This window comes from Moorena sp. SIO1F2 (assembly GCF_010672755.1).
Classification (GTDB): Bacteria; Cyanobacteriota; Cyanobacteriia; order Cyanobacteriales; family Coleofasciculaceae; genus Moorena.
In genome coordinates, this window is record NZ_JAAHFV010000009.1 from 1 (window position 1) to 57,671 (window position 57,671).

Genomic DNA, 57,671 nt, shown 5'->3' on the forward strand with positions numbered 1-57,671 from the left:
TCAAAGTCTTGCTAGATAAATAAAAATCTAGCAAGACTTTGAAAAAAATTAATTGAATCAGGAAGAGATAGCAGTTGACAAGTTACTTTGAAATGGTTATACAGATACACTCTAGCTGTAATAATTCAGGGATCAGCTTCTAAACAGTCAGCTTTTAAATCAAGCGATGCAGCGCGGTCTTGGGGGTTTCCCCCACTCGCTATTGCATCAAGACAGACAAACATAGGCATTTAGCCCTGGGACGAGTACATGAGTGATTATGGAAAACCCTCAAGAAGCTGAACGCTGACCCCTTAATGCTTACACTTCCTATCAATCAGATATACTCTCTCCAAACCTCTCCAACAGTTCCTCACGGGACAAGTTAAGCAGCACCTGAGTACGCTCTGTGATCGGCAACTGCATCAAAGGCTCAATTGTCCGGGATAATTCGAGATCAACACGGCCAAACCGCCCTGCCAGTAGATTCTCTACCATCAGGCGCTGTCCCTCTAAATTGCCTTGTTCCCGGCCTTGTTCCCGGCCTTGTTCCCGGCCTTGTTCCCGGCCTTGTTCCCGGCCTTGTTCCCGGCCTTGTTCCCGGCCTTGTTCTAAGGTTTCTTCTCGCCAACGCAAATAAGCTGGTGATAAATTCATAATTAACTCCCTGTCGTCTTCAGTTAAATCTTCTCTGTCTTCTATTTTGATGCGCCAGTTGGCCAGAATCTCTAAGATGTTGCCCCGTAAAGGGTGTCCCACCGGCAGTGCCACCAATTCCTTAATGGCTTGCTCCTGAGTGCGATTGCGTCCCAAAAGTCTCAACCAGAGGGTTTCTTCCGTAACCGGTAGCTGGTTAATGGCCACCAGGGCTGTCTTGAACAACTCAGGCAAAAAATAGACTCCTTCCACCCAATTCCCTGAATCATCAAGTTTGGCGGCAAAACCATTCAATAGGTTGCTTGAACAAGAAGGAGACAGAATCCATAAACAGGGCAAGTCAGGTTCTGACACAGAATTTTTCTCTCGTCGTGCCTGGCGCTGTAGCTCACCGTAGAGGGCAAACAACTTCAGCAGACAATTACGCACCGCCATGATCCCGATGGCATTGCGGAACGGTTCCAATAAACAGGCAGTTGATGCCATCTCACCGAGCAATCCTAAAACCTGGGGTGGTGTGGAGACCGAAGGTGTTGGTAGAAACCAAATATCCACTTGGCGTACTTCACTGGTTACTTCGCGGCTGATTTGCACCTCACCGTGAGGTGTTAACAACTCCGTTAAATACTGTTTCGCAAATTGGTCGTGTGGCTGTCGGGTCATTCATCCTAATTGTTTGGGGATAGTATTAGTAGCCTTTCATCGATCAACTGGCTAAAAACAGATCCCATGGATCTTGACTTTTTGACCAAGACCTGAAACAGCATTTTGTGTCAAGTCTTGCCAACAGCTGTCATACTGAAATGGCACTAAACCTTAGAAGCACTCTGGGCGCTCCCCTTAGAATAGAAAAAACTCCGCACAGTGCTCGAAGCCAGGTAATTAGTCATGACAGTAGCCACCACACCTGTTGATACCAGTCCAATTGTGCTGAGGATGCCCCCAGCACTGGCTATGGATGATGACCAGTTTTTTGAATTTTGTCAGATTAACCGGGAATTAAGCATTGAACGCACATCGGCAGGGGAAATCATTATTATGTCTCCAACGGGGGGAGTAACAGGAAACCGAAATTTCAAACTAATTCAACAGCTTGCCAACTGGACGGATGACGACGGTACAGGCATTGGCTTTGATTCCTCTACTGGTTTCAAGCTTCCCAATGGTGCAGAACGTTCCCCTGATGCTGCGTGGATTAAGCTAGAGCGTTGGGATACCATTCCAACTCAGAAACAAGAAAGGTTTGCTCCCATCTGTCCTGATTTTGTGGTGGAGTTACGCTCTCCTAGTGACAAGCTAGAAACCTTGCAAAATAAAATGACCGAGTATATCGATAATGGGGCAAAGCTGGGCTGGCTGATAGACCGCAAGCATCAACGGGTTTATGTTTATCGTCCTGGAGTGGAAACCGAACGGTTAGACAATCCTGCTACTGTTAGCGGTGAGGCAGTTTTGCCTGGTTTTGTGCTAAAGCTCTCGAAAATCTGGTAAGGGTCTTAATAGAATGCGCGAATTTAGAATGCGCGAATTTAGAATTACATTCTTCATTATTTGATCACAAAACCTTTTCCCTATGCATCCCCCCTGCTTCACGCTACTCGGGGGAATTCCGCGAGTTTTGTTAAAAACACCCTGTTGATTGTAAGCAATAATCGAGCAATGAACATTCCACGGCTACACCCAAACACTATTGAAGCAGTTAAGGAACGGTCTGACATTGTGGATGTCATCTCGGAGCATGTGGTATTGCGTAAGCGTGGCAAAGACCATGTCGGTCTGTGCCCTTTCCATGAGGAAAAAACTCCCAGTTTCACTGTCAGTCCCTCTAAACAACTGTATTACTGCTTCGGCTGCCAAGCTGGAGGGAATGCGATTAAATTCCTGATGGAGATTGGCAAGCACTCCTTCTCAGATGTGGTGCTGGATTTGGCACAGCGCTACCAGGTGCCAGTCCAAACCCTCCAACCGGAACAGCGGGAGCAATTACAACGGCAACTTTCTCTACAAGAGCAACTCTACGAGATTCTGGCCTTAGCCACAGCTTTCTATCAACATGCCCTCAGACAACCCCAAGGACAGCAGGCCCTAGAGTACTTGCGCGGTAAAAGGGGTCTGAGTGAGGAAACTATCATTACTTTCGAGCTAGGGTATGCTCCAGCTAGTTGGCAAACCATTTACCGCTATCTGGTGGAACACAAACGGAAGCCAGTGAAGCTAGTTGAGCAAGCGGGATTGATTAAGCCTAGGGACAATGGTGGGTATTATGATGGCTTTCGCGATCGCATTATGATTCCCATCCACGACACCCAAGGTCGAGTGATTGGCTTTGGTGGTAGAAGTCTTGGGGATGAGCAACCGAAATACCTCAACTCTCCAGAAACTCCCCTGTTTGATAAAAGTAAAACCCTTTTTGCCCTAGATAAAGCTCGTAATTCCATTACCAAGCAAGACCAAGCTGTAGTGGTGGAAGGATATTTTGATGCGATCGCACTCCATGCTGCAGGAATTACTAATATAGTCGCCTCCCTTGGTACCGCTTTTAGTTTAGATCAAGTCCGGCAACTATCGCGCTATACTGAATCCAAGCAAATTGTGCTCAACTTTGATGCGGATGCTGCTGGTACTAATGCTGCCCAAAGAGCCATTGGAGAAATTGCTAACCTAGCTTACCAAGGACTTGTGCAGCTACGGGTACTGAACTTACCGGATGGAAAAGATGCTGATGAATTCCTCAAATCTGCTCCTGACGCTACGGAAAAATACCGACAACTGTTGCTCAATGCTCCCTTGTGGCTGGATTGGCAGATTGATCAACTCCTGATTGGCAAAGACCTCCAACAAGCCGATCAATTTCAGCAAGTCGCCCAAGCTATGGTTAAGTTACTCAAGCAACTGGAGGACATCAACCAGCTCACTTATTATATTAACTACTGTGCTCAAATTCTCAGTCAAGGACAAGGGAAACTAGTATCTTTATACATAGAAAATTTACAAACTCAACTCCAAAAACCCCTTAGAGCTGCCTTTAAGAAATCACCACCTCGGTTAAAGAAACCGAAACAACAGGGTAATCAAGAATCAAACCTACCGGTTGGTAAAGAGCGCATCCTGTTAGAGCGAGCAGAAGCCTTACTGTTACGGATTTATTTACACTGTCCTGACTATCGACAAACAATTATTGATACTCTAGACCAGCGAGATTTACTCTTTAGTCTCTCTCACCATCGATTCTTGTGGCAACAAATTATTGAACTCCAAGGGATAGGCACACAATTTTACACTACCACCCCTGAACAGCTAATCTCCCGTTTACAAGACCGGAGTTTACAATTTCCTAGGGAAATGACTCAAGTCGCTCATCTATTTCATCTTGACGAAACCTGTACAGAAGATATTTTGCGAGCCCCGATGGTAATACAGGCAGCAGCAGCTTCTCTAGAAATAGTAGCTTTGGAAAAACATCGGCGCTATTGTTTAGAGCAATGGCAAAAAATTGACCTTAGTAATGATTTGCAACGTAAGCAATACTATTGGCAGGAATGTCAAGATGCTAATCGCAGGCTGATCGAATTAGAGAAGATACGTCAGGTCGGTATTTCCGACCTATTAACTATGTAGCAGTTCTCAAACGCTAGAAATTGCTATTACTTAACATCATGAAAGTGACTATAATCAATAATTCTACTGCCGTCTGATTTCCTATCAAACATATCTACAAAACGCCTATCCCACAAAATTTCTGATGCGGTGTAGGAGTGACGACTGTGAATAGTCTGGGAAACCGTTTCATCAATACCAACTAGGGTGATAATAAGTGTGGCTTCCATTTCAGCGAGAGACTCTGGTGTTTCCCCATATAAAGGACTACTTTCATCAATTGGATGCATAACTGTCCAAGTTAGAGCAAAGCTAGGGGTTTGGCTACGCAACAGTTTCAGGTCGTAGAATCGACGCATGGATTCCCCTTCTAAGGTGACTTCATTGCGTAGCAAACTTACCCTGAGCTGAGCTTCCAAAATCCGATTATCCCGTTCATTGGCAGCGCGGAACATGAGGGTAGTTACTCCATTATGGGGCGCAATCACTGCCCTACGACTGAAGATGACTCTGGCAGTAGGGCGAGAGAAGCGGGCAAACATTAGTCCCGTTGCCATGGCTAGGGCCATCAAACCCACTAGAGCTTCTATGGTAACAATGATATTAGCATAGGAAGTCACGGGATACATCGCACCATAACCAATGGATGCCATGGTCTGAACGCTGAAGAAAAAGACATCGAAGAAAGCACCTGGACGGGCATTTTCAATACAATTTCCTCCCGCTAGGTACAATAGGGCAAAGACAATGTTTATGGCTAAATAACAAACCGCAATTAGCCCGAAAAACATTGGCCAATTAACGGTCAGCATTATATGATAAGGGTCACGCCAATAGTTATGGGATGACCCTTTTATAATTACATCTAATTGTCGTCTAGGTCTAGTCCGTTGAGCGATGCGCATCTTAGTTAGTTTAAACTGGTTAATAGCAATTTTTATTGGAAATTTTACCGTAAGCTATTAGCTTATGCGCTACGGATTTATTCAGTTACTTGACCACGGACTAATGCCCATCCTGTGGTGACCTGACCGTAAGCCCAGGTAGCGTAGGGAGCTATACATAACTTAATTAACCAGGGTATCACCATGATTGCGCTAAATATCATCAGCCCCAATACCTTGATCCCGATTTTATGAATTCCGTTCACCAACTCCTGGACTCCTGCTAGAATTTTTTGGGAATCTTCTCCAAGGGCATCGAGGTTAGGAATACCGCTGACAATAGTATTCAAAACCTTAAGTATTTCCAAATTATCCTTTAACACTGCCTTGACCTGTTGCAAACCAACCACTTGTACTTCAAACCCAGGAATAGTAGGCATATCCACTGAAACCTCTTTCATCTCGATATTCACCTTAGGCGGAAATCCACCCCCCAAGTTGACATTTGGTTTCACCGGAAGATTAACATCTGGGATGCCAAGATCAGGCAAAGTTACTCCTGTAGGAATCTGTTCAACTATCTCTAAGGCTTCTTGCACCTCTGCCTTTACTGTTTTGATTGGTTCTAGGATATTAGCAATTTCCTCTTTTGTCTTATTAGTACTTTCCTTAACTTCCACTAGGGTGTTATTGATTTCCACTAAAGGGCCACTGACCACACTCTTGATATCAGATAAAATTGTTAAAAAAGTAATCAAAAATACCACTACTATGATAATCGGTATTAAAGCATATATAATCATGAATATACCATTAAGTCGTTGCCTTAAACCACTGCTTTGATCAACTCTCATCTTCTTACCTCTATTTAATTAATTAGCTTGTCTGACTAAGAAAGTATGTTAAAAGTTTCTGGATTAGATATTAAGTATTCAAGAGCGAGTGGTGCGTTACACCGACGGGCTGTGCCAACACTGGTTACCGATAAAATCAGGGCGAGCCCGTCTGATCACGCACCCTACCAACTTTTGCCTCTTGCCTTTTGCCTTTTGCCGCAAGACGTGTGTTTACAACTCAAATAGAAATACTAGATCATGATTTGATCTGTTCCAAAATACTCTCCATTTCTGATAGGTTGAGAGGAACCTGGAGTACTTCTGTATTAAACACAAAGAAAGGAGTACCATTAACTGCCAAGGTCTGGGCTAATGTGATATCGTCCCTAATAGCAGCTTCGGATTCAGCGCTGATGCGATCGCGATTAAATTGCTCTAGATCTAGATTAAGATCTTGAGCGATCGCCACATACAATTCTTCATCCAAGTTATTTTGCTGCTCAAACAGGGCATCTTCATACTCCCAGAATTTCCCTTGCTGAAAAGCCGCCCAAGCTGCTTTAGCAGCAGGGAGTGCTTGAGGATGAATCTGAGTCAGAGGCAAATGCTTATATACTAAGGTTACCTGATCGGAATGTTTGTCCATAAACTGCTTTACGCTTTGGTTAGCTTGGGCACAAAATGGACATTGAAAGTCAGAAAACTCCAACAGCACAATGTTATTTTCCGCCACACCAGTAGTAGGGGAATTCCCAATTATCGATGCTGGCTCTGTACTCATTTGCTGCAAAAATGCTTGCCTGGATTGGGCTAGCTCTTGCTGTTTTTCCTGCTGGTAAGCTTGCAGCGACTGTAAAATAGCCTCTGGATTATTCCGGATAATGGTTAATACTTGCGCTTCTAGTTGATCAGGGTTAGCAAAGTTGTTGCTGCAACTGCTCAAAGTGAGCAAACACAGGAATAAGCTAACAATAGTTAGGGAAATTCGAGACAACTGTTTCATTTTAAACTGTTTACTGTTTATTAGTAATGACCAACTGTTTACTATAGCATTTTTCAGAGTTATGAAGTACAGTCCAATTAAGAACGGCCAGATATCAGTGACATAAGTCCTTTAAACAAGGTAAACCACCATCAGCTTTCCTTCGGGAAGCCATCAACAGGGGAGTTGTTCAGTCGTAGTTCAGTTTCAGCGTTGTAAATGCCATCCTGTTTAATTCGGTCTGTTGGATTGTTTAGATTCCAGAGTTGCTGGAAAGCAAGGACAGAATCAGCTCGGATGTTAATGATATTGCCTCCTAAATAGTTGAAATTTGCAGAATCCGACGGTCCAACCCATTGCCAACCATGCTTTTCTAGAAAGGGTCTCCAGCCCTGATTATCTGAAATATATAGCGCTAGACCACTCTGAGAAATACTTCTAGATGGAGGAGCAGCCCTTCGAATACCGCAACGCTGATTACGGTAATGGTTATATAGGACAAGTTGCTGAGCAATGGTGCGATAGGCACTTGTCACAAATAATGGTTTACCTCTTTCATCAATAGCTTTTTGAAGTGCTTGTTTAGCCGCTGGTTGAAGATAAGGCCAAGTAGCGGTTCCTATTTGTACATTCAAATCTGCAAAACTGACCAGGGACTTGGGACGTACGACATTTAGTTGATTGATAAGTTGTTGATCAAGTCCACGAACAGGTGAGGTTAAGCAGCCAGGGATATTTATAACTTTTATAGAGGAAGGATCTGGTGGAGGGGATTGAACTAGAACCCAATTCACTCTCACAAGTAAAACTAAACTAAGTATCCCCAATGTCAGCCAGTCAACTCTAAAGGATTTTGGTTTTTCTCTAGTCAATTCTTGATTCTTAGGGAGTAGTAAACGAACTCCAGCAACATGAGCGTGATTACCCCAGCCTCGAAGTTTGTCAAATTCAGCTTTTGCTCCCTCCAAATCACCACGAGCAAATTTGGTCATACCACGACCATAAATCAGCAGCTTTTTAAATTTAGATAGGGGCTCCGCTAAGGTTTCTACCACAGCAGCAATCCGGATTAGATCATCCCGGTCGTGCTGATATGCTCGTGATAGGGCTAATCCTAATCCTTTGGCTGATGCTTTTGGTCGAAGATAAGCCTGGGCTGTCCACCGTTGAGCTTGGGCAAAGTCCTGAATATCTGGGTCATCGCTTTCTAGTTGCGGCTGGATATAGACTAACAAAAATTCAGATAACTCTTTAATACGCTGTTCACCAAAATTGTGATTATCTTTGAGATAATTCAGCAGCATCTCCCGGATAGTTGCATCCATTTCATAGATTTCTAATCCCACTTCTTCCCAAATACCAGAAAACAGTAAATCTGTTACAGCTACCCAAGGAATATCTATCCCTCTCCCCTTGACATCTTGCTGAAAGTTTGCCCAAATACAGTACAACAAGTCAGGGGTAATCGCTAATGGGAGAGCAGCGTGACAAGCTAGTAAAAGATGTGCCTCTCCAAAGCGTTTTTTAAAGGATTTAATCTGTCGCTGGATAGTGTCAGTTTTCATGGTTTCATGTTAGATAGCAAAGGGAACAGGGAATAGGGAACAGGGAACAGGGAGTAGGGAGAATAAAATTGAATATAGCTCATTAGTACGAGAAACGCTATTTATAGCATTTATAAGTAGGTCATGAACAATCTTGCTAATTTTTCACAATACCAAAAAATCCTCCAATCTCTTTAATACTGTTCCCTGTTCCCTGTTCGCTGTTCCCTGTTCCCTAAAACCGAAGACTTTGTAGCTAACCCAATTGAAAACTGCTCTATAATCAAAATACCTTCAGTTTACTCATCGTACCCGCAAAACATTTATTGCATGTTGTAAACCTTCGCGACTGAATTCAAACATTGGTACCAAGGGTCTAATCTCACCAGCGGTGGTGCCAGTCCAACGGTTGCAAGGCATGGGATTAAGCCAAGCCATGGCACGCACTTGCTGTTTGAGTTGTCCTAGAAAGGCTTTGGTCAATTCAATGCGCTGAGGGTTAAGTCCACCACGAGCAGCACCACCATCGCTAAACATCAAAACTACAGTCCACTGCACAGCAAGCTGGGAGAGAATCCTGCTAATCAATTCTGCTTCAAGCTGATCACGGTCGTGATAGAGGTAATCCACTGGACAATTGTGAAAATAGTAGATAGTGGTTTTACCCCACCGTCCAGCTTGTAAGGCGGTTTCTGTTAGCCGATGGGATAGTCGATGAAAGGGTATCATTGAGCCACCTTGGTCGATTAACAGTAATAGCTCCGTACGATTGACCCTAGGGGAGATAAAGACAGGCTCTAGCAATAGACCTTGCCGTCCAATCTGGTTAACGGTTGCTTCGATGTCGAGTTCTGTCTTAGCTCCTTCCCTGACCAGACCCCGCAAGTAACGCCAGCTTTGTTTCATTTGCCTACGGGTCACGGGACAGTATCCTGTAGTGATCAGAATGCGATCGCTAAACCCTGGCTTAGTCTTACGAGAACTCTGCCTTACTGTTTTCGCAATTTGTACTTCATCTACTTCCTGAATGATTACTACTGGCTTAAACAGCTTTTCTTGGGGACGATTGCGAGATTTAATAATGTGCCAAAATACCCAGACAGTCAATAACGATCCTCCACCTATAGTTAGGATAACTGGCCAACTACTATTGTTTTTACCATTCGTATTTTTTTCATCATTATTGATAGCTGTTACATTGGGGCTAGTTGGGGGTGTTGCTGGATTTGTTTCTTTTGGTTGAATTACTACTGGTTTATCTGGCTGAGGTTTTATTAGAGGTATTAAATTCGATATAATAATTACAATTCCAATAATAACTACTCCTATCAACCAATAACTAAGTCTTGGAAAATAGTTATTTTCCTGTGAATCACCTTCATCTGTGGTAAAATCATCTAAATCATCTAAATTATCTAAAGCTATACTAGTTGGAATAAATTCTTTAATAAATTCGTCAAAGTACTTATCAAAAATATGCTTTTCTTCTTGCGACTTCACCCATAAGGTACAGCACAAACGTGCCAACGCTTCCCGGTCTGGAATCCCAAAACCAGCCTGCAATGCCCGCAATAAGGCTTCATACTCACCAATTCCCAAGGGTAAGCCAGCATCTTGCAGTTTTTCAAACAACTCCATTAGGGGTAAGTCATTGACCTTCATAGCCTTTTTGGGTTTAGATAGCGCATATGGTCATTGACGCTTTTCAGCAATACACCAGGATAGGGGAGTTTTCCATCCAATTGTGCCAAAATTTCATCGGTGGGATGGCGGCGCAGTACCTTGAACCAATCAATTAATTCGCTAGTACTAACTTTTTTACCAGTATTCCCTTTATGCTTTTCCATTTCCCGACGCAATTCCTGAAAGCGACTTACAGTCTTCTTCACTAGCATCTCCGGTGATTTCGGAAAATGAGCATTAAGAATGTCAATTAACTGGTGATAAGGAAACTCAACATAATGAAATAAACAGCGCCGTAAGAAAGCATCGGGTAAATCCTTCTCGTCATTGCTGGTAATAAAAACAATTGGGGCTTGGTTGGCTATTACTTCTTCACCGGTTTCATCTACAGTAAATTGGCGTTGATCAAGTTCCATTAATAAGTCGTTAGGAAAGTCAATATCCGCCTTATCAATTTCATCAATTAACACCACCGTCAGGGTTTCACTCCGAAATGCATTTCCTAACGGGCCCCAACGTACATAGGTCTCGGGATTACTAATACGGGGGATATCCTCTGGTTTAATCATGCCGGTTGCGGCTAACTGAGCATCCCGCAAACGAGCCACAGTATCATAGATGTAAAGACCATCCTTTGCCCGAGTAGTAGATTTGACACCCCAGACTCTCAAAGGCAAGTTGAGCTCATAAGCCACAGCATGAGCCAAGCGGGTTTTACCACATCCCGGTTCCCCTTTCAGTAACAAAGGGCGTTCCAGGTAGATCGCTAAATTAACTGCTTCAATTAATTCCCGACTAGGTAGATAAGGGTACAACAATTGTCCCTTGCTGTCTCGTTCTCCAGGCTGCGGTTGTAGTGCTGGATTACCTGTATATTCAGGTTTTGGGTTGTTCAGAGTCTCCACCGTTGCTTTACGTCATTATACCAATCAACGCCACAGCGATCGCATATTTCTGCCAGTACATACTCTGGAATGCCATTATCGCTGTTTTCTAGAACGACTTTAACAGTTTCATCGACCTCATGGGTAAATTCGATCGGTAATTCCTCAGATTCTCGCATCATCCAGTCAATCAATTCATCTTCATCAAATTGATTAATCTTGGGAGATTTTACTGGCATTTGGGGTTGAGTACGGTCTATTTTATCAGAAAATATAGCATCCAAATTCCCGACAGTGCCTTCGTAGTCTACTAAAAACATCAATAATTTGAAGCGACTGGCACTAGGGGTAACCTGGCGAGCGTTAGTTGCCAAAGGTGTCCAGAACTCACGGATAAGTTGATCTAAATAGGCTTCTGGCATCACATGTACATCATGGAAGACCAGTAGCACATTCTGGGTTTGCCAGTAGCGATAAACTCGTTCAGTAATAGCAGTAACTGAGGCTCCCTTTCCCCACAAACCAACCTGATTACCCAGTTCACGCCAAAGGGTTTTGATATCAGTTCTGCGAGCTTTTCTTGCTAAATTAACTTTGATAACTTTGCCAGTAATAGTATTAGGAAGATGTTTTTATACTAAGCGATTCAATAACCAACGTTGTCCGTAGTCTGGATAGCCATGAATTAAAAAAGCCGCGACAGACTGTGTTCGGATTAACCTAAAAAATAAGCGTTCCTGCTCCTCGTAACCCAGCTTTACTAATACCTTATAAAGCTGATCACCATCTAAAACCCGCCAAATTCCATCAAGAGCACCAATGGATATGGCTAAACCAGTTTTATCCCCTTGTCGATGGCTAACTACTCCCAAAAGCTCACCACTAGCTTCATCCACCACCGGCGAACCACTATAACCACGCTGTAGCCCATAGTCATCAACAATGTGCAAATCCCAACCTTGAATTCTTTCCCCTGGTTGTTTCGACCATCCCACTTGCTCCCCTAGGGTACCGTGCAGTGGTCGGATTAAATGGTCTTTAGCAAATAATTGAAAGCCAGCAGTTAGGAAAGAGTTACCCTTCTCACCAAATCCTTCTTGTCGGTGTAATTCTGGCTTATTCCAAAGTCCATCTACTCTCAACACTGCCAAATCCAATCCATGATCTTCCCCAGAAGCAATCACCGTGCCAGGTATGCCATCAGCTTTGACATTCTCTGGCCCACCAACCTCTTTCACCACATGAGCACAAGTCAACAAGAAAGCGGTGCCACTAACCTGGCGAATCACAAAACCAGTGCCAAAACCAGTGATTGTAGGGTCACAACTGGTAATTAAAACCACCGACTGCTGTAGTTCTTCTGGGGTCATTCTTTAGCAAAGGGAACAGGGAATAGGGAACAGGGAATAGGGAACAGGGAGTAGGGAATAGGGAGTAGGGAGTACGGTATCAAAAATTATCACAATTCCTATAGGAATTGCTATTAATTAATCAATTAATCTTTGGGTTTCAGTACCAGTTTCACTTTCAGGTTAGCATTTGCCGCTGACCTAGTAATATATAAATTCCCTTCTCCTTCAAAACTAAACCCCAATTCTACCTCAGCCTTCTCAATATCCATCTCCTTATTCAGCTCTTTACAAGTCTGAGCAATGGGCTTGCATGTCTTCACCAAGAGCGGTCTAATCTTATCGAAAGTAGCACTAACTTTATCAGCAAAACCACCAGCGATAGGTTCGACTTGATTCCCTGGTACTTCTACTTCTACCAACGTGCCATCTTCTAATTCAATCAGTTTAGTTGCCATTACAATTTGCTACCTTAAGTTTATATAAGTTAAGTTATCAGCTTAAGCGCTACGCGCACGCTACGCGAACAGCTTTCAGTTATTATCTATCATATATAGCGGTTTGCAATTCAGTTAGGTACAAATTTATGGTTTTTTAGGGAGCAGGGAGTAGGTACTTCGGAGCACAGAAGAGGGAAGAGGCAAAAAATAATGTGTACCTCATAGCTACGAGAAACGCTATATATCGTCTAATGGGCTGACAACCAGCATTATTAGTCTTACTAGGTCAACGGCTGTGGGGAGATGGGGATATCGGGGGATACCCGACTCCCGACTCCCAAACAAATTTGTTACAAAAGTTTAAAAAATATGTTATAATAAAAGATTATTTTGTGTTAGTATAAAAATGTGGCCGACAAACGTCCACATTAAGAGCCAGCCCATAGATTTTCCCGAGTCTCCGGCTGGCTCTTGGTCCCCATCTAAGGAGATACATCAATTATGTCCTATTCTGAACGCCTTCATCCGTGGGTGATAGTTCGGCTATTGCCAAAAATGCAACGAGTGATTGTGGCTCGGTTTCGCAACCGATCGGATGCCCAAGGCCACTTGCAGGCTCTGAAACGACTGATGCCCGATGCTGAATTTATAATTATTTTTGATTTAGGAAAGCCGATGGAAGAAGACTCTGAAGACTCTTAGGGATTTGGGTGATTCGTGATGCCATAGCGCTGCACCCAAGGGCATAGGGAGTAGGCGTCGGGAAATGAAACGGGCAAGATGCCCGTTCCACCTACCGGGTCAAAGTAAAACTACTCTTCCCGATTCCCGATTCCCGTTCCCCTCCTGGGAGGGGTTAGGGGTGGGTTCCGATTCCCGATTCCCTGGGCGCAGCGCTATATCAGAGGATTTTGGTGTAGCGGCGGATATCTGGTGTATCAGCCACTAAGCCATCAAGTTGCTTGATGGCAGCTTGGAGATGCTCAGTGACCAGATGAGCATCTAGTGCTTCTGGTGTTGCCCACTCTTCCACAAAGGTAAAATCTGTTGGTTTTGTCTGATTTTGAAGTAATTCGTACTTCAAACAACCTTCTTCTGCTCTTGTGGGTTCAATCAATGCGCTCAGGACAGCTTTGAGTTCCTCAACTTTATCTGGCAGAGCTACAAGACGGGCAACAACATGCAAGGTAGAGTTAGACATATAGTAAAGGGAGTAGGGAGTAGGGAATAGGGAGTAGGGAGCAGGGAGCAGGCAAGAGGCAAGAGGCAAGAGGTAAAAGGCAAGAGGCCAAAAATCCTGTGTACTTGATAGCTATGAGAAACGCTATAGAACAAAGGGAGTAGGGAACTTCAGATCAAAAATTATCACAATTCCTACACGGATTGCTATATTTTAAGCTGACGGCTGACAGCTGACGGCTGACAGCTGACAGCTGTTAGCTAAGAATTTAGGATAAAAACTTCAAGCCTAAAAACAAAGCAGCAATTGTTCCTGAAACACAAATTTCTCCTTGTTCAATTTTTTTTAAAACCTCGTCTATAGGTACCAAAACAATTTCCACCTCTTCCGTAATATCTAGATTTTGGATACCCGATGGTTGAGCTTGCTCTGCCATAATTAAATGAATTGTATTGGTATCTTTGACCGGATTATCATATAAGGTTGCTAGGGAAAACATATGGTCAGAGACATAACCAGTCTCTTCTTCTAATTCCCTAGCAGCTGCCTTCAGACTATCTTCTACTGTTGAGTTGAAACCACCCCCAGGGAGTTCCAATAAAATTTCTCCCACTCCATGGCGATATTGACGGACAAAAACAACATTGCGATCGCAAGTAATTGCCAGTATCAGCACAATATCCGGTCTAACATTGATGAAGTAGTCATCAACAATTTCACCACTTGGTAATTCTACTTCATCTTGCCTGACTCGACACCATTTATTGTCAAAAACCAACTTTGATTTCATGGTTTTCCATGGCTGTATTGAAATCATTAAATTACTGAATAATTACAAAAGGATAAGTTACAGTATTAAGGGTGAAGGTTGAAGGTTACAGGTTGAAGGTTGAAGGTTACAGGTTACAGGTTACAGGTTAGAGGTTGAAGGTTACAGGTTACAGGTTACAGGTTGGGTTAGAGGTTGAAGGTTACAGGTTAGAGGTTGAAGGTTACAGGTGGTAGGTTACAGGTTACAGATTGTAGGTTGTAGGTTACAAATTGGGTTACAGGTTGTATGTAGGTTAGAGGTTACACCTTGTAGGCGAGTATGATCTGGCAAACCTATTATTGACCATCGTCCTAGTAGAGTATAACCTTCAAGCTACCCTTCACCGAACCCCAAAGGCGAACAACCTTGGCCTTTGGCCACGCTACGCGAACAACTAAACAACCTTCAACCTTTAACCAAATAACCTTCAAGCTACCCTTCACCGAACCCCAAAGGCGAACAACCAACTAACCTTCAACCAACTAACCTTTAACCTTAAACTAAATAACCATATACTAAATAAACAATGCGTATTGGCGTTGAAACGTTCACGGTACATAAGCAGTTCCCTTTAACCATCAGTCGTGGCACCACTTCTGAAACCACCAATGTCTGGGTCAGGATCGAACAAGAGGGTATTGAAGCGTGGGGCGAAGGGTCTCCCTTTTCCCTAGGAAAGGCAACTAGCCTCAGCAATAGCTCGTCAGATCCAGGCACAGAAAGTTTCCTAACCCCCACCCCCCATAAGCAAACTACTGAGATTCTGCTGGAAGCCCTAGAGGTGGTTATCCCGATGCTGGAGGTATTTAGTCCTTGGGAACACCAACAAATTGAACGGGTTTTGGAGGAGGTACAGGTGCCATCAGCGGCTTGGGCGTCCATTGATTTGGCAATACATGACTGGCTAGGGAAGCGGGTGGGATTGCCCCTCTGGCGGCTGTGGGGATTGAACCGCCGCCGAATTGTACCAATTTCCGCTACGGTAGGCATTAGTGACCCAGAAAAGGCCAGGCAACGGGTGCAGGAATGGATTCCCATTACTGGTGCTCATGTACTGAAAATTAAATTAGGTTCACCTGAGGGGATTGCTGCTGATCAACAGATGATTCTGGCTATCCGAGATGAGGCACCAGAAGCCGAGTTGAGTGTAGATGCCAATGGGGGTTGGAGTTTGGAGGAAGGGGTAGAGATGTGTAACTGGCTGGCGAATCAGGGGGTGAGGCATGTGGAACAACCCCTCGCTCCTGGAAAAGAGGTGGATTTACCCCAGTTGTATAAGCAATCCCCTTTACCAATATTTGTGGATGAAAGTTGCAAGACTTGCCAAGATATTCCGCCATTGGCAAACTGTGTCCATGGTATTAACATCAAACTAATGAAATCCGGTGGTTTAACTGAGGCAATACGGATGGTGCATACCGCAAAAGCTTGTGGGTTGCAGGTGATGTTTGGTTGCTATTCTGACAGTACTCTGGCGAATACAGCAGCTTCTCATCTCTCACCACTCGCAGATTATCTTGATTTAGACAGTCACTTAAACCTAGTAGATGACCCCTTCACAGGGGCAACCCTACAAAATGGGCATTTGATACCGAATAATTTACCAGGACTGGGGGTGAAACGCAGTGAATTTAACCACTAATCGGCGTATGGCGATTCTACTCCATGAAGGGATTCTTGGTTCAAAAGGCAAAACCGGACTGACTCTGTTACGCTATTGCCCAACTGAGATTGTAGTAGTGATTGACCACGAGTCCGCTGGACAGTCTTTGTCTAAATTAACTGGAATTAAGGTTAATGTCCCGATTGTAGATTCCGTGTCTGCTGCCCTGGCTTATCAACCGGATATCCTAGCCATTGGTATTGCGCCCTCTGGGGGAGCATTACCAGAGCCTTCGAGGCAGGAGGTCAAAGTAGGGGTAGGAGCAGGGTTATCGATTATCAATGGTTTGCATACTCCCATGGCATCTGACCCAGAGTTACAGCAATTACTGCAAGACGGTCAGGTAATTTGGGATATTCGTCGGGAACCGAAGGGATTAGGAATAGCAAGTGCTCAAGCGCGATCGCTACCTTGTCAGCGCATCTTGACAGTAGGTACAGATATGGTAGTGGGCAAAATGTCAGCAGCTCTGGAGTTATATTTGTGCGCCCAACGTCAGGGCATATCATCGAAGTTTCTAGCAACCGGTCAAGCTGGAATTATGATTTCTGGGGATGGCATTCCCTTGGATGGGATTCGGGTAGACTTTGCGGCTGGTGCTGTGGAACAAATGGTACTGCGCTATGGTAATGACCACGAGTTATTGATCGTAGAAGGGCAAGGTTCTCTGTTGCATCCTGGTTCTACAGCTACTCTACCGCTAATTCGAGGAACTCAGCCCACGGGATTACTATTAGTGCATCGAGCTGGACAGCAGTCTGTTCGTAATCATGACCATGTGCCGATTCCCCCATTACCCAAGGTGATTCAGCTTTACGAGACCGTTGCTAGTGCTGGTGGGGCATTTGGTCAGGTAAAGGTGATTGCGATCGCACTTAATACTGGCCACTTGGATGATCAAGCTGCCCGGTCGGCCATTGAACAGGTACAAACAGAGACTGGCTTACCTTGTACCGATGCTGTGCGATTTGGAGCAGATGTATTGTTGAAAGCAGCAATTGGTGATCGGGAGTCGGGTTAAGACAAAAATTTACTATACCTCAAACATGTTTCCCATCTCCCCAGCTCCAGCTCCCCAGCTCCCCATCTCCCCATCTTCCCAGCTCCCCAGCTCCCCAGCTCCCCATCTCCGGATTAATCTTGGCGTACCTGGCATACTGAAATAAGGGGGCAAGTAGCAACTACTCCCAGGAAATCTTGACCCAGAAAATTCTAAACGTTAATTACGTTAATTCAATCCAATGAAACGTGAATCCAACAGTTCTAATGGGATACCTGAACTTAATTACACAACCTTAGCGATTCTTGGTGGGGTTTTTGTCTTGGGACTTGGAGTTGGTATTGCTTTTAGCTCTGGTGCCACTCTCAACCCAGAAAACGTTGCCTCCCGTGAAGTGATTGACCGCAGCGCACCAAACCCAGAGCTTTGTATTCAGTATGGTGCCAGTGCGATGGTGACGGATATGCAAGTTTTCGTGACTCTCAATCCCTTTAATGTGTATGTGACCCAGCCCAAGATGCGACCTGGGTGTGTTTTACGTCGGAATAACTGGTCAATTCTGGAACAGAGGAGGCTGATCTCATCGGAACAGGTCCGGGAATGCAAAAATCGGATGAATACTTTTGGTTTCACTGGTGTCCTTGAAGGTTCACCAGAAATCCGCTGTATCTATCAAAACGATGCAACCGGTAACTTATTCCTCAACCAAGGCGGTGCCACCGGACCACGAGAAACGGATCAGTTTTGAACTCCGATCTTGCACCAAGTTTAAAATTTACCTGTAAAAGTAGGGAACAGGGAACGGGGAACAGGGAACAGTGATTAAGATTTTACTCTCTCTTGATGCAAAGGGCGAGTGGGAGAAACCCCGTTTTACCGACTGCATCGCTTTCAGTACTGAAATTGATTGTTATCGCTTCCGTTATTAAGTTTTTTTTGTACTGGTGCAAGATTTCAGCCCAGGATTAGTATTTTTATAATACTGTTTTCGTCAATTCTTACCCCCTGCTCCCTATTGCCTATTCCCTATTCCCTATTCCCTATTCCCTATTCCCTATTCCCTATTCCCTATTCCCTATTCCCTGCACTATAGATAAGGAAATCAAAAAGTTTCCTTATCTCGATTTCATATATCCTTAATAAGGAGAAGACCAAGAGCGAACTTCGCCTAAAGTCACAGGAATTAAACCCATAACTGCTCTTTGTTCAAGGTCTGCAATGGGTTACGTTTGAGGAATTTTGACGTTTCCAGCAACTCCGCCAATTTATCCAAAAACCAGGGGTCAATTCCTGTGAGTTGCACCTTTAGATCAAGTCAAGCAATATATCGAAAATCAATCAGGCGGACGAATTTGAGGGGTCTATCCATCCCCATCCTTAAGAGGAATGGGGAATTTCGACCCCTCAAACTCCCCATTCGTTAAATCAGGTAATTAAATCAGAAAGGGAACCGACGACTGGCCGTGTTTCGTCTCGGTTCCCTGACTGGTTCGCTCCTCACACATCCGTAAATATACCGAAAGCTTTCTGGATTTGTCAACCCCTTTGGCAAAATTTTTTTTTCGGTCAAAGTTCACCTGGTGCAGGGACACCCAGTTGGTCTTCTAGAAGCGATCGCAAAACTACTTGAGTTACTCCCACTAATCCTAACCTTGCTTGAGCCAGCCTAGGGGTCTGGTGTTTCACCTCCCCCCAAATGCGACATCTACGGTAGAACTGCTCAAACGCATTACTCACAGAACTTGCCAACTTTAGCCAATTCTTTGATTCGGTTCCACTCAAGTAGTCTGTCAAGTCAATAAGTTGACCAATCAAAAGTCTTTCTGCTGGATGGAGCAACTGTATAAGCGGCTGATTTGTCCCTGTTCCTAGGTCGTCTTTTAACCAGGGAATTGGATATGGCACAACTATCAGTCCCCTAGAGGTTTTCAAGTCCATACTCTGAATCTGGATTAGGCCCTGGCGATGAGCCAAGTGCAGGAGTGAGCAGCAACGAGCATGGGCATACTGAACTCTAAAGATCTTGGAAGTATCTTGCCAGAAGAGTCCTGAGTGCTGAGTGTTAAGTTCTAAGTAGGGCAAGAGATTTTTTTGACCTTGTTGAGGCCGAAAGCTAATCGGGGTGTCTGTTGAAGGTTGAATCCAATCTTGTAACCAAGTTGCTAACCCCTGATCTGTCAGCCAAAAATTAATCCAGCCTGGAGGAGCTACTTCAACCTCGAATTCGATCAAGTTTTGTTTCCCACCATCTTGAGTTATGGTTGGCAAAGATACAGTTAACTGATCAGCAATGGCTAGAGGACTTTGCTGCATGGCGCGAGAAAGCTTGAGAGCGATCGCTGAGCGATATGCTACACCAGTATTATCTGAGCAGCGTTCTAAAGGAATCGTTTCCAATATCAACTGGGGAATACCAGAATATACCATTGCTCTCGATATCTGTTGTTGTAATCGGGTACTCAGGGCAGCAGAATTACCTGACAAATTTACGCGCCATGAGCTACTCATCAAGGTATTTTTTGTTACTTTGGAGTCCATGTAAGATCTAGATAAACTTGTGTATCCATCAGGCTCGGAGCTTATGTATTCACCATCCGACCCATTAGAGGCATCCCGACCCTTTGTAACTTGGCAAAGGATCTTAGATTGGGGACAGGAACACTACCGTTATAGGACGTTTAGCAAAGATGAGCGGATTCCTACCCGTCCTGGGTTGTTGTATTTGGTAGAGCGGGGGGCAATCCGTTTGGTGGGTACTTCTCAAGTCAGTGCTAGCCCCAATTTTTCTGGATCTCAATGCTCCCATCAGAATATGGAAGAAGCATTTTTAGGATTCATTGGTGCGGGTCAGCCTTTTGAAATTGTTGCCCTTTCACCCTTCACACTTCAGGCTTACTCCCACGTTGAGCAAACTGCTGTGGTATGGATGTACTGGGATGACTTAGACAACTGGCCACACTTCCGACGGGAGATCTTAGATGCATTTAGGCTTCAGCATCAACGCAAACTACTGTGGCTGAGTACCTTAGGACAGCGACGAACCATTGATCGGCTCTTGGGATTTCTCATACTATTGGTTGAAGAGTTCGGGGAACCGTGTCAGGAAGGTTACTGCTTACCATTTCCCTTAACTCATGCACAAATCGGTAGTGCCATTGGCTCCACCCGCGTGACTGTCACTCGCTTGATCGGAAAGCTTCGCCAACGGGGAATCATCAACACTCAGAAGGATAATTTAATTTGCTTATCAGGTGACTCAGTACCTAAGATAACTCCTAATTAGGTACACTTATAGATACTTGTGTTCGAGTAAGTGCAGTGGAAATCTAATTTACTGCCAAACTGGCAACACAGCCATGGTAAATTGCTTTTTAATAAAGACATACCTAACAGATCGCACAAATCAGCCATCCTGTGCCGTAATTGATGATCAGCTTGGCTGTGCTGTGAGGGGTAACACCCTTCACAACACAGCCAGTTTTTTATATAGCAATGGGTGTAATGGTATTTCCAAATTTCCAAATTCAAGGGACGAAGCGATCCAGCGCTACTCGCTGCTCCGTTCGCGTTTGCACAGCGTTAGGCTTTGCCCGAAAGCGTGGCCCACGACCTTAGTCGTCTGCTCCCTAAAACCGAATAGGTGCGCTTTCTGCTCTTTGTGCGCTTTCCGCATCTAATTCTTAAATTCGCCACGGGTCGCACCTTAAGAATTAAATTCCCATGGTAGTGCGCGCCTCAAAATGAGAATTGCTATACTTTGGCCACCCTACTTTAATTGGTATTTTTTTTAAAAAAAATGGGTTTAAAGCCCCGTCCTTCGGCAGACGGCTTTTATTTTAATCTCTGACTTGACAGTTTTCACAGAGCGTGTTAGTATAACAATCTAAACAGATAACTAAAAACAATAGGGATAAAATAGACACTATCTTAGAATAAGTAGACAATGTAAAAAACAAGCTAAGAGATAAGCATGTTGCACGGGTCCAATCTAAAGATTTGGTCGTCTATAAAAATCTAAGATTAAAAAAAATATTTAAAATCATCGTCTATCTAAATCCTTAATAGTTTAGGTACGGTGGGGCACACCGAAACCTAGGTCATAGACCAAACACGCTCATGGAGAATTGTCCTCTACCAATCCTTGCTCCGGCAAGGTTAGGCAAGACAGCTCGTTGTTCGCGTAGCGTGGCCATAGGCCAAGTGAGAATCCCCGTTCTTCCAGGACGGGGAGTGTCAAACCCAAGTCCCTAAGCGGATTTGAGCTTACCTTAACTTCTGAGTATTTGCTACCAAACTTTCAGCAAATTTATCGAAGCGCTCGGAGAGTTTTTTATCCAAAAGCTTGCCATCTTCACCAAAGGCTTTCCAAGCCTGACCAATGGCAATTTGCTCTGGAATGACCCAACTATGTAGCCAGCGCATAATTATCCGTAGGTCATTGAGAGCGTTACTATTAGACTGACCCCCCAATACACTAATCAAACCGGTAACTTTGCCTTCGAGATGTTCAAAACTCATCAAATCTAGGGCATTTTTAAGTACACCACTGACACTACCGTGATATTCCGGTGTTGCCAGAATTAAGCCATCAGCTTGCTTCACGGTTTCCTGTAATCGGGTGACATCTGGATAGTCTGCATAGTCACTATCACCAGTGCAAAATGGTAATTGCATCTGACGCAAGTCAAGGATTTCAGTGGATATACCATGAGCTTTCACTCGGTCTATGGCATGCTCTAGAGCCTGATAGCTATAGGATTCAGGACGTAAACTACCACTAATTCCAACAATGTTCACCATCTCACTAACCTCTGTTTAACTATAGTGCTGATTGCTGATTGCTGAGTACTGATTTCTGAGTGCTGAGTGCTGAGTCTGGTTGACTGTCAACCGTCAACCAAGCTGAGTGCTTAGTGTTTCAGTAGGTTAGGTGCGCTCTTACCATTAAGAATTAAATTCGCCACGGGTCGCACCTCAAGTTGTGATTTTTTGTCGTGAAAGCTACCAATTATCTAAGGAAAGCGGCTATTATGCGTAGTCGTTATGACTACGTTTAGTCTAGCAAGTTGGCAGCAACTTTGTCAAACTCCTGTTGTGGCAGATCGGAGTATGTCGATCATGACCGCAAGGATACATTCGACCATCATGCTGTGACTGATAAGGCATAGGTGCGCTCTTACCATTAAGAATTAAATTCGCCACGGGTCGCACCTGATCATTTTGTTGCTTGAATCTGCAGGGCATCGAGATCAGCCCGAATGGCTAACACAGGTCCTGGTGATTGACTAGTAATTAGAGCCGCTTAGCCTAGAGCCATTCAACCTAGAGCCAATGAACCTAACCAAATTAATCAATACAGTCTCCTGACCTAGAGTCAACCTACTACTTGAATTGGACCAGTGGTACTGGCACTAAAGAATTGCTGCACTAGAGGATTATCTGTGGTATCTATCTCCCCAACGCTGCCGGACCACTGTACTTTGCCTTTGTAGAGGAAAACAACCCGGTCAGCGGTGCGGCGAATTGTACTCTCCTGATGGGTAACCATTAGGTAAGTACTACAAGCGTTTTCTTCCCGTTGTATCTGGCGCACTAAATCTTCAATCACTGTTGAGGCGATCGGGTCAAGTCCAGCGGTTGGTTCGTCGTAGAGTAACACCTCTGGGTTGTCCCTGGGATTATCAGGATTAGAAATTATAGCACGGGCAAAACTGACTCGTTTGCGCATACCTCCTGATAACTCAGCTGGGTAGCGGTCTCCAACACCAGATAACCCTACCATCTCCAGACTTTGATTAACCAATTTCCTAATTCGATGATGTGGTAGTTTAGAGTGCTGGTAAAGCAAGAAACCCACATTCTCTTCCACCGTCAGCGAGTCAAACAAAGCTGCCTGCTGAAATACCATACCAATGCCAATGCGGTCTTGAGCATCTTCTATTAAACCGGAGCGCCGTTGCCCTTTAACATAAACTTCACCGACATCAGCAGGTAGTAAGCCAGCAATAATCCGAAGAATTGTTGATTTGCCGGTTCCAGAAGGACCAATAATGACTAGGGCATCACCCTGATAAATTTTCAGATCCAACTGATTCAAAATGACATTGCTTCCAAACGATTTGCTCACTCCCTTCAGTTCGATCAATGGTTCTGGCATCGGATATTTCTGACATTTTTCATTGTCTTCTCCATACAATGTATAACCTCTTCATCAAAGAGAACGACTTTTTGGTCATCAGGAAATTCTCCTGTATGCAGGCGCACAGCCACTTGCCCTAACCCCTCACTAAAGAGAAGTTGCTTAAAAAACAGGTTGTCTGTAAAGGACATAATGTGAGCAGCAATGGCGCACTCGCCTTCCCAGCCAAAGTCCACATCTAGTTTAACGTGATGCCTTTCATGAATACATCGGTAAATTAAGTTGACGTCCTTACCTAGTAGATCTGATTCATTATATTGGGCGCTGATTTTAACATTTCCTTGTTCAAAGTCAGCTTTGATGTCATTCAGACATAGATCTGGTCCTCGAAAGTAGGGTTGGTAGTCAACATACTCAAAATTGACGCCTTGCAATTCTACCTTTGCTAAGTCAATCACAAATTGACGAAACTCTCTAAGTAACGATAGAGGAGCTTCATAGGCTGGAGCTGTCATATAGCCCTTGGCTAATTCTTCAATAATCGTCATTATGATCTCCTTCTGTGCATAAATGACTTCCTAGGAATTCTTGTATATTTTCTGCATTCACAATGTATTCACACTATTAGTAGAGAATAAGTGGTATAGTGAACTTCTTGATGGGGGGGGGAAACCCCCTGATAGGGTAAGTCCTATCTTGGCAACAAAGAGTTAAAGCTTCCGTGTTAAACTCTTAACACTTGGAAGCCAATTTTTGTTTCTTCTAAATTGTGATATTTATTGACAATAAAGACGTCGCGACAACCACTTAAACAATCTTTAAGAATCAGCAAAAGTTCAAAAAGCTTGCCGTGAATTTACTTAAATATTTCTCTGGAATACTGCGGGAGCTTTACCTGATTTTTATTTGAGAGCCACCCTAGCTGGTTCTTTAAACAATCTGACCCTGACAAGCGCTTTTTTAAGAATATCTGAATCATTCAAACCTCTTGAATAAGCAGTTAAATTAACTCTTACCGCTCCGGTCATCAGTAATAACACGTACATAGATCACACTCACTCAATTTCGGTTACTTCACATTAATTCGTCCTAACAATCTATGCACCGAAAATCTAGCTGTTGATTCCATAATAACTATCTGATTACGGCTAATCACCGATAGGATTGTCTATGGCTTCAGGGATATTGCTTATTAGTATTTATATGCATAAAAAAGCCAATCTATAATCAGTGAATTTACGGAATATTATCTTGGGTTACAGGGGTAATCTTCAGTATTATAACTAGCTGTAAATGTTAAAGTTTACCCTTATTACTAACGTGATTGACCCTGATTACTTGCTTTTCTATTTCACCAGCGAGATGACAACCAATCGAGAATCAGTGAATTTACGGACTCTGGGTTTTCGTCATGAGGGCAGTGACCAGCCTTAGGAATTCCTACAAATTTTACGTCTTTACCCTGATGACTCTGTTTTTGGAAGATGGTAGCACCAGAAATCGGTGTCCAAGGGTCTTCTTCTCCCCAAAGAATGAGTAGAGGACTTTGTAACTTCGGTAAAAGTTCACTAGGTCTAGGACCAGGAGGAGCAGTAAGAACTGATGCAAATACCTTTTGAGCACCGGGATCACAAGCAGGCTGGTAGATTAACTCTACAAGTTCCTCTGTAATGGCATCTGAATCACAGTAGACTTGACGAAGGGTGCTGCGGATGCGATGTTTCTGGCGGATACGGTTAAACAGGAACGGTCCAAAGGTTGGAGAGTTCACTAATCTCGTAAAAGCTGCCATGACCAAGCGCAAAGGTAGATTTAGCTCTTCAGGGCGGTGATTGAGTCCACCAGCACTGTTGATTAAGACACCACCAGCAGCAATCTCAGCATAGTTTGTGACCACCATCAGACTTAACAGAGCACCAATGGAGTTACCGATAAATATGGTAGGTTCATTGATGTAGGTATCCCAAAAGTCCTTTATTTGTTGTTGCCACAACTCTACGGTGTAGGATAAGGCAGGTTTATCAGAACCTCCGAATCCCAGCAGATCGATGGCAAACACTCGATAACCCCCTGCGGCTAGGACAGGAATATTCTTACGCCAATGTCCAATGGATGCCCCAAAACCATGAACCAACAGTAGAGGCTTACCAGTCCCCATGACGGTGTATTGAATATGGTTACCTTGCCAGTTCCAAACATGGTTTTCCGTAGTGTGGTAGGGTATTAGTTTTTGTGTAGACACAGCTTTTTGTTAACTTTAATTAACTTACTCATTTTAATATTACTAAATATTTAGGTACTAAGTTGATTCTGGATGATAAATTAGTTATAATAAAAACTTATATTAAAATACGATTAAACATGACCTAGCAAGGATTGATCAGGTCAAGGCTTCAATCTCAGCTTTCCACTCCCAGGAGGATACCACTTAACCCGCCCTTGGTAAGTGGCGAGGTAAGTGGCGAAATCGGGCATTGTATAATTTGGGATAATAGTGACCTTAAAGCTAGAGCTGGTCAGGATTTCGGGGCGGTTATCACCCTCACAGAACATGAACAGATTAAATACAAATTAAATTTAGATGCGTGGCACGCTTATGACTTAACGTTGATTGACTTCTAGTAAACCCGCAGGAGGCGTAATCTCAATCCGACCATTTTCGAGATCGACCACTGGTGCGATCGCTTTCACAAAGGGAATCAGTACCGTTGCTGGCTGTGGTTCCTTCTTACCCTTGGGTTGGCGTTTCTTGCTAGTTCGAGTGGGTGGTGCAGTTTCCGCATCGGTTGGGGGGGGTTGCACTGAAGATTGCAATTTGACTTTCAAAAGGTCATTACCAGCTGGGATCACGTCTACGACTACCCCCACAGCTTCACCAGTGAGTTGATTAAACACTTCAAGGTCAATCAAGTCTAAGATGTGATACTCATCTTCCTCTAACTCTGGGCGATCGCTGGCTGGTACCAACAGTTGATAACCGCGCAACGCCTCTGACTGATCCCGGTTGTCTACCCCCTTTAGCTGCACAACATATAACCCTTTACCAGGGACAAAACGTCCCCAAAGTAATTCTGCAGGTTGGGGTGGATTATCCCCTGGTGGTTTTAACCAGCGCTGTCCTGGCTCCTCAAACCTCTCGGGAAAGTCAGAACTGGGATAGACTCGCAACTCTCCTTTTAGCCCATGGGGGGAAACAATTCTACCGATTTCTAGCCAGTCGTCATTGGTCATTTGAGCATTTTGAGGTAAGTGAACTAAGCACTAAGGGCAAGGTATAGCACTACGCATTAAGCTTAGGACATTCCTAAACTCAGCAAACTTATTCATAGCTTACTTTTGACTTCTGACGCAAGAACCTTGCTGACTTGCGCGTAGCGCTATAGTACCATCATCCCTAAAGGGGTCCGAGAGCGTGGATAGCGCGGACCTGTCATTTTATTTTATCCTGATTCCCGGCATTTTGCTCAGAAAAAATAATAGAAAACACACTATAAATGGCCAGTAGAATTGTCTATAAATTTTCCAATAAAATCGGCTAATATGTTGACTCATTTTATCAATTACTATTCTGGCTAAATTAAGGGCAATTAAAATCTATGAAATTACTCGTTTTTTCCTAGGAAAATAATAAACAATTTAATTATAAAAATTATCAATATATTTTATAGGAAGTATAACCTAGACAGGATGCCGACACTAACAGGGCTTGTGGGCTTCTGGATTTTAAAAACTCTTTTATAAACGTTATAGATGCTAACAGTCTAATCAGAGTTACTTCAATCAACGCAATTCGGCATTAGCTCACCTTCGAGAGCTGAATGGCTTTATGGAAGGGATTGAGATTGTCGAGCTTCTCTTGATGCCGGCAATGCCAGCGGACTAGGACAATTGTCTAGATTTGACCAAACCTCAATCTTTCCTCTTATCTTTGACGACATCATAAAGCTGATTTACACTAAATTATTCCTTTATACTCATAATATTTTACATACCAAATGGTTAGCTATTTGTCAAATTTTTTATACATTCTCGGAGAAAGAAAACTCCGACTAATCCCTCTTCTGTTATTAATATTACTAACCTCCCTCTTGGATACTGTAGGTATTGGACTTGTCGGGCCATTTATGGGGTTAGCTACTAACCCAAGGTTGATTGAACTAAATTCTCGGCTGCATTGGGTTTATGTCAAGTTAAGTTTAACTTCTGAAGTTCAGTTTATTGCCTTGCTAGGTTTAATCATTATTGTTGCCTTCTGGACTAAATCATTATTAAGTTTCCAAGCTCAACAATATATCTTTAAATTTAGCTTTACTCAGTACGGTGAACTATCCTCAAATTTGCTCCATGCCTACTTGGTAGCACCTTACACATTTCATCTTAGGAAAAATACGGCTTTTTTGATCAACACGGTCTTGGAAGACTCTGGAGTTTTTAGTGTAAAATTCATGATTCCTTTCCTCAAAACCGTAGCCAGTTTTATTATTATCTTTTTTTTAGTTATTTTACTAATAATCACCGATCCGATCGCAACAATTACTCTAGCCTTGATTTTACTAATTCCCTTGGGGATTATCTACCAATTTAAAGACAAAATTTCCGAATGGGGAAAAAAAGTATCTCAATCTAAGGAGGAAATGATTCGCATCATAAATCATAGCCTTGGAGGATTAAAAGAAACACGAATTATTGGTTGCGAATCTTACTTTGAAAGGCAAATGAGTGCTCAAGTCGATCAACTGGTTAATGGCATGACATCGTTTCATACTTTCCAAGCTTTGCCTCGCATTATAATTGAAGCGATTTTAGTGACATTTTTAGTAGCTTTTGTATCTATAGTGTTAGTCTTTAACCTTGGAACAGAAAATATTATCCAAGTTTTAGGTATTTTCGCTTTGGCTTCTGTGCGCATGATTCCAGCATTTAGTCATTTAACATCTAATATTGCTTTGATGCGAAACTCCAGCTATTCGATTAATAAAATATACTTGGATTTAAAAGAGTTAGAAAACATTGAAGTAGATAAAATTTTGGAGCCTACATATTTATCAGCTTTATATCCCCTATCCAAGCCTAATACTCCCTCAGAGCAATTCAGGTATTTTGCCAAGTCCATTGACATTAATAGAAGTCTATCACCGGAGGATAATCAAATTGAAATTAATAGAATTACCTACCGCTATCCCAAGGTTTTAGACCCTACTATTATGAACATATCCTTGACTATCAACAAAGGTCAATCTATTGGTTTAATCGGTAAATCAGGCTCAGGTAAGACAACATTAGTTGATGTTATTTTAGGTCTATTAGCTCCTGAGAGTGGTGAGATTAGGTACAAGGGTAAATCGATATATAATAATCTGCGTTCCTGGCAAAATTTAATTGGCTATATCCCACAGTCGATTTTTCTGATAGATGACACAATCGAAGGAAATATTGCCTTTGGTATTCCAAAGCATTTGATTGATCGAGAACGATTAGATCACGCTATGCAATCTGCTCAACTTGCGGAGTTTGTTGAGCAATTGCCTGAGGGAGTTAACTCTGTTGTTGGTGAACGGGGAGTTCGTTTATCTGGTGGTCAACGTCAGCGGATAGGAATTGCTCGCGCACTTTACCATCAAAGGGAAATTTTAGTCCTAGATGAGGCGACTTCTGCACTAGATAATGAAACTGAATACTTGGTTAATGAAGCAATTAAATCGTTGAATGGCACTAAAACGATGATTATCATTGCCCACCGTCTCTCCACTATTGAACATTGTGATTGTATCTATTTACTCGATCAAGGTCGTTTAGTGAAGTCAGGTACTTATCAAGACATTATTTTAAATGAACAAAGCCTTAATTTTTGAATTGGAAAGACGCAGGAGCAGGTTAGTTATAGCAATTCTCTCTCCCATGAGGTGCAAAGAGATCCCCCTAAATCCCCCTTAAAAAGGGGGACTTCAGCTGCACCTAAATTTCCCTTAAAAAGGGGGACTTCAGCTGCACCTAAATTTCCCTTAAAAAGGGGGACTTCAGCTGCAATATCAAACCTGCTCCTAAATGACTAGCTTACTTTTACCAAAACTAAATTATCTTCTTCCTTTGTTTCATAGCTTTTCAAGGGTTTGTCTGCAGGTCCTTTAGTTACTTTGCCATCTAAATCAAATTTAGAACCGTGGCAAGGACAGTTAAATATTTTATCCTCTTGCTTCCAATCCACGCTACAGCCTTGGTGAGTACACCTAGGGTTTACGGCAACAAGACTATTGTTGCTGAGATTACGCACGACTAGAATATCTGCTATCTTGTCGCTAATTTTGCCTTTTTCTTCTAACTCCTGCACTGTGCCAACGGCTTGGAATCCATCCTCTCGCACCGACTTATCAATCTTAGGGCTTTCCTTTTCTGTTGCTTGTGGCTGACTTTCCTCAGCACTACAGGCAGCTAATGCTACTGGTAGATAAGTAGCTAATGCACCAACACCAAACCAGCCCATAAATTTACGACGATCCATAGTATACCTCTATGTGGCAAACGATCAATTATAATAATAAACCATAATCAACGATTACTTATCTGATCTGTCAATTCAGGAATTTTCAATAGAAACCATTATCAGCTAATTTAGCTGGATCATATCTTCGTCATTAGTTGTGCATTTTAATTTAGTTTTAATTCGTTTTAATTCTCGTTAGCCATAACTTGTTGGTTTTTACTCAACTGTTTCACTAGATTTTCACTAGATTTAGAGAGCAACCAACGGTTATGTCTGGTAGCTGCAGCTGCTACAAATAATAAGTCTAAACCAACTAGGGTCCCGACAATCAATTCTGAGCCACCAGTACTAAATCCATAACTGTGTAAACCAGTACCGAGAACAAAGTTAACACCATACCAAGCCATCAACACAGCATTAAAACAAACTACACTAATGACTGCCATCCCAAAGTCTGCTAACCATCCTACCAGACGACCATGTAAGGGGACTATGTAACACATTAGGGCAATCAACGCCCAGGTTTCTTTGGGGTCCCAACCCCAGAAGCGACCCCAGGAGAAGTGAGCCCAGATCCCACCGAGAATAATGCCAGTAGTGAGCAGTAACACACCAATTTGTAGGACTCGATAGTTGAATTTTGATAGATGGGCAATTCGTTGAGAGGATTGGGGAGCAACTAGATAATGTCCTAGAATAATATGTCCTAATCCCATTGCTAATGCAAAACTAGCATAGCTGAGGGTAATGGTGGGAACGTGGATACTGAGCCAGAAGTTGTCCCGTAGTACTGGTACAAGGGGGGCAATACTTGGATCTAGGACGGCTGGAAGACTGTCTGCTAGAAGTAGACAAAGGATTGATAAAGGAGCAGCGGCTAACAGATAGTATTTTGCCCGGTAGATTAGCTCAAAGACTAGGGCAATAGCGGCAATCCCAAATCCAACCCACACTACGGATTCATACATATTGGTGACTGGGGGACGTCCGGCAATTTCCATGCGGGTGATAAAGCCGTAGCCTTGGATGAAAAGACCTGTGAGGAAAATTCCTACTGCTCCTGAGTAGAGGTCGAATTGTTTGAGGGATAATCCTAATAACAGGACTAGTAATGCGATCGCATAAATTTTCCAGGCTTTACTAAACGGGCGAAAACTAGAGAAGTTAACTTCCCGTTGCAGCACGGAATCCTTGGGGTAAATTTCAGGGCTAAGAGCGGCTAACTGCTGATGTAGTGTTTCCGCGACTTGCCCAACCTCCACAGTAGTCAGTAGGGGATCTAAACGATAGGCTTGTTTGAGTGTTTGGTAACTCTGCTGTAGAGGGCTAATTTGTTCGTTGGTGTAATACTGTTGCGATTGAGGTATGCTTACCCAAGTGCCTTTACTATCACTGGGATGGGGAACTAGGGGTAGGGTATCAGTACCTACCGTGCGTAACATTAATGCCAGTCTGTCTTCTATGGTGAGGGCTTCTCGTTCGTCTCTGGTCAGCTCAATGTTGTCCGCTTCTTTTTGATTGGCTTCCAGAACGATGGCACCTAGGTTGGAACTGACTAATTCTCCGAAGGAGAAGTATTTTCGTTCTAGGTCAAGACCAATTTTTTCTTTGAGGGGGCGGTAGGTAAGTAGAATGAAGGGTTCTTGGTTCCAGTCTCGGTTATTAAACCATAGGGATAGGTAGGTTTGGAGATAGTTGAGGGTTTGATTGTTTTCTAGGCGGTAGTTAGTTGAACCGTGGATTTTGGCTACGGTTTCTCGGGCTACTGTGTCTAAGGGTTTTTTGCGCCCATCAAGTTGGACGGCTAGGGTTTGTAAGGGGTCTAGGGGTGATGGTTGCAGTTGGGTTGGAGGTATGATTAGGATTAGGATTCCGAGACAAAGTCCGATCAGGAGTTGGAGTGGTTTCATCAGAACACAGGAGTTGAAGCTAAATAGGAGTAAACGCTAATCTGAACTAGAACAAAGTATGCTAGGGAGAATGGTAGTACAAGGCAACTTCGGATTTGGGCACACAGAACACAAAAGGACAGGTTTAGAAATAATTTTGGTACTAAAGATGCTGTCAAAGGTTTAACCTGCAACGTTCTTGAACCTTAAACCTTGGCCAAAAGGCCACGCTACGCGAACGACGTTTAACCTACAACTTTCAACCCTCAACCTGCAACCTACAACTTTCAACCTCCTGTGGCTGGCGGCGCAGTTTTTTGGCTACCCCTCGACCATAGAACATGATAGTGATGCCACTGATTACTAGACCGGAGCCTGTCCAGGTTAAGGCAGTTACCCAGGCTGGTTCTCGCTTGATTTGTAAGGTTGATTGTTTTAAGTCACCGGGATTCCAGGAAGCTTGGGCTATTTTCCAGCCTTGATACCAGGTGGGATGGTTCATCCAAACGTTGCGGTGGGAGATGACATGGTGATCCCGGTCTTCGATCCGGATTTTGCTAGTCCACATAGCAACGGAATCACTGCCTTCATTGCGTTCAACGATGAAGTCTTCTAATGCGATCGCAAACGGCAGTTGCAATAGTTTGGGACTAAAGGCAGCAAAGATTTCTCCTGTTGGTTCGTTAATCGTAGTCGGTTCGCCCCAGGGTAACCAGGTTTGGGTTCCGGTTTCGGTGCTGACTAATAAAGCTGGTACTCCCTTAACGCTTGGGTCAAATACAGGTATGACCTGACGATTGATTTTGCCATGGGGAATATACTCGTCTAGGGTAATTTGGAAGTCTGCCCAACCGGGACTTACAGCTTTTCCAACCTCTAAAGTCCCAGATTTAAATCCTTTCGAGGAATGGGCAGCGTAGAATAGCTGACCTGATTGAGTCACGATCACCCGGAAATAATCCTGTGATTCCTGGGGTTGAATGTTATAGCTAATCTCAATTCCTTCTTGGGGTTCTCCTGATACCACTGAACGAATTGGGGGAAAGTTTTCCTTTCCAAACACAAACCAGCGTTCAAGCCCTTCTGGTGTGGATACCTCTAACTGTACTGCGGGATTTCTCAGTTGTTGGGAGGCCGTGGTCGGTTGGTTTTTGGCGTCTAGTCGGAAATCCGGCCAAAAATCGACGACTTTGACTGAGGAGTCTGGGGCTTGGGATGACAGAGCTTGTTTTATATCGATAATCTCTGTATTTATATTGTCCCTTTCTTTTGACGTTACCTCGATGCTTCCCCAAGGACTCAGGTTTTGTTCTTCAGGGGGGGATAGCAGAGATTTTCCTTTTCCTGTCGCTACCGTATCAACCTGAATGATTTCTAATTCAGCTGGCCCAATCCCTACTTTGCTATAGGCTACTGGGGCTACAGCTATATACCGCTCTAGGGTTTGCCCCATGCGATCGCTTTTCAAGCGTAATCGCACTGCTGGATTATCTACTGCTAGATTATCTGCCGTTGCCCCTTCGGTAAAACTAACTGTTTTGATGGTGTTGTCGCTGTAGCCTACCAAAGACAGTTTACCAATTTGCTTGGGGATGACTGAACCATCTGGCTTGATCAATACATCAGCCTGCTGCAACTCTGATGATGGTGTCATCACTTCCACAAATTCCCCTTCAACCCGAATCTGATTGCTCGAAGCCGTATCGGTGCGCAAAGGTAACATGCCCTCTACACCTAAGTGGATTACAGCGGCTGAACCAGCGATAATTACGATGATACCAAGATGAGTCAGAGCAAAGCCGATTTTACGCGCACCTCGCCAGGGATAGCGATACAGAGCTGATACCGCTAGGTTGAGGGCTAGTAATAACATTAAGGCTCCAAACCACGGACTTTTGTAAATCTCTTGTTGCACGGTAGTTGACCCGACCTGAGATTCGTAAAACGTCGCCCCAATTAAGATAGCGACAATCATACTAAGTAAAGGGACAGCTAGTTTAATCGAGCCAATAAATTTAAAGGTATTCTCAAGCATATATAGCAGTTCTAAAATAGGTGAGGTACACAATAACTTTGGTATTTTATGGAATAGGGAATGGGAAAACGCTAATAGGTAATATCAAAGTTGGAAGTTGTCAAAAATATTGTTTACCACATTACTATCAGAACCACTATATCAAGTTTTTAATCTTAAAGGTGTACTCAATTATTATACTAATAGTCTACTAAATTAGACATTGCTAAACGGTTGCGTAAACGCGATCGCTAACATCATACTTCGATACTGGCCATATCACGGTCTGTCTAGAATTTCTCATCTGTAAGGAATTGTCACTAACACCAGACCGAATCCAGATCACGTTTGAGGTTATCTATGCTGTTGTACACGAGTCCATCTAGCCAACTTACGACAACTAATTCTGAGGAACTACTGAAGCGATATGCTAGGGGAGAACGGGATTTTCGGGGCATAAATCTGAGTGAGGAATTGTTGAGTTGGGTAGATCTTGAGGGGATAAATCTCAGTGGTGCTCAGCTTTATGTATCTATCTTAGAAGGGGTTAACCTTACCGAAGCGAACCTTACTAGAGCTAACCTCAGTTGGATAGACTTAACTGCAGCTACTTTAATCAAGGCAAATTTGACTGAAACTAACTTACACAAAGCCGATTTGCGTGGAGCGGATTTGAGTGGTGCTAACCTTCAGGGCTCAGATTTAAGTGGTGCTAACCTTATGGGTGCGGATTTGAGTGGTGCTAACCTTATGGGTGCGGACTTAACTAGTGCAGTAATGTCTCATAGTTTTGATATCGGTATCTTAAAGTTGGCAGCTTTCTAGACAGATATTGTTTAAGGTTGGTTTGTTTAAGGTTTAAGGTTGAAGGGTTGAAGGTTGAAGGGTTGAAGGTTGTGTTGTTGTTCGCCTTTGGCGTCCGAAGTAGGGTAGGTTGTTTGGTTTAAGGGTTAATAACCTGTAACTTTCTAACCTGTAACTTTCTAACCTGTAACTTTCTAACCTGCAACTTGTCACCTATGGTAATCCTGTTTTCAATATAATATATCTTCGATGACTTTAGTTATAAGTGTTTCAGGAATTTTTCCAACTAGGATTTCTGTCTCTTTCTGATTACTGTCTAGAAATGTGAATTGAGGAACACCAGTCACTCGGTATTTTTCAATGGGTTTAGCCCACTGGGGGTCATCTATATTTAGCATCACCCAATTCACGGTTTCTCCATACTGTTGGTGTACTTTATTTAGTATGGGAGCCATGGATTGACAAGTGTTACACCAGTCAGCGTAAAATTCTATTAAAGTGGGCTTATTATTGCTTAAAGCAAGCTCATAAGGTACGGATTGCTTTACCATTGTCTTGATTAGAGCTAACCCAGCCACGGTTGAAGTGCTAAGGCTAGATACATCAGAACGAGTTAGGAAAAATGTTCCAGCTGCGAATACAACAGTGATTATTCCTACAACAATGCTGAGTTTTGCCCTGAGTTTTCCTTTCTCACTATTCATTATAGTATTTCTCAATTGGGTTTTGACGCGGTGGTGCGTTACGGGACGGATTGTCCCAACACTTGCTATGGCTTGTGTCTTGGCGAGCCCGTCCCTAACACACCCTACGCCACTGTTGCCTGCTCCCTATTCCCTATTCCCTATTCCCTATTCCCTATTCCCTATTCCCTATTCCCTATTCCCTATTCCCTGTTCCCTATTTACTGATAGTAATAGGCCAGAAATATGTGAAATACTAGCATCACAAAGAATACACTGACTAGGAATATATGGGTGGATAGCCAGATAGAGCGTAGATTACGAATTAGGGGGCCTTTAGATATACCCGGTAGAATACTGCCAANTTAGCGCTACGCGCTATATAGCAATCCTAAATCAATTGAGAGAATGTTTGTTCCCTGTTCCCTACCTTCTTCCCTCTTCCCTGCTCCCTGCTCCCTGCTCCCTGCTCCCTGCTCCCTGCTCCCTAAAACCCAAGAATTTGTACCTGACTGAATTGCAAACCGCTGTCAATGAATTAGCATTAGCCATACTTTAACGACAATCTAGGATGATTACCTGAATTTAAAAGACTGTCGCTCAGGGCTATCAATTAGCATTCTTGTTCTTTATTATAGTGTACAATTCGATTCGTGATATCTAACATGGATAGTTAATATTATCATGACATGAATCGTTTATTTCCTGAGAAAAGTTAATGAAAAAGGCACTGGTTTGTGGAGTATCTGGTCAGGATGGAGCCTATTTAGCAAAGTTGCTCTTAGACAAAGGCTATACTGTCTGTGGCACGTCACGGGATGCTCAAATGTCCTCCTTTAGGAAATTGGTGTATTTGGGTATCCGAGACCAAATTAAATTGGAATCAATGACACTGACGGATTTTCGTAGTGTATTGCAAGTGCTGACAAAATTCCAACCCTATGAAGTTTACAACTTGGCTGGGCAAAGTTCAGTGGGTTTGTCTTTTGGACAACCGGTAGAAACCCTAGAAAGCATAGCAACTGGCACGATTAATTTATTAGAGGCAATTCGCTTTACTGGTGCTCCCATTAAACTCTATAACGCTGGTTCTAGTGAGTGCTTTGGGGATACTGGAGACAAAGCCGCTGATGAACAGACTCCCTTTCGTCCCAGAAGTCCCTATGGTGTTGCTAAAGCAGCAGCGTTTTGGGAAGTAGCTAACTACCGTGAAGCCTATGGGTTATTTGCCTGCTCTGGTATTTTATTTAATCATGAGTCTCCCCTACGACCAGAACGATTTGTGACCCAAAAAATTGTTAGTGCTGCTTGTCGGATTGCTAACGGTAGTAAAGAGAAGCTTCGTTTGGGCAATATGGCAATTAAGCGTGACTGGGGTTGGGCTCCTGAATATGTTCAAGGAATGTATTTAATGCTACAGCAAGACCAGCCAGATGATTATGTAATAGCGACAGGAGAGAGTTATAAATTAGAAGATTTCGTGGCAACGGCGTTTGCTACACTTGACTTGGACTGGCAAGAGCATGTGGTGACCGATAGCAACTTATTCCGACCGACTGATTTGGCTTTAGGGAAATCTAACCCAGCTAAGGCAAGGGATAAGTTAGGCTGGCAAGCCCAATACAAAATGCCGGATGTGGTGCGAATGATGGTGGAAGCTCGGTGGGAAAGTTTGTCTAAGTAAAGGCTTGCATCGTTGGATGCAAAGGGTGAAGGGTAAAGGGTAAAGGGTAAAGGGTGAAGGGTGACAAGGGACTGGGGACTGAGATGGTGATATAACTGGTGCTGCTGATATAACTCTGTCCCCATCACCCCATCACCCCATCACCCCATCAGCAGCCTAAAATCCTCGTAGGGAAAAGGAGGTATTTTGGGCTACTTGTAGGGCTTGGACTAGTTGACCTAAAGAATATTTCAAATGGGAGCCAGCATCAACTGCTACCCAGCCTTGGGGAGTGGCATGCCGCCATTCAAAGTGTAGGTGGGGACCAGTAGAATTACCGGTGCTGCCAACGCGCCCAATTACAGTTCCTTTTTGTACCCATTCCCCAGGTTGGACGAAGATTTCTGATAGGTGAGCGTAGCGGCTTTCTTGGGTACCTTCCTCATGGCGCACCATAACGGTCAAACCGTAGCCACCTAAGAAGTCAGCTGTTACTACTTCACCATCAGCGGCAGCAACAACTGGAGTACCTAGGGGTGCTGCTATATCTGTACCAGCGTGGAAACGGCGATTACCGGAAATCGGATGAATCCGCCAGCCGAATAGGGAGCTAATGGCAGAAGGAATGGTTACGGGGAACACAAAGCTGGATTGCCTGAAATTGGCCAATCCTGAGGGTCGTTGGGTGAGATTGTAGTAGGCTAAGGCTGTAGGAAGTTTCCTTACAGACCGATTCCTCCGAGCAACGCTAATCCCACGAGGAACCCATTTAGCTGGACGAGTTTTGGCAGGTTTGACCCGATTAAATCTGACCGGTTGAACTGAATTATATCTGACTGGTCGAACGGGATTATATCTAGCAGTTTGAGTACTAATTACTCGTGGTCTGGGTAATTGAGTTACTCTACCGTTCCGTCTACCTCCAGTGATAGCAATTGGTTGACGCCTCGGGGCAACACCACAATTCCCCCTGAGTTGCCCATTTCTGGCTACGGTGCGACAACCCCTTGACCGTTCAGTTAAGACAACTGCCGAGGGGGGAGTGTACCGTTTAGTGGCACCAACATTGTAGTTTGTGCGGTCAATATAGCTATTTTTAGCAGCGGTTTTTGGAACACTAGGCTGTAATGCTACTGGATTGAGCTTGACTTTTGGTGGCTTGGCGACAGTGGCTTTAGCTGGTACAGAGAATTGGGTTCTACGCTGTACTGGTTTGACTGCGATCGCTTTTGTCCGGACAGATTTCCTAGCTGGTGGAGCAATCGGTTTCTTGACCTTGATAGCCACGGAGGGAGCTACTGATTTCCGGGCAGCTTTTGGTGCTCGTGGGGCAATGGGTTTAGTGACCTTGGTTGCTGCTACTGGTATGACAGCAGCTTTTGCTGGAGCTGGTTTTGCCACTGGCACAGCTGGCACCGGAAAGGAAGTTGGGGCTGTAGGTTTAGGCAAAGCAGCAATAAGAGTTGGATCAAATGCTGCTTCCGTTATAGATTTGGTAGTGTTGTTGACTGATACAGCTTCTATGGGTGACTGAGTTTTGGCCACAACCATACCGCTGCTGAGGACACCAATACTACTCATCACACTCAGTCCATGGATGAGTTTTGGGCATCGGTAGAAAATGCTATACAGGGTGCTACCAGGGGAGTTTTCTTTGGTCATTTACGACTCACTAAAAATAATTACTACACAGTTATACTCGCGCTTGTTAGCTATCAGCCATAATTCCGGCCTTGCGTCAGTCTTCGAATGAATAGGAGTAGAGTGGGCATCCTGCCCGCCCGAAAATTGTAACGGGCCAGATGCCCATGCCACGGCCAGATGCCCATTCCACGGCCAGATGCCCATGCCACGGCCAGATGCCCATGCCACGGCCAGATGCCCATGCCACGGCCAGATGCCCATTCCACAGGTGCGACCGTTGGCGAATTAAATTCGCCACGGGTCGCACCGCCAGGAACGGGCAAGATGCCCATTCCACAAAACTCTTAAAATCATTCCATTATTAAGCAACGCCATAATTCCTGTTTTGTTGATTAGTTGATGCTTAACATTTGACCCTTAACCGTAATAGTTCTCAACAACTACGATAGCCAAGACTGATTGTACCGGGCTTGAGCAAAATTTCTTTTGGGGTCGGAGTATCGTGTAGATGCACTCGCAGTTCGCCCCTAGGGGTTACCCCTGTTATGATGCCTGGATTTCCTTCTACCATGACTTGGCTTCCTTGATAATTGAATAGCGCTAGATATCGTGGTAGCAAACTATTCATTCCTTCCTCTGACCAGAGTTGATATCCGGACAGTAGTCCTTGTAAAACAATGGCAGCCAGCATTTCTATAGAAGTCACAGTGGGAGAGGGCTCGGGTTGCCAAAATGAGCACAAATTGATGCCAGATTCCGGCACCTCATTGCTCCAGTTGATTCCGACACCCACGACTGCTTTGGTAATTTGACCCTGTTGCACACGGGTTTGTGTTAGAATACCTCCAAGTTTGCGTCCCTTAAGCAGTAGGTCATTGGGCCACTTCAGAGACACTGGCATAGCGTAAGCTCTCAAGGCTGTAGCAATTCCCCAAGCACTACACATGGTTAGCTGGGCGCTGTCCAATGCCTGTAACTTGGGAGCTAAAGCTAAGGATAAGTAGAGTCCACCTTTTGGAGATTGCCATTGTCGTCCCCACTGTCCCCGCCCTGCTGTCTGTTGCCCAGCAATAACCATCGAGGGAACTGTTGCACCTTGGTTGAGCAATTCCCAAAGGGTTTGGTTGGTGGATGGGAGAGTTTCAAATACCTGTAGGGGAATTGGTGAGAATTTCCCCATGCCTGGGGAGTTGAGGGGCAACTGTTCCCTTACTGCTTCCAGAGCAATTTCAAACGCTTGTTGATTAAATGAGCTTGTATTCATTTAAATGATAAGCTCACGTAAATGATTGTCTAGGGTGAAGGACATTTATCTCGGCAATAGACTTCTAGAGATTTAATTGTCGCTGAGTCGCGATAGTTCTGGGTTTGGTTATATTCTTTCAATGGTGAAGCATAAAGGCCAGAAAACTGATTCTTAGTATCATTGACGTTTACTCCGATGCGGAAGGCTATATCTTGTGATAGGTTGGCAAAATTGACGTATTCCCTAGACTCGCTGGCATAGTTAAAGGACAAGGTAGCGTCACCGTAGGCTTCCTCAGCTAGTTTTAGGGGTGTGCCAGGGCCAACACCTTTGCTGGTGCGATAGTTAGGATTTGTGGTGAATAACGCTTCCATTACGGTTGAATTACCCATAGGTGTTCCCATCGGGTAAAGAATATAGTATTGGGGTTGTCCTGATTGGATAACTGCGATCGCATCGAAACCGACAATAAACGGTGACTTCACCTCAAATTTTGCTTTATCCCCTAGGGATTGTTTTAGCTGTCCCAAAGTCATTCCCAACTTAGCCGGTCCAATTCCTTTAGCAGAGATAGTAAAGGCATCTGATGCCGGAGGAGACAGTTTGGCTGTGGGCTTTGAACTGCCAGATTTAGATGTGTCCTCTAAATTAGGCGGGGTTGGCATCGGTTGGGGACTTGTTGTTGTCTTAGGTGGTGGAGTCGGCGACTCGCCACAGCTCATCAGCACCATCAGCAAACTCGTGATTAACCATCGAGATTTCATCAAAAATTCACGGCTGGATACTCCCCTGACACCCCATTGGGGTTAAACGTGAGAGGTTGCGCCGCGCCTCCTAAAAAGATCAGTTCATGAACATTCAACCTATATATTTTAATTGATCGGTGTTTTTTGAAGATTGACGGTTAACTGTGAAATGTCAAGATTAACTCTCAACAAAAACAATAGGTGCGCTCTTACCATTAAGAATTAAATTCGCGTGATTGTCGCACCTCTAGCTATTTTCCTGACTCAATAACTTCTTTGAGAATTAGTTGTGCTGTAGCCGGAGCGAGGAGTACACCATTGCGATAATGACCTGTTGCTAACCAAACATTATTGTAACCAGGCAGTTGACCAATGACAGGGGCAGGTCGTCCTTCTGGACGAGGGCGTAACCCGTACCATGTGTGGATAATCTCTGCTGTGGCTAGAGGAGGGCAATATGCGATCGCATTCTGTCTGACCACCTCCAGTAACCCTGGTTGTGCTTCTACATTACCTGCATCATCGGGAAACTCAACTGTTGCGCCCACCCAGTAGTCTTGCTTACCCACTGGCAAAATATGAACATCATCACGAGTAATCACCGGCTGAAAATCTTCATATCCCATTGGCTGAGGGAGCCGCAATTTTAAGGCTTGTCCCAGTACTGGTTTCAGAGTCACAGGTAGATCTTGACTAACTTGCAAGTCTTGTGCGTGGAGCATCTTAATCAGCCCAGATGAACCTAACCCAGCAGCCACTACTAGCCAATCTATTTCTAGGGTTCCAGCATCAGTATAGATTTGGTAGCAATTGAGAGAATTGTTGAGATCGGAACCTATAGATTCAAATGCTTTTACTGTGATTCCAAAATTAAACCTAACTCCATTGGCCTCAGCACCAGCCACTAATACTTGGGTTAGGGCAGTTGGTTCAATTTGTAGGTCTTGGGGAGAATAGATTCCAGCAATAAATTTATCTTGACTTAGCTGAGGACAACGGTGCTTAACTTGGGGAACATCCCAAATTTCTAATTGCCAACCTTGGGAGAGGCGAGTTTGTACTAGTTTTTCCCAAGACGCCAAGTCCTCTCCAGGCAAACACAGCTTCAAGATACCGTTGCGATTGACTGGAATCTGGTATCCGGTGAGTGCCTCTAATTCAGGAATCAGGCTCTGATAGCGCTGGATACTGGCTTGCCGCAGCTGCCACGCCCTACCCTTGACTTTCTTACTAATGGCACCCATGAGTACCCCTAAAGCAGCACCAGTAGAGCCTTGTGCTGGCAGATGCTGGTCGAGGACAGTGATACTTAGCCCATTTACCCGACTAAGTTCATATGCGATCGCTGCTCCAACGATACCGCATCCAATAATAGCGACTTTACTCACAATTTTATCGATTACGAAGTATGAATTATGAAGTATGAATTATGAAGTATGAATTATGGTTATGGATAACGCTTGTAGTCAACCTAAATTGGCATGGTACTGAGTTAAGATTCCTGATACCCGTGCCTAGTTAGGCTACATAAACTAAAGCTGTGTACCTAGCCTAGGAAACATTGATTTTATCTTTATTTCCCAAAGAGCCAATTTGGTTTTTGTAGCCCTAGGATATAAGCCTTCAAGGTCTAAAGCACGAACCATTTACCATCAGTGAGCCACCAATAACCCCATTTCATAGGTTACACTTCACACTTTATACTTCACACTTTACACTTCATAATTCATTCTTCATATTTTAGAACTTTCTAACTAGTGGGAATTAGTTCCAAAAAGTCATCAAAGTTTTTCAAAGCTGCTGCGTAGTTTTTGAGTGCTAGCTGGGAGTTGCGCTCTACAGAAGCTTCGTCAATTTTAACCAAAGATTGCAACAATTCTTCAGCCGCTTCCTTGGCAGCTTTCTGGTCTTTGGGAAGGAGTTGACCACTCAGATAGTTACTGCTGCGCCCTAGATCTCCTAACGGACCATGGATAAATGAACTAATATCTACCCAGTTTTCGTCTTGAATGTTGGCTTCGAGAACTGGCATTTTCTCGCGAAGCTCAAGCACTCTAGTAGCACTTGTCTTGATTTGGGCAATTTTTTCAGGGGTGTAGGTAGGAGCCTTGGTGGCACTTGGGCTACCACAGCTGACCAAAAAGGTCATCACCATTGCCAGAATCACAGTCAGAATAGACCGATAACTTCTCATCATCATTGTTTGTTCGCTAGCCAACCGATCAGGAAAACTACTTAAGGTTCGTCAAGTAATATAACCCAATATTGGTCACATCAAACGAAAAGTTTAATACCCAACCTAAACAGGGAAGGGGTCTCCCGTTATACCCGGAGGGTTAGCGGGAGGGGAATTACCTGACGGGGTATTCTGGTTTTGGACATAACTCTTTAACTGCTCGATAGTAACGCCGCCACAAGAAGCCACAAAATAAGAACCTGTCCAGAAAACTTTTTTGTCACCGTAAAACCGTTTTAAGCACTCAGAAAATTCTTGACGAATCAATCTACTGGTTACAGTTTTGATATTGGCTATTAGCTTGACTGGAGCAACCTTAGGATTAAGGTCAACAAGCAAATGAATATGATCTTCCTCTCCGTTGAACTCTACTAGGTTGCAGTCCCATTTGACACAAGTATCAGAGCAAATCTGCTTTAACCTAATCAAAATTTGTTCTGATATGACTTGTCGCCTGTACTTGGTTACAAGTACAATATGCACAGTAATACGATACACAGACCTGTTTAACTTTGTATAATTACCTTTCATAGTTTTACAGCAAGTGCTACAATAAATTCATGATACTCACTTACTGTTACCGAATCAATCCCAGTCCCGAACAAGTCGCCATCATGGAAAGGTGGCTCGAACTACTGCGTCGTCACTCGAACTACGCTTTAGGTCAACGGCTTGACTGGTTAAATCGGACTCGTTCTCCGATCGACAGGTGCAGTTTAGTGAGTGAGCCAATTGGAGAAATTCCAGAGCCGGTAAACTATTACACTCAGCAAGCAGATCTCAAAGAAACCAAAAAGCTATTTCCTGAGTACAAGAAGATCTATGCAGAAACCCAACAGGTAAACTTACAACGTCTCAACAAAGCTTGGGACAGATGGAGAAAACCTGATGTTAACGGCAAGCGTGGAGGTAGACCTCGTTTTAAGAAAACGGGAGAGCTTCGATCGTTTGTTTTCCCCAGGGTAAATAGCTCTAAAGCGGGTGCGCATTTAATTGACGGCGTTTTAAAATTAAGCCGAATTGGATCAATGCCTGTCATAATGCATCGACCATTACCTGTAGGTTTTACCCTTAAGCAATGCACCATTGTCAAAAAGGCCGATGGTTGGTACTGCTGTCTCTCCATGAAAGATGATACCGTACCTGAACTACTACCCTTAGATTCAGTCAAGTCTGCCGTCGGTATTGACGTTGGTTTAGAGAAATTCTTGACCACTTCTGATGGAGAAGCGGTACCTATTCCGCAATTTTACAGGAAAGCCCAGGGAAAGCTTGCTCAGGCTCAGCGAATTATGTCTCGTCGAGTGAAAGGGTCAAACAATTGGAAAAAAGCCAAGCACAAAGTAGCCTTGTTGCATCTTCATTTGACCCGATGCAGAAAAGAATTCCATTATCAGGTTGCTCATTGGTTGTGCAGTAAATACGACCTAATCGCTCACGAAAACTTAAACATAAAAGGTCTTGCTAGAACCAGACTGGCTAAATCAATAAATGATGCAGCTTGGGGGGCGTTTCTGGAGATATTACAAGCAGTGGCGGTCAAACGCGGCTTGTTAGTTCAGGAAGTCAATCCACGCGGTACAAGCATCGAATGTTTTAACTGTGGTTCTAGAGTCGAGAAAAATTTAAGCGATTCGGCGAAGCCGACGCTGCGCGAACGCGTTCATTGCTGTTCTAGTTGCAACGTCAAAGTTGATCGTGATTGGAATAGCGGAATTAACATTTTAAATCGTGGACTATTGGCGGTTGGACTACCGCTTGATGGCTGTGGTAAATCGGCACAGGATGTCGTTCGCGAAGCGTCGGCTTCCGCCGAGGAACAGCAAGTCTCTTTTGTGAGATTGAGAAGCCCACATCATAATCTTTGATTTGATGTGGGAGTAGTCACTATGGCAGCTTGATCACTGATTGTGTCGAAGCTTACCCGCTGAAGCACCACTTTGACCAAGATCTTGGTTGGTGAAAAACTAATCAATCAATTCAGGATCTGCTCAGGTAGACGCTGCTGAAAGCTGTTTGCCTTTCTCAAGCTTGTCTGTCAGCTGTACAGATAAATATTAAAAAGTTTATACAAAAATTAGAAACTGATGGAAATATTCACCAAGGCTTAAGCTAAGCATGAAATAAATTCGCCAACCCTGATCACAATATCTTTTACCAAGCTATCATAAAACCAAATGTGATTTATAGTACTAAAAAATCCTTGGCTCTCTTTTCTACTCTTCCCTACTCCCGTCTTGATGCAGTCGCTCATGGGGGAAACCCCCACCGTAATGGTGCGTTTTCCGTAGGCGAATTAAATTCGCCACGGGTCGCACCTCTGCATCGCTACTCCCTACTCCCTACTCCCTACTCCCTAGTCTCTAAAACCTAGGACGAAACTACCTTACCGAAGAATTGATAACTGCTATCTATCATGGCATTTACAGATTTTAAATCTGCTGACGAAGTGCAGAAGACATATCGAATCAAGTATACCGAAGAAGACTTTCTTTCCATCTCTTCTGTCTCGCCACCAGAGCAATTTGTTCAAGATTACGAGTTTAGTAGGCAAAACTTTGATATTTTCTCATCCGAGGCTGCCCGCTGTGAAAACGTTATCTATCCGATTTTGCGTGAGGCATCAAAAAAATTTGTTGACCAATATTCAATCTGGAGCCATAAATCGATTTCTGCAGATAGCATTTTAACAGGAACACCAGATTATATTTTTGGTAAGCGTTCAGAACTGGGGAAAAACGTAATAGAGTATCCCCTGATTTTGATTGTAGAAGCCAAACAAAATGATTTTATTAAAGGTTGGGGGCAATGTTTGGCAGAATTGGTAGCTGCACAAAAGTTAAATAAAACGGAAAGTCGGGTGGTATATGGAATAGTCACTGATGCTGAGTTGTGGCAGTTTGGAAAGCTAGAGGAAAAACATTTTACGAAGAATTATTCTAGGGTAACTATTAATGACTTAAGTGAGGTATTTGGTTCGGTTTGCTCCGTTTTGGAGTTAGCTGCGAAGTCATCCACGGTGCGCGCCTCCTAGGAGTGGGTTAATGGGAGCAGGGAGCTTTGCAGCAAGGAGCAGCGATGCAGCACTATAGTTGTTAATTATTTTTTCCATTGCAGCCCAGTCTTAGTCTGCTATAAACTGATAATAATAAGACCAAACCTATTGGCAAAATGAGCTATCATAATATTATTACAATCGAACCGGATAAGCGAGGTGGTAAACCTTGTATTCGGCAGATGCGAATAACCGTTTATGACATTTTAGGCTGGCTAGCAGCTGGTATGTCTCACGCCGAAATTGTCGATGACTTTCCAGAATTGACCGAAACGGACATTAGAGCTTGTCTAGAATTTGCTGCTGATCGCGAACATCGTTTAGTTGCTTCGGTAAGTACTCCTTGAAACTCCTTTTTGACCAAAATCTAAGCCATAAACTGGTGGCTCGACTAGCAGATCTGTTCCCTGATTCGAGCCATGTTCAGTTTCATGGTCTGGCAGAGAAAACGGATACTGAAATCTGGGAATTTGCTAAAGCAAACGATTTTTGTATCGTGACTCAAGATGCAGACTTTGCGGAAAGAAGCCGTTTGTATGGTTATCCACCTAAAGTACTGTGGCTACGTTGCGGTAACGCACCCACCAAACAAGTGGAAGCTCTACTGCGCTCTGGCGCAGAAGCAATTCAAGAACTTTTAGATAACTCCAAACTGCATTGCCTAGAATTGCACTAAGTCTAAGATGGTAGGTACTTTGGTCAATCCCATGTGGTGAATTTCAAGGATTATCCGACTCTGGAAGTGCGACCCTGCAAGCATTTACAAACAACTTAACATCACCTCTCCATCCCCGATTCGAGATGGTTCAAGCTTTGCGTCGTAGAAACGGCACTAGGATTTCACTAATTTCCTTCGACCAATGCTCCTGAGGGTAATGTCCAGCTTCCTCCAGCTTCACCAATTCCCCATTCTTTAGCTGATTAGCAAATTGCTCAGCTTGCTCAACCGGAAGCCAAGGGTCTTTGAGTCCCCAAAAAATTAAGGTTGGCTTGTCCCAGTTGCGGAAACCTGATTCAATTTCTGCCATAGACTTGTTCATCTGGATATTCTTGATGGTCGCTACCAGAGAACGTCCAGGATCGGAACTTTTCAGGAAGGGCTTGCGATAGAGATCTAAATAGTTGTCTTCAATGCGATAGCGCGACCCCCCTTCGAGAGTTCGGTCAACTAACAAGGGGTCTTGGGTTAACATATCTCCGATGAATGGCCATCCCCATTGCTGCATCTTGCTGGGTAACTTGGCAGCCGAGGAGACAGGTGTATTTAGAATCACTAGACGCTCAATCTGGTCTGAGTGACGCAAGGCATATTGAAGTCCCACGGAGGCGAGAAAGCCTTGGACAACTAACGAAAACCTTTCGATTTCGAGGTGTTTAAGGAAATCGCCTAAGGCTTCAATGAAAGCATCTGGTGTGTAGGGAAAGTCAAGCCGATCCGGTTTTGCGGATAATCCAGAACCGAGCCAATCTGGTGCGATCGCATCGTAGCCTACTTTAGCTAAATCTGGCATGATCTCACACCAGCAAAAACTCTGGGATGGTAAGCCATGAAGCAGTATTACTGGCACTTTGTCGCTATCGCCAACTGGTTTAGCTTCCCGATAGAACCATTCCCAAGACCCGACTTCTATAGATTGTTCACTGATTGACACGGTTGTTTTGCCTTTACGCTGTTGCTTGTAGTGTGGCAATCCTCATCGATTGGTGAACAATACTTCTGTTGAAAATAGTTCGTCAGTGCTGAGTGCTGAGTTTTGAGTAAGAACTGTTACTGTTCACTTTTCAGCTGGGATTGCTATATGAGCTTACCGCTGAGTGGGAACTTAGGCAACTTAGTAGAATGATTTATCAACAGGGGGAAAGATGGAAGTAGGGCACGCGGGGAAGTTATCGCAAATGCTCCTATCTCATAGGACCTTATCCTGGTTTTGCTTAAACTTTTTAATTTTACACTATTTCACACTCAAAGTATAAATTATTATAAATAATTGGGTAGATTTGTTTGAGGTTGTAATAAAAAGATACAAATTACGTTACTACCAGTTAAGCATAGGAGATTAGGCGTGAACGCAGCTGAACAAGCAATCGGCTTAGAAGTCACTACCAAAATTGCGGCTGTTGTCAATTTGTTTAAGTTTGAGTTCCCTGATGCCAAGGCTGACCTCAAGCCTTGGACCAATGACCCGGAAACCCGAGAACTGGTGGATCCTAACTCCATTGACATTGGCTTTCACTTCCCTGGCTGGAGTAGACGCTTCCAAAGTCGAAGTATTTTGTTACAGATTCGGTTTCATAAAGACCAGTTAGATCAATCTCATCGGCTGATTGGTTTGGAAGCGACCGCCTTTAACCATCAAGGAGAAGCTTGGCGACTGTCCACAGTGGAGCGTTGGCAAATTATCGGTAATTGTCAGCCATCAGCTGAAGTGGGGGAAAAGCTAAAACATTTCTGTCGTCAGGTGTTTGAGTTGTTTCTGTGATTGAATAGAAGTAGGGTGGGCATCATCCTGCACGCCCGAAAATGAAACAGGCAAGATGCCCGTTCCACAAAGATGCCCATTCCACAAAACTCTGAAAATCATTCCATTATTAAGCAACGCCCTAAATTCTAAATTCTAAATTCTAAATTCTGACAAATAACCTTAAACCTTATATCCCCGTGGTGTAATCATCCAATCCTGATGAATATCAGTGCTTTGATTACCAATCAGCACCATAGTCAGCATATCAATGGGTATTTCCAGCATTTTGTCAAGAGTTGTGAGAGTGATTTTTTCATCCTCTCGATAGGCGGAAACCACAATGGCTACAGGGGTATCAGGTTTACGATGCTTGAGAAAAATCCGTTGTGCGATCGCAATCTGCTCAGTGCGATTACGCGATCGCGGATTGTACAACGCAGTCACAAAATCTGCTGCGGCTGAGGCTTCTAGACGCTTTTCGATTACTGGCCAAGGGGTCAATAGGTCACTCAAACTAATGGCACAAAAATCATGCATCAGGGGTGCTCCCACACGAGAGGCAGCAGCTTGTAAGGCTGTAATACCTGGAAACACTTGCACCTGGGGTGTCTTACCATCCCAGCCCCTAGAGCGCAATTCTTCTAGGACTAACCCCGCCATACCATAGATACCGCAGTCACCAGAGGAAACAACTGCTACCGTTAATCCCCACTCAGCCAGTTCAATGGCACGTTTTGCTCGTTGGGTTTCTTGGGTAATCGGTAACGCTTCGATAATTTGTCCTGGACGTCGCAAGGTTGCAATTAAATTGATATAGAGGGAATAACCAATCACAGCATCAGCGCTGGATATAGCCGTTTTAGCGGCTGGAGTTATTTGGTCAAGATTCCCCGGACCGATACCCACTAGCAACAGTTTCCCCAAACGTCCAGTGTATTCTACTGGGGATTGAGCAATCGCTACAGTTACTGCTCCTGGTTGATTCGCTGATTTTACTATTTGTTTGGGAACTAATAAAGGTTGTTCGGGAAGCGTGGCCTTTTGGCCAACGTTCGCGAACAACTTGCTAACTTTCAACTCTTGAGCGCTATACAGAGCTGCTGCTTCGGCAACGCTGGCAGTACCAACTTCTGCCGCCACTACATCCGATGGGTTGGGTACAGTTACGGAACGGAGTACCTCAGCTGGGAAAGTCCGTAAAGGCCAATGGCGCTCTTGGCACAATTGCACTATACCGACTTCATCGGCTTTCAGGTCAATAGTCGCAATTCCTGCGATCGCATTTTCTGATAAACCATAACCCTCACAGGTCTGCCGAATCGCCATTTCAATCAACTGCTTCGATGTCCCTCGCTCACAGCCAATTCCCACCCACAGTACCCGTGGATACCACTGGACGTTTGGTAAATCCGATTCTGGGGAAAATTGCTGGTGGGTGGGACTAATCCAAATCCTGGCTTTGGGTGAGATAGACTCGGATTCAGTTGTAGCGCTATCCTCTGGAAATCCGAAATAGAAAGGATGTCCATCTCTAAGATGAGCTTGCCAAAGAGTGGAACCAGCCTCTTGAATTACCTGTACTATTTCCCCACGGGCAACCACAGCACTTACTCTAGTCCAATCCCCTTCTCCCCGATACCAGCCAAAGGGAATACCTAAGACATCAACTCCAGGTAGACCTAAATCCGCTGCTGCTCCCGTTAAAATAGGCGTTGAGTCGAGTTGGGAAGCAATTAACCGTGTCAGTTGATCTGCCCCCCCTTGATGACCACTACACAAACTAATTACAAAACCTCCCCCTTGATCAACCACCACCACCGCTGGATCACTGGATTTATCCGTTAACAAAGGAGCAATTAAGCGCACCACTGCTCCGGCTGCCAAACAAAACACCAAAGCACGGTGGTTTTGCCAGAGGGAGGCAATGTGGTCTTTGAGGGAACCCTTGTAGACAGCAACCTGTTCTAGGGTGCTCAGAGAATTCGGTACCCAAAGGGTTGCACCAGTAGTTTGACAAAGGGGTTGCAGGATTTGAGCCCCAGTAGGAGTAGTAGCGATCGCAGCTAGGGGTTGGAAATTTTCAAAAACCGATGCCATCATGAAAGAAATAAACGTTAACTAGGGCAGATCAAGATACCCTGCTTTACTCTTAAAATAGACTATTTGCGCTTGCTGTTTATCGGTTCCTCGATTACCAAACAAGCTTAAAAATACCCCGGGTACTAATAACTGATATACTGACTAACTTAGGGCTATTTTTTGTCAAGAGTTTGCAGTTAACTTCTTGATCAATACAAAACACCTAAAAATCTGATCTAATCCTAATTTATTATTAATTACTTTCTGACCATTAAACCTGCATCATCTAGATACCATTTTCAACTATATCATCAAACTCAATCCTGATTTATGATCACACCAAAAAATTATCATAGCTACTGCATCAAGACAAGGATTACAGTTTTTGAGATTAGCAAAAATTATATAGAAATTTTTGATTAACTCTTGCTAGCATGCCTATTGGGTGCATCTCAATGCATGATGTTTGACCCGGTGGTGCGTTACGGGCCGGGCTCTCTTAACCGATATCAAGAGAGGGAAAATCAAGGGGAGCCCGTCCCTAACGCACCCTACGCCTACTTTATTAACTCTTGCCTATTGCCTATTGCCTCTTGCCCTTCCCTAAACGATTCTGTTCACAACTCAAATTATATTATCTATTATGTCAGTTTCTATTGCCTATCTCGGACCACCAGGAACCTATACAGAAGCCGCTGCCACAGCTTATGCTGAGCGACTCCAGAAACAACAGGCTCAGCAATCCCTGTTGTGTCCTTATCCCAGCATTGCCCAAACCTTACAATCAGTAGCTAACCAACAAGCTGATCTAGCAGTGGTACCTGTAGAGAATTCCATTGAAGGCAGTGTCGCCATGACACTAGATCGGCTTTGGCAACTAGATCAGCTCCAAATCCAACAGGCTCTGGTTTTGCCAATCAGACATTGTCTGATGTCACGGGCATCAACCATAGCAGAAATTAAAACGGTTTATTCCCATCCCCAAGCCCTGGCTCAGTGTCAGCGGTGGTTAGAGCAGTTTCTGCCATCAGTGCAACTGGTACCTACCAACTCCACTACTGAAGCGCTACAGTTTTTGGACAAAGATCACAATGCAGCAGCGATCGCATCTGAACGAGCAGCAAAGCTTTATACTCTACCAGTACTCGCATCTAACATTAATGACTATCCCGATAATTTCACTCGATTTTGGGTGCTGAGTTTAAAGCCATCTCCTGGAGGTAGTCATACCTCCTTAGCATTTAGTCCTCCTGCTAATATACCTGGATCATTGTCTAAACCACTCCAGGTATTTGCCCGTCGAGGCATTAATTTAAGTCGGATTGAGTCTCGTCCCACCAAGCGATTACTTGGTGAGTACATATTCTTTATTGAACTGGAATCAGATCTCTATGCACCATTATTTAAAGCTGCTCTTGAGGAAATAATTCCTGATCAGGAAATCCTCAAGATTTTTGGCAGCTACACCCTCATAAATGTTGATAATTTGACTTTCAACAGTTAACCGTCAACCGTGAACAAAACTGTTATAGCAGTTACTAATTGGGTGAGGTACTTTCGTTCTGGGTTAATGGAAGTAGGGAGTCGGGAGTCGGGAGTCGGGAGTCGGGAGTCGAGAGCAGCGGATCTGGCAAAAAATCCTGTGTACCTCATAGATAAAGCTTAAGTCAATGCATCTTTGAGTACAGTGCGTGCTGCTAAGTGATTGCGAGTTGAAGTGAGAATTTCTGTTTCCCGTTCTAGACGTTGTGCGGTGTCCAGGGTCTCTAAAAGTGCCTGTTGTTCTAAGGCTACACCGTACAGATTGCTAGCAACCCAGTAAGACAACTCAATCGGTAGATCGGGCAGGTCTTCTGGTAGCTCAATTTTCTGGTTGGTCAACTTCGCGGAAAGACGCACAACATCCCGCAATAACTGTGCCACCTCTTTTGCCTTTGGTCTGAGGTCTTCAGCGGGTGGCTGGTCTTCAATCCATTCCACTAGTCCAACCCGATAGGGCTTTTCACGAACGTACTCTAAGACCCGAAACCGCTGCTGACCTAACGTTACTATTTTCATCCGGTCATCGGGAAGACGCTGAAAGTGAATAATTTCAGCGCAACAGCCAACTGTAGCTGGTTCCTGTTTTACAGGATCCCACATTAAGACACCAAATCTGCGATCGCTCTCCAAAATCGTGTTCATCATGATTCGGTAGCGAAATTCAAAAATGTGTAACGGCAGAGGGCGTCCAGGAAATAAAACGACTTCAGGTAGGGGAAATATGGGGAGTTCTCTGACAGCAATCGAGGATGAGGATACCATTGTGCCTGGGTTAAAAAGGTAACTTCGCTTATTTACATACTGTAACGGATTTTGTGTTTGACACTCCAAGGCATAATTCGTCCTGTAGTCTTTTGTAGTGACTTAGCTACAGTCAGGAGGGTAGGGGAGTGTAGGCTTGAGCTTGTCAGCAATAGCGGTCATAACTTCCAACTGCGATACAACGGTATCAGGTCTTGATAATTGTGTATGATTCAGCGAAAGAGGTGATTGTTGAATGGAGAAAGTAGCTCAATACCGCGAGTACGTTCAGAGATTACTGAACGAGTACGCCCAGGATGATATTTCTAATGATGAGGTGGAAGTACAACTAATTTTTGACACTGTTCGGGATCATTACCAGTGGATGAATGTGGGTTGGGAAGATTGTAATCGGATTTACCGTTCTATAGTGCATTTAGATATCAAAGACGGAAAAATTTGGCTCCAGCAAAATCTCACAGATCTCAATCCTGCTGAGGAGTTAGTTGAAATGGGCGTTCCACGAGAAGATATTGTCTTGGGTTTACAGGCTCCTTATAAACGTCAGTACACTGACTATGGTGTCGCTTAAGATAGTAAGTATTACTCAGATGTACGGCCAGGAACAGGCAAGATGCCCGTTCCACAAGACTCTTAACATCATTCCATTATTGAGCAATGCCGTGGGTTTAGCAAATTAGCTGATAGCGGAATGTGTAGGAATAAACAGCTAAGGTGGCAATATAGTCAGCAGCAATCAATTAATGCAATCCCAACCAAGTTCCAGCATACTTCCTAGTGCAATTCCCTAGTCGCACAACTGTCACTTTTCTTCAGACTTCGCTATAAAATAGACACAACTCAACCAGTTACGCTCAAAATCAGGAGACTGCTGATTGCTGATAGCTGATTGCTGATAGCTGATTGCTGATTGCTGATAGCTGATTGCTGATAGCTGATTGCTGATAGCTGATAGCTGATTGCTGATAGCTGATAGCTGATAGCTGATTGCTGATAGCTGATTGCTGATAGCTGATTGCTGATTGCTGATTGCTTACCCTCGATTCAATCTCAATAATTCTTTCAGCAGATTCAATAACTTAGCCGGGCGACCTGCTATCGCTGGCTCCGTGAGAATACCTTGCCTTGGGCTAAACAAAAATGCTAGGAAAAATAAGCCAAAGATTACCATTACAATAGCGGGACCTGATGGCCAATTAAAATAATAGCTTATATACATCCCACTGACACTGGAAATAATTCCAATCATTGAGCCTAAACCCATCATGTGATGTAATTCTTTGACTAATAAATAAGCCGTAGTCGCGGGTCCGATTAACAGAGAAATAACCAGCAACACCCCTACCGTCTGCATACTGGCGACAATGGTGAGAGTAATGGCCAAGATTAACCCGAAATAAATTAGTTTTACCGGTAAACCGCTAGCTTGGGCTCCCAAAGGATCAAAAGTATAGAATAATAGCTCTTTATAGAACAACTTTGTTAATAGTAAAATTACTGCTGTAATCACCAGGGTTTGCCAGACATCGGCTGGTCTCACTCCTAAGATGTCACCAAAAAGAATATCTTCTAAGTCAAGTTGGTTAGTTTTCAGCACCGTAATTAGGATGACTCCTAAGCCTAAAAAACTGCTGAAAGTCAACGCCATTGCTGCATCCACTTTGACTCGCGTACGCTGAGGAATCACCGCGACAACTAAAGCGCTAAGGACACCTGCAATCAAGGCACCAATAGAGATATTTATTCCTAAAAAAAATGCGATTGAGAGACCAGGTAAAACCGCATGGGCAATCACACTACTAATCAGGCTCATTTGTTGTACAATTAAGTAGCTGCCTACCACTGCGCCTAATATCCCCAACAGCACAGCCGTTGCGATCGCATTCCGCATAAATTCAAAACCTAGGGGCTCAATCAGCCAATTCATACTAAATAAAAGGGAGTAGGGAGTAGGGAGTAGGGAGTAGGGAGTAGGGAGTAGGGAGTCGGGAGTAGGGAGTCGGGAGTCGGGAATAGGGAGTAGGGAGTAGGGAGTAGGGAGTCGGGAAATTCCGATAAAAAATTCTCACAATTCATTTAGGATCTCTATAATTATAACTAACTAATTATAAGCAAGTTACAGCCTTTTCCTAGCTATTATCAGGTACACAGATTTTTTTTCTATTCCCTATTCCCTATTCCCTATTCCCTATTCCCTATTCCCTATTCCCTATTCCCTATTCCCTGCTCCCTGCTCCCTGCTCCCTAAAAGCAAATAATTTGTACCTCACCCAATTTAAAACTGCTGTAACGTTAGGATGCAGTATTATTTATTTTTTCAATCTTGAAAACATTCTCAATAGTTTTACCAGCTGTTTTTTCTTCCCATCCTAGGGCTGTTAAAAATTGAGCTGCTGAGGTAGTTTCTACAACATCAACTCCCCATTCTCCCGTTTGGAGAGTATCAGGAGAATTACTTAAGGGTGGAGTTTTCTTTAAACCTCCTAATATTAAGATATCTGGCAGAAAATTCCCCTTTTTTTGACTAATCCGCTTCTCGTCTAGAGCTTTAGCGCACAATTCTCCAACTTGAGGTGGGGTAAACTCTTGAGTAGGGAATAAAATTTCAACCATCCAATGGGGATGATCTAATTTACGACAGCTTAACGATGGATAGTTACTTAATCCTTCAGCAAATACCTGAGTAAATTCTTCCCGGTTTAGTTCAGGAAAACTATCGTCTGATAGTTCAAAATTATGGGAAAGCAACATCCGACCAGTTTGAGAGTCAGTCATGAGTCCTGTGATATCCTGCTTGATCAATTTTCCAGCCCAGCAAGGATCAGTATATATTAGGTTGGGTTCATTGGTGAACAATGAACCCTAACACGTATGACTCTCGGACTTTGGGACTGACCGAGTTAGCGCACTCCGCACTCAGAACTAAGCACTCAACACTCAGCCCTCAATCTGTGAGCAAAGTCATCACCTTACCATAAGCCTTGCTCAGGTTTTCTGGTGTCAGCACTTGGGCCCTTGAACCCACAGCAATCAGTTGCTTATTCAATAACAGGAGTTGATCATAATGAGCTAAGGTTTCTCCTAAGTCATGGCTGATCACTAGTAAGGTTTTGTCTTGGGATTTAAGTTCACTAAAAACCTCAAAAATAATCTCTTCCGTCTTTTTGTCGATACCCACAAATGGCTCATCAAAAAATAATAACTCGGCTTGTTGAGCTAGAGCCCGCGCTAAAAATACCCGCTGCTGCTGTCCACCAGAGAGTTCGCCAATTTGACGGTGGCGATACTCGAACATGCCCACCCGTTCTAACGCATCCTTAACAATTTCTCTAGATTGACGACTAGGAGACCTAAACCAACCGGTGTGGACTGTACGACCCATCATCACTACATTCCATACCGTAATCGGATAGTCCCAATCAATTTGCGATCGCTGAGGAACATAAGCGACTCGTTTTAATTGACTCCTCAGGGGACGGGCTGCCAATTTCACTACCCCCTTCACTGCTGGAATTAGTCCCAGCATCGCCTTCACCATAGTACTTTTACCAGCACCATTGGGTCCCAGTAAGCCAGTTAATTGTCCTGGCTGGAGGGAGAAGGATATATCACAAATAGCCCAAGTGTCTCGGTAACAGACTCCTAGGTTATGGACTTCTAACATTAGGTTTTGTGAAAACGACTACCACTATCATAGTGTAGCGTGGCTGCAAGTGATTGTCGTTCTCATCTAAGCCTTGTAAAATGATTCTTGTTCTTGATTCCTACTAATTTAAACGGGTTGATCTATGCTCAAACCCTTACCAGTTAAACTTCGGACGCTCTTAGCTAGTGCTGCTCTCGCCCTTGGGGTAGCACTAGGTGGTTGTAGTCAAAGCACCGAAACCTCGTCAAGGGAGAAGCCACTAGTGGTAGCATCCTACAGTGTGCTTTGTGACTTAACAACAGAAATTGCCCAAGATACCATTGATATGACCTGTCTGATTGAACCAGGTCAAGACCCTCATAGCTACAAAGCTACGACCTTAGCTCGCCAATCCCTAGAGCAAGCCCAACTAGTTCTATACGGTGGCTACGACTTTGAACCAGAAATTATTAAATTAGTTCAAGCCACTAATACACCAGCTCCTAAAATAGCAGTGCATGATCAAGCTGTGCCTAATCCAATTATGGCGGACGCACATCACCACCATGATCACGAGCAAGAAAAGGATGACCATAAGGATGACCATAAGGATGACCATAAGGATGACCATAAGGATGACCATAAGGATGACCATGATGATCACCATGATGATCACCATGACCATGACCATGAGGAAGAAAAGACAGGATCAGCTCACAGTGATGAGGAACTAGAGCCCGACCCCCATATTTGGCATAATGTCCAAAATGTTATCAAGATGGTGGAAGTAATTCGTAGCCAACTGGCAGCACTTAACCCAGATGATCAGGAATTGTATGCTAAGAATGCCAAACAGCTAACCACAAAGCTTGAACAGTTGGATGCTTGGGTCAAAGCACAAGTTGCCACCATACCCAAAGGGCAACGCCAACTAATTACTACCCATGATGGCCTAGGGTACTACATTAACGCTTACGGTTTTTCTGATTCTGATGCGTTGCAAGGGATTAGCGGAGAAGAAGCACCGACAGCAGCACGGGTGAAAGAACTGGTACAGAAGATTAAGAAAAGTAAGGTACCAACAATTTTCGCTGAAGTAACAGCAAATGATA

The 57,671-nt window shown here is 43.8% G+C and carries 59 protein-coding genes and 2 pseudogenes (1 of these 61 running past the window's edge); 24 read left to right on the plus strand and 37 right to left on the minus strand.

The genetic code is table 11. From position 1 onward, the window contains the following. Window positions 1–312: 312 nt before the first annotated feature. On the minus strand, window positions 313–1,299 hold the full coding sequence (locus F6J94_RS02295) for a hypothetical protein (protein WP_293036500.1): 987 nt from the start codon (window positions 1,297–1,299) through the stop codon (window positions 313–315). 225 nt (window positions 1,300–1,524) lie between these two features. Between F6J94_RS02295 and F6J94_RS02300 the strand changes: the two genes are divergently transcribed. Together F6J94_RS02300 and dnaG are read left to right on the plus strand one after the other, a co-directional pair. Continuing rightward, a complete protein-coding gene (locus F6J94_RS02300; RefSeq protein ID WP_293029056.1) occupies window positions 1,525–2,127 on the plus strand; it encodes a Uma2 family endonuclease in 603 nt (200 codons plus the stop codon). A gap of 168 nt (window positions 2,128–2,295) precedes the next feature. Beyond that, window positions 2,296–4,254: a DNA primase gene (gene dnaG, locus F6J94_RS02305; protein ID WP_293036502.1), complete on the plus strand. Its 1,959-nt coding sequence runs from the start codon at window positions 2,296–2,298 to the stop codon at window positions 4,252–4,254. Between the two features lie 26 nt (window positions 4,255–4,280). Here dnaG and F6J94_RS02310 read toward each other — a convergent pair whose 3' ends face one another. The 8 genes and pseudogenes from F6J94_RS02310 to F6J94_RS02345 form a co-directional block, all read right to left on the minus strand. After that, complete coding sequence (locus tag F6J94_RS02310; RefSeq protein WP_293036504.1) at window positions 4,281–5,138, minus strand: ion channel; 858 nt, start codon at window positions 5,136–5,138, stop codon at window positions 4,281–4,283. A gap of 77 nt (window positions 5,139–5,215) precedes the next feature. Next, a complete protein-coding gene (locus tag F6J94_RS02315; protein WP_293036507.1) occupies window positions 5,216–5,971 on the minus strand; it encodes a hypothetical protein in 756 nt (251 codons plus the stop codon). 238 nt (window positions 5,972–6,209) lie between these two features. After that, on the minus strand, window positions 6,210–6,956 hold the full coding sequence (locus F6J94_RS02320) for a thioredoxin domain-containing protein (RefSeq protein WP_293036509.1): 747 nt from the start codon (window positions 6,954–6,956) through the stop codon (window positions 6,210–6,212). 131 nt (window positions 6,957–7,087) lie between these two features. Continuing rightward, window positions 7,088–8,500, minus strand: a complete 1,413-nt coding sequence (locus F6J94_RS02325) for a M15 family metallopeptidase (protein ID WP_293036511.1) — start codon at window positions 8,498–8,500, stop codon at window positions 7,088–7,090. Window positions 8,501–8,782: 282 nt separating this feature from the next. Further along, window positions 8,783–10,141, minus strand: a complete 1,359-nt coding sequence (locus F6J94_RS02330; RefSeq protein ID WP_293036513.1) for a hypothetical protein — start codon at window positions 10,139–10,141, stop codon at window positions 8,783–8,785. Beyond that, the gene (locus F6J94_RS02335) at window positions 10,138–11,067 is read right to left on the minus strand and encodes a MoxR family ATPase (protein ID WP_364305962.1); all 930 of its coding nucleotides are present in this window, start codon (window positions 11,065–11,067) and stop codon (window positions 10,138–10,140) included. The genes F6J94_RS02330 and F6J94_RS02335 overlap by 4 nt, the downstream gene beginning before the upstream one ends. Continuing rightward, window positions 11,055–12,416 (minus strand): annotated as a pseudogene (locus F6J94_RS02340) (trypsin-like peptidase domain-containing protein). The gene F6J94_RS02335 and the pseudogene F6J94_RS02340 overlap by 13 nt, the downstream one beginning before the upstream one ends. 125 nt (window positions 12,417–12,541) lie before the next feature. Next, window positions 12,542–12,853, minus strand: a complete 312-nt coding sequence (locus F6J94_RS02345) for a CU044_2847 family protein (protein WP_293036515.1) — start codon at window positions 12,851–12,853, stop codon at window positions 12,542–12,544. 483 nt (window positions 12,854–13,336) lie between these two features. Between F6J94_RS02345 and F6J94_RS02350 the strand changes: the two genes are divergently transcribed. Next, the gene (locus F6J94_RS02350; RefSeq protein ID WP_293022523.1) at window positions 13,337–13,537 is read left to right on the plus strand and encodes a hypothetical protein; all 201 of its coding nucleotides are present in this window, start codon (window positions 13,337–13,339) and stop codon (window positions 13,535–13,537) included. A gap of 64 nt (window positions 13,538–13,601) precedes the next feature. Then, entirely contained in the window at window positions 13,602–13,784 is a 183-nt protein-coding gene (locus tag F6J94_RS02355; RefSeq protein ID WP_293022520.1) for a hypothetical protein, read from the plus strand. On the opposite strand, the gene F6J94_RS02360 is transcribed toward F6J94_RS02355, so the two are convergent. Then, window positions 13,737–14,105: a putative quinol monooxygenase gene (locus F6J94_RS02360; RefSeq protein ID WP_293022517.1), complete on the minus strand. Its 369-nt coding sequence runs from the start codon at window positions 14,103–14,105 to the stop codon at window positions 13,737–13,739. The genes F6J94_RS02355 and F6J94_RS02360 overlap by 48 nt on opposite strands. Before the next feature lie 178 nt (window positions 14,106–14,283). After that, window positions 14,284–14,832, minus strand: a complete 549-nt coding sequence (locus F6J94_RS02365) for an NUDIX hydrolase (protein WP_293036517.1) — start codon at window positions 14,830–14,832, stop codon at window positions 14,284–14,286. 520 nt (window positions 14,833–15,352) lie between these two features. Here F6J94_RS02365 and F6J94_RS02370 point away from each other — a divergent pair. Then, a complete protein-coding gene (locus tag F6J94_RS02370; protein ID WP_293036519.1) occupies window positions 15,353–16,468 on the plus strand; it encodes a dipeptide epimerase in 1,116 nt (371 codons plus the stop codon). Then, window positions 16,452–17,510 carry a DUF1611 domain-containing protein gene (locus F6J94_RS02375; protein ID WP_293036521.1) on the plus strand — a complete coding sequence of 353 codons (1,059 nt, stop codon included), beginning with the start codon at window positions 16,452–16,454 and terminating at the stop codon, window positions 17,508–17,510. Before F6J94_RS02370 ends, F6J94_RS02375 begins: the two co-directional genes overlap by 17 nt. A 12-nt stretch (window positions 17,511–17,522) precedes the next feature. Here the strand turns inward: F6J94_RS02375 and F6J94_RS02380 are convergent, their stop codons facing one another. Beyond that, window positions 17,523–17,645: a hypothetical protein gene (locus F6J94_RS02380; RefSeq protein WP_293036523.1), complete on the minus strand. Its 123-nt coding sequence runs from the start codon at window positions 17,643–17,645 to the stop codon at window positions 17,523–17,525. A gap of 85 nt (window positions 17,646–17,730) precedes the next feature. Here F6J94_RS02380 and F6J94_RS02385 point away from each other — a divergent pair, with 85 nt between their 5' ends. Together F6J94_RS02385 and F6J94_RS02390 are read left to right on the plus strand one after the other, a co-directional pair. Continuing rightward, entirely contained in the window at window positions 17,731–18,237 is a 507-nt protein-coding gene (locus F6J94_RS02385) for a DUF3172 domain-containing protein (protein ID WP_008187233.1), read from the plus strand. A gap of 159 nt (window positions 18,238–18,396) precedes the next feature. Then, window positions 18,397–18,582 carry a hypothetical protein gene (locus F6J94_RS02390; protein WP_293036525.1) on the plus strand — a complete coding sequence of 62 codons (186 nt, stop codon included), beginning with the start codon at window positions 18,397–18,399 and terminating at the stop codon, window positions 18,580–18,582. 90 nt (window positions 18,583–18,672) lie between these two features. On the opposite strand, the gene F6J94_RS02395 is transcribed toward F6J94_RS02390, so the two are convergent. Together F6J94_RS02395 and F6J94_RS02400 are read right to left on the minus strand one after the other, a co-directional pair. Continuing rightward, window positions 18,673–18,792: a hypothetical protein gene (locus F6J94_RS02395; protein ID WP_293036527.1), complete on the minus strand. Its 120-nt coding sequence runs from the start codon at window positions 18,790–18,792 to the stop codon at window positions 18,673–18,675. A gap of 263 nt (window positions 18,793–19,055) precedes the next feature. Next, complete coding sequence (locus tag F6J94_RS02400) at window positions 19,056–19,997, minus strand: DALR anticodon-binding domain-containing protein (protein ID WP_293036529.1); 942 nt, start codon at window positions 19,995–19,997, stop codon at window positions 19,056–19,058. 73 nt (window positions 19,998–20,070) lie between these two features. Here F6J94_RS02400 and F6J94_RS02405 point away from each other — a divergent pair, with 73 nt between their 5' ends. Next, window positions 20,071–20,772, plus strand: coding sequence for a Crp/Fnr family transcriptional regulator (locus tag F6J94_RS02405; RefSeq protein WP_293023271.1), 702 nt, complete (start codon window positions 20,071–20,073; stop codon window positions 20,770–20,772). A gap of 980 nt (window positions 20,773–21,752) precedes the next feature. On the opposite strand, the gene F6J94_RS02410 is transcribed toward F6J94_RS02405, so the two are convergent. The 5 genes from F6J94_RS02410 to rimM all read right to left on the minus strand — a co-directional run bounded on the left by F6J94_RS02410 (window position 21,753) and on the right by rimM (window position 26,859). Further along, on the minus strand, window positions 21,753–22,289 hold the full coding sequence (locus F6J94_RS02410) for an NADPH-dependent FMN reductase (protein WP_293036531.1): 537 nt from the start codon (window positions 22,287–22,289) through the stop codon (window positions 21,753–21,755). A gap of 574 nt (window positions 22,290–22,863) precedes the next feature. Next, window positions 22,864–23,646, minus strand: a complete 783-nt coding sequence (locus F6J94_RS02415) for an ABC transporter ATP-binding protein (RefSeq protein ID WP_293023267.1) — start codon at window positions 23,644–23,646, stop codon at window positions 22,864–22,866. Next, a complete protein-coding gene (locus tag F6J94_RS02420; protein ID WP_293036533.1) occupies window positions 23,631–24,176 on the minus strand; it encodes a hypothetical protein in 546 nt (181 codons plus the stop codon). Before F6J94_RS02420 ends, F6J94_RS02415 begins: the two co-directional genes overlap by 16 nt. 803 nt (window positions 24,177–24,979) lie before the next feature. Continuing rightward, window positions 24,980–25,870, minus strand: coding sequence for an alpha/beta fold hydrolase (locus F6J94_RS02425; RefSeq protein ID WP_293036536.1), 891 nt, complete (start codon window positions 25,868–25,870; stop codon window positions 24,980–24,982). Window positions 25,871–26,229: 359 nt separating this feature from the next. Further along, window positions 26,230–26,859 (minus strand): ribosome maturation factor RimM, encoded by a 630-nt coding sequence (gene rimM, locus F6J94_RS02430; RefSeq protein WP_293036538.1) that lies wholly within the window; start codon window positions 26,857–26,859, stop codon window positions 26,230–26,232. 857 nt (window positions 26,860–27,716) lie between these two features. Between rimM and F6J94_RS02435 the strand changes: the two genes are divergently transcribed. Beyond that, window positions 27,717–29,480 (plus strand): ABC transporter ATP-binding protein, encoded by a 1,764-nt coding sequence (locus tag F6J94_RS02435; RefSeq protein WP_367142147.1) that lies wholly within the window; start codon window positions 27,717–27,719, stop codon window positions 29,478–29,480. Window positions 29,481–29,677: 197 nt separating this feature from the next. On the opposite strand, the gene F6J94_RS02440 is transcribed toward F6J94_RS02435, so the two are convergent. The 3 genes from F6J94_RS02440 to F6J94_RS02450 form a co-directional block, all read right to left on the minus strand. Further along, window positions 29,678–30,127: a Rieske (2Fe-2S) protein gene (locus F6J94_RS02440; protein ID WP_075900228.1), complete on the minus strand. Its 450-nt coding sequence runs from the start codon at window positions 30,125–30,127 to the stop codon at window positions 29,678–29,680. A gap of 167 nt (window positions 30,128–30,294) precedes the next feature. After that, window positions 30,295–32,019 (minus strand): cytochrome c biogenesis protein, encoded by a 1,725-nt coding sequence (locus F6J94_RS02445; protein ID WP_293036543.1) that lies wholly within the window; start codon window positions 32,017–32,019, stop codon window positions 30,295–30,297. Between the two features lie 238 nt (window positions 32,020–32,257). Beyond that, window positions 32,258–34,033 carry a cytochrome c biogenesis protein ResB gene (locus F6J94_RS02450; RefSeq protein ID WP_293036545.1) on the minus strand — a complete coding sequence of 592 codons (1,776 nt, stop codon included), beginning with the start codon at window positions 34,031–34,033 and terminating at the stop codon, window positions 32,258–32,260. A gap of 339 nt (window positions 34,034–34,372) precedes the next feature. On the opposite strand from F6J94_RS02450, the gene F6J94_RS02455 reads away from it, so the two are divergent. After that, window positions 34,373–34,837 (plus strand): pentapeptide repeat-containing protein, encoded by a 465-nt coding sequence (locus tag F6J94_RS02455; protein WP_293036547.1) that lies wholly within the window; start codon window positions 34,373–34,375, stop codon window positions 34,835–34,837. A 209-nt stretch (window positions 34,838–35,046) separates the two neighbouring features. Here F6J94_RS02455 and F6J94_RS02460 read toward each other — a convergent pair whose 3' ends face one another. Continuing rightward, window positions 35,047–35,520 carry a thioredoxin domain-containing protein gene (locus tag F6J94_RS02460; RefSeq protein WP_293036549.1) on the minus strand — a complete coding sequence of 158 codons (474 nt, stop codon included), beginning with the start codon at window positions 35,518–35,520 and terminating at the stop codon, window positions 35,047–35,049. 15 nt (window positions 35,521–35,535) lie between these two features. On the opposite strand from F6J94_RS02460, the gene F6J94_RS02465 reads away from it, so the two are divergent. The 3 genes from F6J94_RS02465 to F6J94_RS02475 all read left to right on the plus strand — a co-directional run bounded on the left by F6J94_RS02465 (window position 35,536) and on the right by F6J94_RS02475 (window position 37,183). Continuing rightward, window positions 35,536–35,727 carry a hypothetical protein gene (locus tag F6J94_RS02465; protein ID WP_293036551.1) on the plus strand — a complete coding sequence of 64 codons (192 nt, stop codon included), beginning with the start codon at window positions 35,536–35,538 and terminating at the stop codon, window positions 35,725–35,727. Between the two features lie 172 nt (window positions 35,728–35,899). Then, window positions 35,900–36,058 carry a hypothetical protein gene (locus F6J94_RS02470; protein WP_293036553.1) on the plus strand — a complete coding sequence of 53 codons (159 nt, stop codon included), beginning with the start codon at window positions 35,900–35,902 and terminating at the stop codon, window positions 36,056–36,058. A gap of 159 nt (window positions 36,059–36,217) precedes the next feature. Further along, window positions 36,218–37,183 carry a GDP-mannose 4,6-dehydratase gene (locus tag F6J94_RS02475; RefSeq protein ID WP_070395703.1) on the plus strand — a complete coding sequence of 322 codons (966 nt, stop codon included), beginning with the start codon at window positions 36,218–36,220 and terminating at the stop codon, window positions 37,181–37,183. 156 nt (window positions 37,184–37,339) lie between these two features. On the opposite strand, the gene F6J94_RS02480 is transcribed toward F6J94_RS02475, so the two are convergent. Further along, the gene (locus tag F6J94_RS02480) at window positions 37,340–38,824 is read right to left on the minus strand and encodes a peptidoglycan DD-metalloendopeptidase family protein (protein ID WP_293036557.1); all 1,485 of its coding nucleotides are present in this window, start codon (window positions 38,822–38,824) and stop codon (window positions 37,340–37,342) included. Window positions 38,825–38,983: 159 nt separating this feature from the next. Here F6J94_RS02480 and F6J94_RS02485 point away from each other — a divergent pair, with 159 nt between their 5' ends. Continuing rightward, complete coding sequence (locus F6J94_RS02485; protein WP_293036559.1) at window positions 38,984–39,154, plus strand: hypothetical protein; 171 nt, start codon at window positions 38,984–38,986, stop codon at window positions 39,152–39,154. 85 nt (window positions 39,155–39,239) lie between these two features. Here F6J94_RS02485 and F6J94_RS02490 read toward each other — a convergent pair whose 3' ends face one another. From F6J94_RS02490 to tnpA, 5 genes and pseudogenes are all read right to left on the minus strand, one after another. Then, window positions 39,240–40,070 carry a biotin--[acetyl-CoA-carboxylase] ligase gene (locus tag F6J94_RS02490; protein WP_293036561.1) on the minus strand — a complete coding sequence of 277 codons (831 nt, stop codon included), beginning with the start codon at window positions 40,068–40,070 and terminating at the stop codon, window positions 39,240–39,242. Between the two features lie 29 nt (window positions 40,071–40,099). Then, the gene (locus F6J94_RS02495) at window positions 40,100–40,816 is read right to left on the minus strand and encodes a hypothetical protein (RefSeq protein WP_293028237.1); all 717 of its coding nucleotides are present in this window, start codon (window positions 40,814–40,816) and stop codon (window positions 40,100–40,102) included. A 233-nt stretch (window positions 40,817–41,049) separates the two neighbouring features. Further along, entirely contained in the window at window positions 41,050–42,186 is a 1,137-nt protein-coding gene (locus tag F6J94_RS02500; RefSeq protein WP_293036563.1) for an FAD-binding oxidoreductase, read from the minus strand. 362 nt (window positions 42,187–42,548) lie between these two features. Beyond that, complete coding sequence (gene psbQ, locus F6J94_RS02505; protein ID WP_293036565.1) at window positions 42,549–42,995, minus strand: photosystem II protein PsbQ; 447 nt, start codon at window positions 42,993–42,995, stop codon at window positions 42,549–42,551. A gap of 102 nt (window positions 42,996–43,097) precedes the next feature. Further along, window positions 43,098–43,639 (minus strand): annotated as a pseudogene (gene tnpA / locus F6J94_RS02510) (IS200/IS605 family transposase). On the opposite strand from tnpA, the gene F6J94_RS02515 reads away from it, so the two are divergent. The 5 genes from F6J94_RS02515 to F6J94_RS02535 all read left to right on the plus strand — a co-directional run bounded on the left by F6J94_RS02515 (window position 43,595) and on the right by F6J94_RS02535 (window position 46,765). Further along, the gene (locus F6J94_RS02515) at window positions 43,595–44,902 is read left to right on the plus strand and encodes a transposase (protein ID WP_293036567.1); all 1,308 of its coding nucleotides are present in this window, start codon (window positions 43,595–43,597) and stop codon (window positions 44,900–44,902) included. The pseudogene tnpA and the gene F6J94_RS02515 sit on opposite strands and share 45 nt — an antisense overlap. 335 nt (window positions 44,903–45,237) lie before the next feature. Next, window positions 45,238–45,408 carry a hypothetical protein gene (locus F6J94_RS02520; RefSeq protein ID WP_293036569.1) on the plus strand — a complete coding sequence of 57 codons (171 nt, stop codon included), beginning with the start codon at window positions 45,238–45,240 and terminating at the stop codon, window positions 45,406–45,408. 42 nt (window positions 45,409–45,450) lie between these two features. Then, window positions 45,451–46,068 (plus strand): hypothetical protein, encoded by a 618-nt coding sequence (locus F6J94_RS02525; RefSeq protein ID WP_293036571.1) that lies wholly within the window; start codon window positions 45,451–45,453, stop codon window positions 46,066–46,068. A 137-nt stretch (window positions 46,069–46,205) separates the two neighbouring features. Then, window positions 46,206–46,436 carry a DUF433 domain-containing protein gene (locus tag F6J94_RS02530; RefSeq protein ID WP_293036573.1) on the plus strand — a complete coding sequence of 77 codons (231 nt, stop codon included), beginning with the start codon at window positions 46,206–46,208 and terminating at the stop codon, window positions 46,434–46,436. Beyond that, window positions 46,433–46,765, plus strand: a complete 333-nt coding sequence (locus tag F6J94_RS02535; RefSeq protein WP_293036575.1) for a DUF5615 family PIN-like protein — start codon at window positions 46,433–46,435, stop codon at window positions 46,763–46,765. The genes F6J94_RS02530 and F6J94_RS02535 overlap by 4 nt, the downstream gene beginning before the upstream one ends. A 130-nt stretch (window positions 46,766–46,895) precedes the next feature. Here the strand turns inward: F6J94_RS02535 and F6J94_RS02540 are convergent, their stop codons facing one another. After that, window positions 46,896–47,741 (minus strand): alpha/beta fold hydrolase, encoded by an 846-nt coding sequence (locus F6J94_RS02540; protein WP_293036657.1) that lies wholly within the window; start codon window positions 47,739–47,741, stop codon window positions 46,896–46,898. A gap of 411 nt (window positions 47,742–48,152) precedes the next feature. Here F6J94_RS02540 and F6J94_RS02545 point away from each other — a divergent pair, with 411 nt between their 5' ends. Then, window positions 48,153–48,569 (plus strand): hypothetical protein, encoded by a 417-nt coding sequence (locus F6J94_RS02545; protein WP_293036577.1) that lies wholly within the window; start codon window positions 48,153–48,155, stop codon window positions 48,567–48,569. A 162-nt stretch (window positions 48,570–48,731) separates the two neighbouring features. Here F6J94_RS02545 and cobJ read toward each other — a convergent pair whose 3' ends face one another. Beyond that, window positions 48,732–50,651 carry a precorrin-3B C(17)-methyltransferase gene (cobJ, locus tag F6J94_RS02550; RefSeq protein ID WP_367142148.1) on the minus strand — a complete coding sequence of 640 codons (1,920 nt, stop codon included), beginning with the start codon at window positions 50,649–50,651 and terminating at the stop codon, window positions 48,732–48,734. A gap of 622 nt (window positions 50,652–51,273) precedes the next feature. Between cobJ and pheA the strand changes: the two genes are divergently transcribed. Then, window positions 51,274–52,134, plus strand: coding sequence for a prephenate dehydratase (gene pheA, locus F6J94_RS02555; protein ID WP_293036579.1), 861 nt, complete (start codon window positions 51,274–51,276; stop codon window positions 52,132–52,134). Here pheA and F6J94_RS02560 read toward each other — a convergent pair. Both F6J94_RS02560 and F6J94_RS02565 read right to left on the minus strand, forming a co-directional pair. Beyond that, window positions 52,131–52,283: a hypothetical protein gene (locus F6J94_RS02560; protein ID WP_293036581.1), complete on the minus strand. Its 153-nt coding sequence runs from the start codon at window positions 52,281–52,283 to the stop codon at window positions 52,131–52,133. The genes pheA and F6J94_RS02560 overlap by 4 nt on opposite strands. A gap of 9 nt (window positions 52,284–52,292) precedes the next feature. Further along, entirely contained in the window at window positions 52,293–52,934 is a 642-nt protein-coding gene (locus tag F6J94_RS02565) for an LON peptidase substrate-binding domain-containing protein (protein ID WP_293026920.1), read from the minus strand. Window positions 52,935–53,169: 235 nt separating this feature from the next. Here F6J94_RS02565 and F6J94_RS02570 point away from each other — a divergent pair, with 235 nt between their 5' ends. After that, entirely contained in the window at window positions 53,170–53,505 is a 336-nt protein-coding gene (locus F6J94_RS02570) for a XisI protein (protein ID WP_293036583.1), read from the plus strand. Window positions 53,506–53,967: 462 nt separating this feature from the next. On the opposite strand, the gene F6J94_RS02575 is transcribed toward F6J94_RS02570, so the two are convergent. The 4 genes from F6J94_RS02575 to F6J94_RS02590 form a co-directional block, all read right to left on the minus strand. After that, window positions 53,968–54,861: a metal ABC transporter permease gene (locus F6J94_RS02575; RefSeq protein WP_293036584.1), complete on the minus strand. Its 894-nt coding sequence runs from the start codon at window positions 54,859–54,861 to the stop codon at window positions 53,968–53,970. Next, window positions 54,858–55,010, minus strand: coding sequence for a hypothetical protein (locus F6J94_RS02580; protein WP_293036586.1), 153 nt, complete (start codon window positions 55,008–55,010; stop codon window positions 54,858–54,860). Before F6J94_RS02580 ends, F6J94_RS02575 begins: the two co-directional genes overlap by 4 nt. A 216-nt stretch (window positions 55,011–55,226) precedes the next feature. Next, window positions 55,227–55,709, minus strand: coding sequence for a DUF2656 domain-containing protein (locus tag F6J94_RS02585; RefSeq protein ID WP_293018600.1), 483 nt, complete (start codon window positions 55,707–55,709; stop codon window positions 55,227–55,229). Between the two features lie 169 nt (window positions 55,710–55,878). After that, window positions 55,879–56,598, minus strand: coding sequence for a metal ABC transporter ATP-binding protein (locus tag F6J94_RS02590; RefSeq protein WP_293018602.1), 720 nt, complete (start codon window positions 56,596–56,598; stop codon window positions 55,879–55,881). A gap of 124 nt (window positions 56,599–56,722) precedes the next feature. Between F6J94_RS02590 and F6J94_RS02595 the strand changes: the two genes are divergently transcribed. After that, window positions 56,723–57,671: the 5' portion of a zinc ABC transporter substrate-binding protein gene (locus tag F6J94_RS02595; RefSeq protein WP_293036589.1), read on the plus strand. It continues 188 nt past the right edge of the window; 949 of the gene's 1,137 nt are visible here — the first part of the coding sequence; the start codon lies at window positions 56,723–56,725; its stop codon lies beyond the right edge, outside the window.

Coding starts and splice junctions, on each gene's coding strand:
- F6J94_RS02590 (WP_293018602.1), bottom strand. CDS start 56,598: ATGTTAGAAGTCCATAACCTAGGAGTCTGTTACCGAGACACTTGGGCT.
- F6J94_RS02530 (WP_293036573.1), top strand. CDS start 46,206: ATGAGCTATCATAATATTATTACAATCGAACCGGATAAGCGAGGTGGT.
- F6J94_RS02585 (WP_293018600.1), bottom strand. CDS start 55,709: ATGACTGACTCTCAAACTGGTCGGATGTTGCTTTCCCATAATTTTGAA.
- F6J94_RS02420 (WP_293036533.1), bottom strand. CDS start 24,176: ATGACGATTATTGAAGAATTAGCCAAGGGCTATATGACAGCTCCAGCC.
- F6J94_RS02365 (WP_293036517.1), bottom strand. CDS start 14,832: ATGATTTCAATACAGCCATGGAAAACCATGAAATCAAAGTTGGTTTTT.
- F6J94_RS02320 (WP_293036509.1), bottom strand. CDS start 6,956: ATGAAACAGTTGTCTCGAATTTCCCTAACTATTGTTAGCTTATTCCTG.
- F6J94_RS02495 (WP_293028237.1), bottom strand. CDS start 40,816: ATGAAATCTCGATGGTTAATCACGAGTTTGCTGATGGTGCTGATGAGC.
- F6J94_RS02460 (WP_293036549.1), bottom strand. CDS start 35,520: ATGAATAGTGAGAAAGGAAAACTCAGGGCAAAACTCAGCATTGTTGTA.
- F6J94_RS02455 (WP_293036547.1), top strand. CDS start 34,373: ATGCTGTTGTACACGAGTCCATCTAGCCAACTTACGACAACTAATTCT.
- F6J94_RS02565 (WP_293026920.1), bottom strand. CDS start 52,934: ATGGTATCCTCATCCTCGATTGCTGTCAGAGAACTCCCCATATTTCCC.
- F6J94_RS02445 (WP_293036543.1), bottom strand. CDS start 32,019: ATGAAACCACTCCAACTCCTGATCGGACTTTGTCTCGGAATCCTAATC.
- F6J94_RS02480 (WP_293036557.1), bottom strand. CDS start 38,824: ATGACCAAAGAAAACTCCCCTGGTAGCACCCTGTATAGCATTTTCTAC.
- F6J94_RS02440 (WP_075900228.1), bottom strand. CDS start 30,127: ATGGATCGTCGTAAATTTATGGGCTGGTTTGGTGTTGGTGCATTAGCT.
- F6J94_RS02475 (WP_070395703.1), top strand. CDS start 36,218: ATGAAAAAGGCACTGGTTTGTGGAGTATCTGGTCAGGATGGAGCCTAT.
- F6J94_RS02325 (WP_293036511.1), bottom strand. CDS start 8,500: ATGAAAACTGACACTATCCAGCGACAGATTAAATCCTTTAAAAAACGC.
- F6J94_RS02350 (WP_293022523.1), top strand. CDS start 13,337: ATGTCCTATTCTGAACGCCTTCATCCGTGGGTGATAGTTCGGCTATTG.
- F6J94_RS02330 (WP_293036513.1), bottom strand. CDS start 10,141: ATGAAGGTCAATGACTTACCCCTAATGGAGTTGTTTGAAAAACTGCAA.
- F6J94_RS02560 (WP_293036581.1), bottom strand. CDS start 52,283: ATGAGGTACACAGGATTTTTTGCCAGATCCGCTGCTCTCGACTCCCGA.
- F6J94_RS02405 (WP_293023271.1), top strand. CDS start 20,071: ATGTATTCACCATCCGACCCATTAGAGGCATCCCGACCCTTTGTAACT.
- cobJ (WP_367142148.1), bottom strand. CDS start 50,651: ATGATGGCATCGGTTTTTGAAAATTTCCAACCCCTAGCTGCGATCGCT.
- pheA (WP_293036579.1), top strand. CDS start 51,274: ATGTCAGTTTCTATTGCCTATCTCGGACCACCAGGAACCTATACAGAA.
- F6J94_RS02380 (WP_293036523.1), bottom strand. CDS start 17,645: ATGCCAGGTACGCCAAGATTAATCCGGAGATGGGGAGCTGGGGAGCTG.
- F6J94_RS02355 (WP_293022520.1), top strand. CDS start 13,602: ATGAAACGGGCAAGATGCCCGTTCCACCTACCGGGTCAAAGTAAAACT.
- F6J94_RS02400 (WP_293036529.1), bottom strand. CDS start 19,997: ATGAGTAGCTCATGGCGCGTAAATTTGTCAGGTAATTCTGCTGCCCTG.
- F6J94_RS02385 (WP_008187233.1), top strand. CDS start 17,731: ATGAAACGTGAATCCAACAGTTCTAATGGGATACCTGAACTTAATTAC.
- F6J94_RS02525 (WP_293036571.1), top strand. CDS start 45,451: ATGGCATTTACAGATTTTAAATCTGCTGACGAAGTGCAGAAGACATAT.
- F6J94_RS02300 (WP_293029056.1), top strand. CDS start 1,525: ATGACAGTAGCCACCACACCTGTTGATACCAGTCCAATTGTGCTGAGG.
- F6J94_RS02310 (WP_293036504.1), bottom strand. CDS start 5,138: ATGCGCATCGCTCAACGGACTAGACCTAGACGACAATTAGATGTAATT.
- F6J94_RS02485 (WP_293036559.1), top strand. CDS start 38,984: ATGCCCATTCCACGGCCAGATGCCCATGCCACGGCCAGATGCCCATGC.
- rimM (WP_293036538.1), bottom strand. CDS start 26,859: ATGACCAATGACGACTGGCTAGAAATCGGTAGAATTGTTTCCCCCCAT.
- F6J94_RS02370 (WP_293036519.1), top strand. CDS start 15,353: ATGCGTATTGGCGTTGAAACGTTCACGGTACATAAGCAGTTCCCTTTA.
- F6J94_RS02575 (WP_293036584.1), bottom strand. CDS start 54,861: ATGAATTGGCTGATTGAGCCCCTAGGTTTTGAATTTATGCGGAATGCG.
- F6J94_RS02410 (WP_293036531.1), bottom strand. CDS start 22,289: ATGGTGAACATTGTTGGAATTAGTGGTAGTTTACGTCCTGAATCCTAT.
- psbQ (WP_293036565.1), bottom strand. CDS start 42,995: ATGATGAGAAGTTATCGGTCTATTCTGACTGTGATTCTGGCAATGGTG.
- F6J94_RS02515 (WP_293036567.1), top strand. CDS start 43,595: ATGATACTCACTTACTGTTACCGAATCAATCCCAGTCCCGAACAAGTC.
- F6J94_RS02570 (WP_293036583.1), top strand. CDS start 53,170: ATGGAGAAAGTAGCTCAATACCGCGAGTACGTTCAGAGATTACTGAAC.
- F6J94_RS02415 (WP_293023267.1), bottom strand. CDS start 23,646: ATGCCAGAACCATTGATCGAACTGAAGGGAGTGAGCAAATCGTTTGGA.
- F6J94_RS02295 (WP_293036500.1), bottom strand. CDS start 1,299: ATGACCCGACAGCCACACGACCAATTTGCGAAACAGTATTTAACGGAG.
- F6J94_RS02450 (WP_293036545.1), bottom strand. CDS start 34,033: ATGCTTGAGAATACCTTTAAATTTATTGGCTCGATTAAACTAGCTGTC.
- F6J94_RS02490 (WP_293036561.1), bottom strand. CDS start 40,070: ATGAATACAAGCTCATTTAATCAACAAGCGTTTGAAATTGCTCTGGAA.
- dnaG (WP_293036502.1), top strand. CDS start 2,296: ATGAACATTCCACGGCTACACCCAAACACTATTGAAGCAGTTAAGGAA.
- F6J94_RS02580 (WP_293036586.1), bottom strand. CDS start 55,010: ATGAATTGTGAGAATTTTTTATCGGAATTTCCCGACTCCCTACTCCCT.
- F6J94_RS02345 (WP_293036515.1), bottom strand. CDS start 12,853: ATGGCAACTAAACTGATTGAATTAGAAGATGGCACGTTGGTAGAAGTA.
- F6J94_RS02315 (WP_293036507.1), bottom strand. CDS start 5,971: ATGAGAGTTGATCAAAGCAGTGGTTTAAGGCAACGACTTAATGGTATA.